This is a genomic window from Xanthomonas prunicola (genome assembly GCF_002846205.1).
GTDB classification, from domain to species: Bacteria; Pseudomonadota; Gammaproteobacteria; order Xanthomonadales; family Xanthomonadaceae; genus Xanthomonas; species Xanthomonas prunicola.
The window spans coordinates 1-57,671 of the sequence record NZ_PHKV01000004.1 but is presented as its reverse complement, the minus strand read 5'-3'; the positions used below and the strand labels follow the sequence as shown (position 1 = coordinate 57,671).

Genomic DNA, 57,671 nt, shown 5'->3' with positions numbered 1-57,671 from the left:
GCCGCAGCGACATTACCGCCAGCTACACCTTGCGCGACGATGGCTTGATCGGAGTGCGCAATGGCTGCCGCACCGCCGATGGCAGCCTGACCCAGGCCGACGGCGTGGCGCGCCCGGTCGAAGGCCAGCCGGGACAGTTACAGGTGCGCTTTGCGCCGGAATGGCTGGGTTGGTTACCGCTGGTGTGGGCCGACTATTGGGTCATCGCGCTCGACCCTGAGTATCAATGGGCAATGGTCGGCGAGCCGGATCGCAAATACCTGTGGATCCTGTCGCGCTCGCCACAGATGCAGCGCGCGCAGCTCGAACGGCTTAAGGCGCAGGCGACTGAAATGGGCTACGACCTATCACCGCTGATCGTGGCCGCGCCGTTGTTGTGAGGCTTGCCCACGACCTAGCCCGCTAAGCCGCCACCGACGCCGCGCGTGCTCAGAGGCAGCGACCGTACTGCGTAGTATTCTTGGCACCGCCTCATTCCGCCAAGGACCCGAGTACATGCGTCGTGCCTATCGCCTTCTTCTTGTGTCGCTGGCCTGCGGGCTGCTGCTGAGCGCCTGCGGCGGCGCGGTGCGTCGGGTGTCCGAGCCGGCCGCCAGCATTCAGCAACTGACCGTGCGTGCCGATGGCTCCTGGTCGGTGGACCTGCGGCTGCAGAACTACAGCAGCATTCCGATGCAGTTCGAACGCGTGGCGCTGGAAATCTCCGTGGAAGACCAACTGGCCGGCAAGCTCGACCAGGCAGTCGGCATGTCGATCGGCCCGGAAACCGCCGACGTGGTCACCGTCACCCTGCAACCGACCTCGCTGGGCCGCATCACCGTGGCCGATGTTCTGGCCGGCGGCCGCTCGTTTCCGTACACGCTCAAGGGCACGGTATGGGCTACTCCGCAGGACAAGAAACAACGCGAGTTCGCTGTGCAATCGCGCAACACGCTCAGCCCGGCCCCCGGCCTCAACGGCGTGCTGCGCTAACGCGCGCGCCTTCTGCACCCTCTTTGCAAGGATCCCGCATGAGCAGCTACAGCGCCCCACTGACCGACTTCCGCTTCGCCCTGCACGACGTGCTCGGCGCGCACGCCTTGTTCGCCAGGCTCGGCTACGCCGATGCCAGCACCGACATCATCGACGCCGTGCTCGAAGAAGCTGGCCGCTTTACCTCGCAGGTGCTGGCGCCACTTAACAGCGTAGGCGACGAGATCGGTTGCGCGTTCGACAAGAGCACCCGTGCGGTGACCACCCCGCCCGGCTTCCGCGCTGCCTACGACCAGTTCGTGGAAGGCGGCTGGAACGGCCTGACTGCCGAACCGCAATTCGGCGGCCAGGGCATGCCGCATACGCTGGGCGTGCCGCTGAGCGAAATGATCAATGCCGCCAACCTGGCCTGGGGCAACTTCCCGCTGCTGTCGCATGGTGCGATGGAAGCGCTGCGCCAGCACGGCGAAACCTGGCAGCAGGACGTGTTCCTCAAGCCGCTGATCGACGGCCGCTGGACCGGCACCATGTGCCTGACCGAGCCGCATTGCGGCACCGACTTGGGCCTGCTCAAGACCCGCGCCGAACCCAACACCGATGGCAGCTATGCCATCACCGGCACCAAGATCTTCATCACCGCCGGCGAGCACGACCTCACCGACAACATCGTGCACCTGGTGCTGGCCAAGCTGCCCGACGCGCCTGCCGGTGCCAAGGGCATTTCGCTGTTCGTCACCCCCAAGTTCAAGGTGGACCGCGACGGCACCGTGGGCGAGCGCAACGCACTGCACTGCGGCTCCATCGAGCACAAGATGGGCATCAAGGGCTCGGTGACCTGCGTGATGAACTTCGAAGGCGCACAAGGCTATCTGGTCGGCCAACCGCACAAGGGCCTGCAGGCCATGTTTACGATGATGAACACCGCGCGCCTGAGCGTGGGCCTGCAAGGCATCGGACTGTCCGAGCGCGCCTATCAGAACGCCCTGCGCTACACCCGCGAGCGCCTGCAATCGCGCGCGCTCAGCGGCGCCAAGTTCCCCGACAAGCCGGCCGACCCGATCATCGTGCACCCGGACGTGCGCCGCATGCTGCTGACCATCAAATCGCTGACCGAAGGCAGCCGCCTGCTGGCGCTGCACGCCGCCAGTCTGGTCGACGTGTCGCACCGCGGCGGCAGCGAACAGGAACGCGCCGATGCCGAGACCCTGGTGAGCTTTCTCACCCCGATCTCCAAGGCTTGCCAGACCGAATGGTCGATCGAGAACACCTACCACGCGCTGCAGTGCTTCGGCGGCCACGGCTACATCCGCGAATACGGCATGGAGCAGCTGGCCCGCGACGCGCGCATCACCACCATCTACGAAGGCACCACCGGCATCCAGGCGCTGGACCTGATCGGCCGCAAGACTGCCGCCAGCCAGGCCGCCGGGCTGAAGCTGTTCCTGGCCGATGTGGAAACCTTCGCCAATGCGCAGGACGGCAATGCGGCGCTGGCTGAGTTCATCAAGCCGCTGCGCGACAAGTGCAGCGAATGGGCGATGCTGACCCGCGATGTGCTCGATCGCGCCGCGCGCAATCCGGACGAACTCGGCGCTGCGAGCTACGACTACCTGTTTTATTCGGGCTACGTGGTGCTGGCGTATTGGTGGGCACGCAGCGTGGCTGCGGCCGATGCATCGGCGCATGGCGAGGACTTCAAGCGTGCCAAGCGCGAGACTGCGCGCTTCTACTTCGCCCGCATCCTGCCGCGCACGCTGACCCATGCCGCCACCATCCGCAGCGGCGCCGCACCGCTGATGACGCTGGAAGCGGAGTTGTTCGGCGAAGGCTGAGCCGCACCTGGACCGCTCTCTGTGAGCGACGAGCCTTGGCCTTGCAGGAGCGCGCTTGCGCGCGATCAGGCGTCATCGGCAACGCCTGATCGCGCGCAAGCGCGCTCCTGCAGAGCAGGCGAGGCGAGTCATGCGGGGCGATGGGCCGAATCGATGCCGGCCATGTGAGGGCGCCTGCTTTCAGCCGCGCCTTGGCCCCTCACACACGCTTCAGCGCCAGGTGTTCGCTGCGATACACAAACTGTCAACGATCGGGTATAAGCTGTTTTCCCGATGGAGACAGACACGCACGTTCGTGATGTGATCGTCCCCGGAGGCAGCGCTGCCCCGGACGCGGGCAGCGCTGTCGCTGCGATCCACCAACTCCCTACGCTTCGCCTACTGTCGCTCGATGCGCACGGCCGCGTGCTGGACTGGATCAACTGGCAAGACGCTGCCTGCCTGTACGCCCGCGATGCGGTGTCGTGGACGCTGGGCGAGCCCTGCATGCAAATCCACGGCGGCATCTCGCGGCTGACCGGCGAGCGCAGCACGCTGGAATTGCACCCCATCATCGCCGCACGCGGCCATGCCCGTTCGCGCGCGCTGGACCCGACCCCCACCCTCAGCAACACCGCCCTGTTCGCACGCGATTCGCAGTTGTGCATGTACTGCGGCCAGCATTTCAGTCGCCCGCAGCTAACCCGCGATCACGTCATGCCGGTTTCCAAGGGCGGACGCGACAGTTGGGAAAACGTGGTGACCGCCTGCTTCCAATGCAACTCGCGCAAGGCCAACCGTACTCCGCAACAAGCGCATATGCCGCTGCTGGCAGTGCCGTACCGGCCGAGCTGGATCGAGCATCTGATCCTGTCCAACCGCAACATCCTGTCCGATCAGATGGCATTCTTGCGCGCGCAACTGCCCAAACGCTCCAAGCTCTCGCTGTAGGCTGGCGAGCCACGCGTCGCGGGTCCTGGCTGGCAGCGGCGCGCACAATCTTCCAATAGCACCACGACATCCGCGGGTGGCGGAGCCTTGACGGTACGTGCCGTTGCCCCACTCGCAAAGCGTCGGTCCTGTCACCATGCGCCACATGTCCGAGACGACGCCACATCCGTCCAAGGGCGATCAACCACATGCCTTCCCTGATGCGTCGGCATTTCCGCCAGCCGACGCGCGCGGGCCAGTCGTGCGCCAGGCAAACACGCCGCAATCGGCACATCGCCCGGTGCGGCAGATTGCCGCAGGCGCTCGTGAGCGCCCCGCGCCCCAGGCGTGGCAGCGCGCGTGCCCATCACTTCCCGCCGACAGCTGAACCGGTTTGCTTGCCCGGCCTTCGCATGGGGAGGACAATACGGCTTCAGATTAATGACACGATGATGATCGACACCACCCGCTATCCGCGCCTGTCCCGCATCCAGACGCCCGACGACCTGCGCCGCTTCGACGAAGCCGAGCTGGCCGCGATCGCCGAAGAACTGCGTTCCTATCTGATCGAATCGGTGGGAAAGAGCGGCGGGCACTTCGCGGCCGGCCTGGGCGTGATCGAGCTCACCGTCGCCCTGCACTACCTGTACCAGACCCCGGTCGATCAGCTGGTGTGGGATGTCGGGCATCAGACCTACCCCCACAAGATCCTCACCGGCCGGCGCGACCAGATCCACACGGTCAAGCAGAAGGACGGCGTGGCGCCGTTTCCCAAGCGCGAAGAGAGCATCTACGACACCTTCGGCGTGGGTCATTCGTCGACCTCGATCTCGGCCGCGCTCGGCATGGCCATCGCCGCGCAGCGCAATGGCGACGACCGCAAGGTGGTCGCAGTCATCGGCGACGGCGCGATGACCGCCGGCATGGTCTACGAGGCGCTCAACCACGCCGGCGGCATGGACCCGGAACCGAACCTGCTGGTGATCCTCAACGACAACCGCATGTCGATCTCCGAAGCGGTGGGCGGGCTGACCAAGATGCTGGGCCGCGCCAGCGGTAGCCGCACGCTCAATGCCATCCGCGAAGGCGGCAAGAAGATCCTAGGCGACAAGAAGAACAACCCCACCGCGCGCTTCGTGCGACGCTGGGAAGAACACTGGAAAGGCATGTTCGTGCCCTCCACGCTGTTCGAGGAAATGGGCTTCCATTACACCGGCCCGATCGATGGCCACGACCTGCCCAGCCTGGTCGGTGCACTGAAGACCCTGCAAACGCTCAAGGGCCCGCAGCTGCTGCATGTCATCACCACCAAGGGCAAGGGCTACGAGCTCGCCGAAGGCGACCAGATCGGTTATCACGCGGTCGGCCCGTTCGACCCGAGCAAGGGCCTAGTCGCCAAGGCCGGCGCCAAGAAGCCGACCTATACCGATGTGTTTAGCGACTGGGTCTGCGACATGGCCGCTGCCGATCCGAAGCTGCTGGTGATCACCCCAGCGATGCGCGAAGGCTCGGGTCTGGTGCGTTTCAGCAAGGAATATCCGCAGCGCTATTTCGATGTGGCGATTGCGGAGCAGCATGCGGTGACGCTGGCCGCAGGCATGGCGACCCAGGGCGCCAAGCCAGTGGTGGCGATCTATTCCACCTTCCTGCAGCGCGGCTACGACCAGCTGGTGCACGACGTGGCAGTACAGCAGTTGGATGTGCTGTTTGCGATCGATCGCGGCGGCGTGGTCGGCCCGGATGGCGCGACCCATGCCGGCAATCTGGACCTGAGCTTCCTGCGCTGCGTGCCGCATATGGTGGTGATGGCGCCGGCCGATGAGGCCGAATGCCGTCAGATGCTGAGCACCGGCGTGCAGTACCAAGGCCCGGCGGCGGTGCGCTACCCACGCGGCACCGGCCCCGGCGCAGCATTGGACAGCTCGCTCTCCACCCTGCCGATCGGCAAGGCGCAGCTACGTCACGGCGGCACCCGTATCGCCCTGCTCGGCTTCGGCGCGACCGTGGATGCGGCTGAAGCAGTCGGCCGCGAACTGGGTCTGACGGTGGTCAACATGCGCTTCGTCAAGCCGCTCGACAAGGCGATGCTGCTGGAGCTGGCAAAGACCCACGCCGGCTTCGTCACCATCGAAGACAACGTGGTTGCCGGTGGCGCTGGTTCTGGCGTGTCGGAACTGCTCAATGCCGAAGCCGTTACCTTGCCGATGCTGCATCTGGGCCTGCCGGACAGCTTCCAGCACCATGCCAGCCGCGAAGACCTGCTTGCAGAGGCCGGTATCGACCAAGCCGGCATTCGCGCCGCCGTGCTCAAGCGCTGGCCGCAGCTCATGACCAGCCAGCCGCCCTTGAATGCGGCGGCTGGCTGAGAACGCCTGACAGATATCCGCGTTACGCGGTGCCGCTCGAAGTCGGCGGCACTGCGCCAGTCCGCGCAACCGCATCCACCAACTGCACGATGCGCGCCTGCGACTGGATCGTCTGTAGCTCGGCCTGCAAGTGGCGCACGCCCAATGGCACCTCATCAGCGCTGAGCGCCTCGCGCAACAGCACCGGCAAGCCGTCCAGATCGCGCAACCACCAGGCAGCGCCTGCCACCTGCAGGCGAGCAGCGTGGTCGAACTGGTCGTAATCCAGCGGGTAGACAATCGCTGGCAATCCTGCGGCCAGGCAGGCATACAGAATGCCTGCACCACCGTGGTGAATCACCAGTGCGTAGCGCTGCAAGTGTTGCGCGTAATCCACGTACGGTAGCCGCTGATAATTGCCCTGTCCTGGCTGCAGCGGCGCTGCGGTGTCGCCATCGCTGAAATGAAAGATCACCTCGGGGAACTGCGGCGCCAGCGCACGCAACACGCCATCCATGCGCTGCTTGACCCATTGCAGATGCGTGCCCAGCGTCACCAGCACATGCCGGCGACCGGCGACGAAGTTGGGCGCGCTCACCGAGCAGGGCGGCGTGCAGAGTTGTGGGCCGACGAAGCGCACTGGCGCAGGCCAACACTGTGCTAGCTCGAACGATGGCACGCCCAAGGCCAGGATGCAGTGCGGCGAATACACCGCCTCACTGCGATCGCTGCGATAAATGGCCGGCAGCCCGCAGGCGCGCATCTGGCGCCGATAGCAGAAGTGCAAGGTCCGTTTGAAGCCGCGCGTGAGCCGGCGCGCCACTGCATGCCAGATCCGCTGCAACGGCGTGGTCGCAGGCAGCAATCCACCGAAGTACACCGGTGGCCCGTCAGTGTTTTCGATCACGCACGGCGACGGCATGCTGGTCCACCACGCGATACCCATCGTCTGTGCGACCAGTCCTGCACTGGGCAAGGTGAAGTCGACGATCACCAGATCGGGCCGCCGCGCGCGCCAGCGCTGTTGTAGCGCTTGCCCGAGCTGCGCCATCAGACCGAGCGCGCTGTGTAGCTGCCGACGCAGACGCAAGGGGTTATGGCCCACGGCATGCGGCGGGTTGGCGATGGACAGCAGCACGTGATCGGCCTGCGCATCCAGCACACTGTCAGCGGTGAGCCCACACGCACGAATGCGCGCCTGCGCGGCCGGCGTGCTGATGACGCGCACGTCATGCTGCGCCGCAAGCTGCTGCGCAATCGCCAGGATGGGATGCAGATGGCCGCTGTACGGTGGTGCGATCAGATCAATCCGCATGCGTTGTGTCCCATCGCGCCCGTTCGAGTTGGGTAAGAAAGCGCTGGCAATCGGCAAGCACCTCGGCGTGGCGCAGGTACGCCATGTGCCCGCATGCAGGCTTCAGATCCACCCGCCCACCGAACAGCGCGCGCGAGATCCAGTCGCCACGCCCTTGCACGACGCGCAGCTGGCCGAACGCTGAGGGCGCATGACACACCGGGCCGTATGCAAAAACGGCCAAGCGTGCGCGCAGCGCATCCGGCAACTGCAAGGCGCTCAACAACTGCAGCCCGCAACTACCGGCAAGAAGCAGTGTCATCGGCGCCTGTTCGAGCAACGCATGCACACGCGCGCGATCGGTATCTGCGACACGGGCGTTGCGGGCCGCAAGATACTGCCGCGCATTGGCCACGCTGGCCCGCCACAGCGGCGTGCGCCGATGCGGCGCGCTGTTGCGGCGGTACGGATAATTGCAATCCACCAGCTGCCGGCCTTTGTCCTGCAGCTGCCGCAGAAACGCCACCTGCTCCGCACTCAAAGCGCAACGTGACGGATCGCTTTGTCCGGTGAGGAAGGCGATCTGCAGCGGGCCTGGCTCACCCCGCACGGAAGCACCCGTTGGACAACACGCGATAACGCCGCGTGCGCCAGCGAATCGTGCGCACCAGCGCTGCGTGCAGCAGATGCAGCGGCTGCAGACATTCGGCAACGATCGAAAGCAACACGCAGTGGCGCATTGCGCCGGACACGCGCCATTGCACACCGCACAGCAGCAGCGCGCGTACCAGCAAGACGATCGACAACGAGAGTGCGGCCGGCCAGCTGTACTGCATGCAAGCGCAAATCAGCATGGCCAGCAGGAGCACCGGCGGCAGCCCCTGCAACACGCCGATGGCGCTGCGCACGCCCAGGCGCTGACGGCGCAGCAGGATCGATGCGAACAGCATCCAGCGATGCATCTGGCGCACATACGCAGGCAAATCCGGTATCGCGGTGCGCATCGCCACCGGCGCGGTGGATTGCCAGAGTCGCCCGCCCCGCTCGCGCACCAGGGTGGCGAACGCCAGATCGTCGGTCAGCTGCTCCAGCAGTGCAGTAAAACCGCCCCAGCTGCGAAGTCGCTCGGTACGCACGGCGTAGCACATGCCGTTGAGGGTCAACGGCGCTGCGAACGGTAGCCAGCCCAGATACGTCAGCGCGGCATTGTTATTGACGAACTGTGCCAACAAGCGACCCGCCACCGTGGCGCTGTCGCAGTAATACGGCAATGCGGTGACCACATCGGCATGGGTCAGATCACACAACAGCTGCGATAGCGCGCGGCTGCTGAGATGCGCATCGTCGTCGAGAATCAGGCTGACAGGCGCATTGATGTGCGGCAATGCGTAATCGAGTTTCCACGCCTTGGGATTGATGCCGGCAGGCGCCGGAGGCACCTGCACGCGTGCGATCTGCAGCTGCGGATGCTGCGCGATCACCGCATCGGCAGCGGCGTTTCCCGGACCATCGTCTGCGTCCAGCAACCAGATGAAGTGCGCCTGCGGCAATGCCTGCACGTTGGCAGTGAGCACCTCTTGCAGATGCGCGTCGCCACCAAGAATGGGCTGCAGAATCGCCACGTCTGCCGGTGTTGCAACGGCAATGGGCGCTGGTCTAATGCGTTCGCCACGCATGACCCACAGCACGGCCACCGTTTTGACCAACAGCACGGCCAGATACAGCACGGCCAGGGTCGGAACGATCAGGTCCATTGCGCTGCCTGCCAGCGCACGAAGGCCTCCACGCCCTCGTCCAGACTGACACTGGGCGGGCCGAGATCGGCAAGCGTGCGGCGTGGGTCGAAGGTCTTGGAATAGGCGAACACGCCTACGCCGAAGCGAGTGATCGGCGGTTCGCCACGCAGATGCAGCACGCGATACACCGCCTCCACCACGCTGGCCATGCGCAGCGCGGTGCTGATCCGCACTTCGCGCTGCGGCAACGGCAGCTGCAGGCGCGTCAACACATCCAGCAATAGCTGCTGCAGATCCACCGGCTGCGCATTGGTGAGGTTGTAGGCCGGCTGCAGCTGCGGCGCGGTGGCCGCGCGGTACAGGTAATCGCACAGCGCATCGATATAGATCAGGTCACCGATCACCGGCTGGGTCTGGCCGACGAACCGTGGCAACACGCCCTTGCGTGCCGCGGCGATCACGCGCGGGAAGAGCACCGTGTCGCCGGGCCCGAACACGGCACGCGGGCGCAAGACGCTCTTTTCCCCGGGGTAGTCATCGAGCAGGGTTTCGCCAAGATATTTGGTTTCTGCGTATGTATTGACGAACGCCGGACCGATCGGGCTGTCTTCGTCCAGATCGTACTGATGCGCTTCGCGATAGAACACCGAGCTGGACGACACATACAGCAGGCGTGGGCAGCCGTTGCGTTTGCAAAAATCGATGACATTGGCGGTGGCTTGCACGTTGTGCAGCTGGAACTGCCCACGCGTGCCCCACGGCGATGCCAGCGCAGCCGCATGAATCACCACATCCGGTCGCCAATCGAGTGAAAACGGTTGGCTCAGATCGATGCGGTGGTAGTTGGGCATATCGCTGGCGCGGCGGCCGATGCCGTGAATCTCGACACCCGGAAGTTCCTGAAAGCGCCGCAGGAACGAACCACCGACAAAGCCGGACGCGCCGGTCACGAGAATGCGCAGACTCATCGCCACTCCGGTTGATAACGGTCAAGGCTGGGTTGACAGTGCGACGGCAGGATCGCCAGCTCCGGATGCGCCTGCGACAACGTGTGCAAGTGATGCACGGTGCGCTGGAATGCGTGCCAATCGTGCATCAGCAGACGTGTGGGCCAAGCCGGCCATTGCAGCGTTGCCCAGGTGGCCGACGACCATACCGCGTCCGCACACAACAACACCTCGCGGTCGTGCTGATCGCGTACCAACAGCCCCATTTGGCCGGGTACGTGCCCGGGTAACGGCACCGCGAGCACGCTGCCGTCTGCGAACAGATCGTAGGCCGGGCCGAGCGTCTGCCAAGCTCCGCTCAACACACGCTGCGGTGCCTGGTCGGCAAACTGCAGCCGTTGGTCGAAGTCGTCGGGTAGCAACTGCGGTAGCAAGGCGCGACGCAATCCGCCTACGCGCGAACAGCTGCGCAACTGCTGATAGTCCGCGCGCAGGCAGATAAAGCGGGCGTTCGGCAGATCGCGCAGACCGCCGACATGGTCGGCATGGAAATGCGAGATCAGGCACCAGGCAATTTCATCCAGCGCCACGCCGCGCTTGGTCAGCTGTGCGCCCAGGGTCTGGTGGGTGGGCAAGCGCACTGGCGTGGTCCAGCGATACAGACGCTCCGGCCAGGGATCGGTGGCGCGGAAAAAATGCGCGGCATAACCGGTGTCGTAGAGCAGCGCGCCACGCTGCGGATGCCGGATCAACACGCTCAATGCCGGGAATTCCACCGCATGCCAATGGCCATCGGCACGCACCATGCGTTCGCAATGGCGACAGTGGCCGACCCGCAGCAGCTCGAGCGACAGGCGCACCGGCATCAGTAGCGCAACACCATGCCGCCGATGGCGAGCCCGGCGCCGGTGCCGAGCAACGCCACCAGATCGCCGCGCTGCAGGCCGAGTTCGACACGTGCGTGATGCAACGCATGCGGCAACGAAGCGGCGACCTGATTACCCGTGCGTTGCAGGATGCGCACCACCTGATCGGGGCGCAGTTCCAAGGTCTGCACCACATGATCCAGACCGCCACCGGAGGCCTGGTGCGGGACCAGGCAACGCAAGGCTGCAGTGGTGGTGCCGGCCTCGTGCAGCAGCTGTTCCCAGAACGCCGGCAGATGCCGCGCGGCGAAACGGTAGGCCCGCCGTCCGTCCATGCAGAACACGCGCGAGGCATCGGGCGCACTGTCTTCGCCATGCGGATACCGCGTACCGCCCCCGCGAATGCGGCACAGCTCCGCGCCACTGCCATAACTTGCCAGGCGGCTGGAAAGCAGCGCCGAGCCTTGCTCTGCATCGCTGTGTCCGACCACCACCGCAGCTGCGCCATCGCCGAACAAGCCGGCCGTGGCCGGCGTCGCCGCATCCAGTCCGGCCGATGCGACCTCGCTGGAGACGATCAGCACGCGTCGGTAACGGCCAAGCGTCAATGCGTTAGCCGCCATATCCAGTGCCACCAGAAAACTCAGGCAGGTGGCATTGACATCGAAGGCGGGAATGCCGGAATCGCCGAGGCCGAGCGCGCGTTGGATCAATACCGCTTGGCACGGGATCGGCTGCTCCATGACGCTGCAGGCGGAGATCAGGCAATCGATCTGACTGGCGTCCAGACCGGCGCTGTCCAAGGCCTGTTGTGCCGCGGCTGCGCCCATCGACGATGCGGTCTCGCCCTCGCCCACGTAATGGCGCGTTTCCACGCCCAGACGCACGAACGTGGTACCCGCCGGCAACTGCCAGCGCGCGTCCAATTGGTGCGAGGTCACTTCCGTCGCCGGAAGATGGCACCCGGTGCCCAGAATGCGCAGCGGCAATGCGTTCAACGCGGAACTCTCGAGACAGAAGGCGCGCAGCATACCGTGGCGGCATCGGCAGACCTAACCCGGCGCCTTGTATGCCAATGCCCCACCCAGAGTGCATGCCATCGACGCGTGCCCGACGCGCAGCGGCCGCATGATGCAACGACCGACCTGTGCCTGCGTCTGTGCTCGCGCTCGGCAGGACGCGCCAGACGCAATTACCGAAACCGGCTCAAGGCGCTTCCACCTCATAGCCCAGCGCCTGCAGTCGTGCCAGATAGCCATCCGGCGCGGTCAGCCGGCTGATCGACAGCACCGCGAAGGTGCTGCGATGACGTTGCAGGGCGGCGGTGGCGATGGTGAGCCAATGGTCGCGCATGCGCCGTTCCAGATCGTCGATGCCACGCTTCTTCGCGGCACCGGAGCTAGCCACCGCACTCATACAGGCGGCCTGCGGGTCTTCGCGCGGAAGCTGACGCAAGGCCTCGAGATCGCCCACCGACCAGGCATTGGCACGCTCCACTATCGTGGGCAGATCGCGTTCCACCGTCACCAGAATGCGGCGGAAACATTCGATGTCGTTCATGCCACCAGCACGGAATTCCTTGAGCGCCTGGCGCGGGTCCGCGATCTTGTAGTCAAGCGCCGTGGACGTCGGCTTGATGCCTGCGCGCTTGGCAGCACGCTCCACGACCGACCAGATCACTGGCGAGCGGGCCAGGCCCGAGCGCTTCAGCGCCGCCTGATACAGCTCACCGGCGGCCAGCATCGGGCGCTTGCGCTCGACGCCGCGGTCGCTGCCGAGATAGCGGGCTTTGGCCACGCTCCAGCGCGCATACAGATCGGGCGGCAGCACCTCGCGCAGTTCGCGGCCATCCTCGTTCTTCATTGCCTTCATCGCCGATGGCAACAACGTCAGCCTGCCGAAGAACCCCAGGCCGACATCGAGCTCTATGGTCGGCGCCATCAATACCTGTTGGGATTGGCCGATGATGGTCTCCACTTCGGTCGATTGCCATTGCAGACGTTTGGGCAGCGGCGACTGCGTGCCCAGTATCCACAACACGTGGTCGCCCTTGCTGACCTTCCACAAGCCCGGTCCGGGCTGCACGCCGCGCACGACCATCGCCTCCAGATCCACCACCGGCGGTGGCACAGTCTTCGGTGGCACAGTCTTCGGTGGCACAGTCTCGCCGGCGGTCGCCAACAGCGACACCAGCATCAAGCCCATGCCCCATCCCGCTGCCTTGCGTTGCATTACGTGTGGCCCCCTGTTTGAGGTGGACAGTACGCGAAGCCGCCAGCGGACGCGTTAGGGAAGCGTTCGACCGGACTCGTCGTCGACGGCTAGCGTGGAAGCAGCGTTGCCAGGTACGCGGCCAGCGGCGAGCCCTCGTCAAGCAGCGCGAAGCCTTCCCACACAAAGCCCGGCGACACCGTGCAGCCCACCAGGGTGAAGTCACCGAGCGAGCGTGCCGCTTGCCAGCAGCCCGCGGGCACCACATGCATCGGCTCGCCACGCTCGGCGGCATCCACGATCACACGCTGCAATTGCTCGCTGGAAGCGTCGTAGATCAGCAATTCCAGCGCATCGCCGTGCTGCCAATGCCACGTCTCTTCGGCATCCACACGGTGCCATGCGCTGCATTCGCCTGCACTCAGCAGAAAGCGGATGGCGGTCAACGCGGGGCGCGTCTGGCTGCGGTCGGTGATGTGGCGTGCGGAGGCATACACGCGGCGATAGTGCCCGCCTTCCGGATGCGGGGCGAGGTCCAGCGAGCGGATCAGGGCGGCAGCGGTCGGATGCATACCTGCATGCTAGGCCAGACACGCCACTGCTGCATCAGGGCAGCTGTTTGCCCGCGCGCAAGCAGGTGCGGAAGAACACCAGCAGATCCCAGCTATAGCGCTTGAGCAAACGGCGTGGCTCGTTGAGCAGCCGATAAATCCATTCCATATGCAGGCGCCGCACCCACCCGGGCGCACGCTTGGCGGTACCCGACAAGAAATCGAGCAACGCACCCACACCGAAGACCAGCGGCACGCTCAGCGCGTGGCTGTGATCCAGGATCCAGCGCTCTTGCAGCGGGTTGCCGAACGCCACCAGCAACACATCGGCACCGGAACGATTGATGCGCTCTGCCAGTCCCTCGCCTGCCGCCGCGAATTCGCCGTAGCCATCGCACATGCCGACCACCTGCTGCCCTAATGTCCCGGTCAGCGTGGCTGCAGCGGTCTTGCCGACCCCGGGACGACCACCCAGCAAAAAGAATTTGAGCGGCTGCGCGCTTTCACGGCACAGATACGGAATCAGGTCGGTGCCATTGAGGTTGCCGGCGAAACGGCGGCCGTGGATCAGCCGCGCGGCCAGATCCATGCCGATCCCATCGTTGACGATGCGTACGCCAGACTCGCGCATGCGCACGCGCAGCGCCTGGCACTGCACGATGAAATTGGTATTGGCGAAGAACACACGACGCGGCTGACGGGCTGCCAACGCATGGAACAGATCCAACGCGAAAGCTTCCTGCGTGGTGGACAACACCGGAAAGCCACCTAGCGGAATCACCACACCGGGTGGCGTGGTCCCGCTGGCGATTCCCGTTATTTCTACATCCACGCGCTGGCCCTGCATCATCGAATCACCAAAGGTCGTAAGGGAATGCAGCCAACAAACCGGCCTGCAGTTTTTCCAAATCGAAATCGCCGTTGCCGCCCAACTGCAGACACTCCTCCACGCTATTACCGGAATGCCACTGCATGCGTCCGGTGCCGTTGTAGTAGTCGTCGTACTTGAAGCGATCTTCGCCGTTTCCCCAGTCCAGATACACCGCGGGGATTCCATAGGCTTCGGCAAGGATCAGGCCATGCAAGGAGCTACTGATCACCAATTCGGCGCCAAGCAGTGCGCTCATGAAGGTCGCAGGCTTGACGTTGGGAAACACCAAGTGGTCCTTGTACGCACTGTACTTTTCGATCGGCTCGTTGAAGTGCGGAACGATGGCAAAGGGCCGCTTGTTGATCGGGCCGAGCGCGTCGGCCGGGAAGAACATCGGCGTCAGCAGCCCGGGGTCGCCATACACTTCCGGCACCGCGATGCCGCGATCGAGCAGAAACGTACGCGTCTTCGGCCCACGCACTGCGCGCACGTCGAGCGTGCTGAACGTGTTGCGTTCGGCGGGAATCTTGCCATTGATGCCACTGCCCCAGACGGTGTCACCGTCTTTGGCGAAATGCAGCACCGAGCCGATCGCGATCAGCTTCTTGCTCAGATCCTGCTTTTCGATCAGCGTCTTGTCCTGCAAGGACAGCACGCAGGAGACGATCACCTTGGATAGGTGATCTCCCATATTCACGCCAGCGTTCTTGGGCTGCCACCAGAACAGTGCACGACGTTCTGCATGTTCTATCCATTTCTGGAGCAAGGCGTTGGCCATAACGTATGAATCTCCTAAAAAGAAAAGATGTGCGCCGCATCAATGCGAGAGCGCAGCCTCCGACGAGGCATGCACCGCTGCGCTTTGCTGTGGATACAAACGGGTTTCCGGATACGCACTGGGATTGAGCACGCGATCGGTGGTGTCGGACCAATTCAGGCACTGGCGATAACGTACGCGCGGTGCTTCCAAGGCGCGGCCAATGGCCGCAATGACAGAATCAGGGTTGCCTGGAGTGTAGCCGAAACGCGATTGATACGGCCCGACCACGGCATTCGGACACACTGCAGGCAAGCCGAAGAAGTCGTATTGCAACAACTTCATCGAACTATCAGCCAAGTACACCGGCACCTGCTCGGACGCGTACGGCGCAATCCCAAAACGCGCGTGTTTGATGTAGCCAATCGTCTCGGCATGCTTCATCTCGCCATAGACCAGCACGTTATCGCCATAGCCCGGATGCCGGCCCATGCCCGAGCCGATCACGTGAAACGTCACCTGCGGAAAGGCCTTGCTGGCAACCACGAAGAACTCCGGGTCGAACAACATCGAACCGACCGCAACCGCATGGATACCCTCGCCGTACGGCGACGGGTCGCCAAGCTGATCCAGGTTGTGATCCACCCCATGGCCCACGTGATACACGTTGTCGCGGCTGGCGATTTCTTCCGCCATTGCCGGCGATACCAATGCAATCACATCGAGCGTGGGCGCGACGCGGTCGAACTCGCGTTCGATGTAGGACGCAACATTGATCGTGCTCAGCCCGTCAGACGCGCGATAGACCAGCTTCGCTGCCGGATTGACGCGCTTGGCCAGCTCGATGAAAGCGACCGCAATGCCGCTTTCAAACACGATCACATCCGACTCGCGCATCCAGTCGAGCAACTGGCGCGGCGGGTGCGCGGCGTACCAGCGGAACATCGCATCCTCGACCGACCGCAGCCACGGACGGCGCGTATTGAACGGATGCACCGTCGTCCGCCACAGGTAGCAATCGACGCCCTTATGCGAGACAACTGTGTTTGCAGTCTCGTCGAGCGGCAACCGCATATCACCCTTCATGCGCGATAACCGGCTGTAACGCAGCGAGAAGAACCGCGTGGTTCCGCGCAGCGCCAGTTGATCGGTGATGAAATGGATATTGGCGCGTCGCGGTGTGCGGTAATCGTGGGCGGACAAGACCAGATAGCAAGGCCGGCGGATGCCGGAAGCGGCGGCGGGTGTGTCGCTCATGGGCCGTGTCCTATGAATGAGTGAGAGAAAGCATGACTGATTGCAGGCGAAGACGATGTCGACTCATTAACGCGCCTTGGCCTGCGTCAGCAGCTTGCGGATGTTGACGATGGCAATCACATCGCGACGGAATGCAGGCCAGATCGCCAGCGCAAGCAGGCAAACCGCAAGCATCGCCAGTGCGCCAACGGCCAGCTGCTCCCAGAGCGGACCGCCAACCGTGATGGATGCGTAATACGCACATCCGCCCGCAATGCCGTAAGCGGCCATGGCGCGCATCGCATTGGTGAAGAGAGCTCCGACCGGCGCATCGGAAATCTTGCCGATCCATATCAGCGACAGCGGCCAGGTCAGCAACAAACCAAACGAATAGCCGATCGCCACGCCCATCGCGCCCCACCGCGAGCCGACGAAGATGCAGGCGATCAGCAGGATGCGGCTGACCAGCGAATACACCAGCTGCGCGCGCATCAATCCCCGCGCAAGGAACACCCAGTACGTCGCATAGGCCGCCGTCTGGAAGATACCGCCCAGTGTCAGCACTTGGAACAGCGGCACGGCCTCGCGCCACTGCTCGCCCAGCACCAGCACGATCAACGGCATCGCCAGTGCGCAAGCGAACGCGAACAGCGCAAAGATCAGATGCACCATCACGGTCTGTCCGCGCAGCAGGAACGCGCTGAAGCGTTCGCGGTCGTCCTGCAGCTGCGACAACACCGGCAATGCCACACTGGTGGCTGGCGCATTGATCTGGTTCAACGGCATCATCAACAACTGGAATGCGCGGTTGTACAAGCCCAGCGCGTCCGGCCCGGTCCGCCACCCGATGATCACCTGCCCCACGTTGCGACTGGCATAGCCCAGCAACTGCGCAGCCATCAGGTTCCAGCCGAAATTCATAAAATCGCGCATCGGTGCCGAACGCTGATAGCCACCCGGCAACCAGCGTGCGCAACTTGCGGCGATGACAAAATTGACGATGGCCTGCACCACCTGCTGTACCACCAGCGCCCAGTAGCCCCAGCCCAGTAGCGCAGCAGCAACCGCTGCGCCGAGGCCGAGTACCTGCGACCCCACGTCACTGAGCGCCACCTGCCCGAAGCGCAGCCCACGGCTCAGGTGCGCGCGGTACTGCGTGGTCATGCCATTGATCAGGAAGGTGACCGCCAGTGCCTGGGAAATCGTCACCAAGGCCGGCTCTTTGTAGAAGTTCGCAATCAGATGCGCCGACGCGAACACCACCAACGACAGCAGCAAACCGATACCGCTGTTGATCCAGAACAGGTTATCGCGTTGCTCGCGGCTGACATGCTTGGCTTGCACCGCCGCTGCCGACAGGCCGAAATCGCGCAGGATCTCGGCAGCGCCCACAATCGCGGTGACCATCGCCATCAGACCGTAGTCGTAAGGCGTCAGCAATCGCGCCAACAGAATGATGCCGCCGAACTGCACCACCATCTTGGCCGACTGGCCAAGCATGGTCACCGCTGCGCCGCCGGCAGCGCGCGACCCCAGGCTGCGTTGCGGCGGCGGCGGTGGCGTGGGAGATGTCATCGGAGGTGTCTCTGCGGTCACAGCGCGGCGTCTCCATCCTTGCCCAGCGCTTCCAGATAGGTGCGGTAATGCAACTGCCCGATCCGTGGCCAGTCGCGCTGCGATAGATCCGGCACCGGCCCGCGTGGTGCAGCACGCACCTTATCCAGCATGCCGGTCAGCAGCGCCGCATCGAACTCGCCGTCATACAGGAACACCCAACCGGGGCCGACTTCCTCGGCGATTGCTGCATTCGATTCGCTCCACGGCGCCAGCACCGGGCGTGCCAGCGACAACGCCAGCAACAAGGTGCCGGAGTTATGCATCTGCCGGTACGGCAACACCACTAGTTCGGCCTCACTGACTTCTCGCGCCAGCACCGGCTCTTCGACATAGGCCAGCAACGCGCTGATGCGCGGATCCTGCGTGCAGGCGCCTTCAACCAAGGCGCGCATCTGCGGCGTGGCCGGGTTGCCGACGATGCGCAGAGTCACGCGCGCATCGTCGACCTGGCGCATGGCGTCCAGCAGCGTTTCGACGCCTTTGTACGGGCGAATCAGGCCGAAGTGGAGCAACCGCCCCGGCACCGTGTTGCCCTGCTCCATCGTCGCGAACCAGTCGCGATAGTGCCCGTGCAGAATCGTATCGGTGAATGGTGGACGCGGCGGCGTGGTCGCATTGATGCGGATCCAGCGACGTGTCAGCCGGTCGATCCAGCGCAGCAGGCTACGTTCGCGCCAACCGCGGTCTTCATGCGGCGCAAGATTGTGCAGGGTGCGCACCACCGGCGTACCGGTCAGCTGCAGCTTGAGCAACAACAAGGCAGCACAGACCTGCTTGGCCAAGGTGCCGGCAGCAGTTGGATGGCGCAGCAGGTATTCGGGCCAATGCAGATGCAACACGTCGTAGTGCGACAGCAATGCATCACGCATCGAAAAAAAGCGCGGGTGTACTGCGGCGGGCAACGCGTCGTAGAGCTGGGTCAGATACGGGTTGGTGCTGGCATTGGGTTTTTCGGTGGAAAACAGCACCGTGACCTGTGGCTGGGTTGCCGCATGCGTCATCGACGGAGAAGCCAGCGCGCTCATCGCACAGCCTCCTGCACGCGCGGGATGCCCAACGCATCGTGGTATTGGTCGATGTAGCGCCCGACCACGTGCTTCCAGTCGTAGCGGCTGACGTAAGCCATGGACGCGGCACGACGGGTGACGAAATCGCCGTCGGCCTGCAGCGCGAGCGCCTGCACCTGATCGGCTGCTGCCGCGATCTTGTCGCGATTGACGATCACGCCCTGGCCCGATTCGTTGGCAAGCCGCACGAACGGCGGAATATCGCTGAGGATCGGAATCAGACCCGCACTCATCGCTTCCACCGCCGCGATACCGAAGCCCTCATGCCGCGACAGGCAGACGAAGAACTGCGCTTGCTGCATCAGCGCCCGCAACTGCTCCTGCGAGGGCGACATGCTCAGCTGCACCTTGTCCTGCAGCCCACGCTCGGCAATGGCCTTGCGCAAATCGGCTTCGTTCAGATCGTACTCGCGGCCGGCGATGATCAGCCGCCATTGTGGGTCGTGCTTGAGCGCGGCTTGCAACAACTCCAGCGTTTCGATCAACCCCTTGTTGACCGACCAACGCCCGAAATACAGCATCGTCCGGCCGGGCGTGCTCGCACCCTGCCCCGCATATTTCTGCACATCCACACCGTTTTCGATCACCCGTAGGCGCGATGGCGCCACCACCTTGGCGAACAGATCGCCATCGTTCTCGCTGGTGGCGATCACACGCGCGTAGGCCAGTGCAGAGGCGCGCGTGAGCGTTTGGAACCACAGCTGCTTCATGCGCGATGCGTAGGCGGTGTGGAAAAACCCACCATGCGTGGATACCACCATCGGCTTGCCGTGCAGCGGCTTTGTCAACGCCAGATAGTCGTAAAAAAAATCGATGCCGTGCAGATGGACAACATCGGCCGAACGAATCGCAGCAAGTATCGACGGCGCCAGCGGATAGCGCGACGATCCGCGATAGCCAATCCGCCGGATCGGCAGTCCTTGATGCGTGTCCTGCGCCGACAGCCGCGCACTGGGATCGGTGAACACACGATCCAGCGTCACGACCTCAACCGTATCGGTACTATTGGCTTGATGTTGGCGGGCAACATTGAGAACGACCTCTTCCATGCCTCCGATCGAAGGATGGAATTGGCGGACGACATGCACCACTTTCATTACGCCAATCTCCTTTGCCAGCGACGCGCACCCAGTTGCTGCGACGGCTGATGATTCCGAAAACTCGTCATTTGCGTTTCAATCCCAACATCCAAGGCGCCACACGCACCAGCACCGCGCGCATCGGCACGCTCATCGCGATCGCGAAAGCGCTTAGCCCCAACGCCCAGGCCGGCGTACCGATTGCGCTGCGTGCGATCACGCCCGTGCGCGCCACCACGCTGGTGGTCACCAAGAAAACCAACGTATGCGTGCATAAAATCAGCAGCGTATTGGTACCGATCCACTGCACCCAGCGCATGCCCCGAATGAAATGGGCGACGCAAAACGTCATCGCCGTTCCTAGCAGACTGACCAGCAGGAACACGGCAGCCGACTGCCCGAACTGCAGGTTGTTCACGTCCACCTGCCCGTTCCACCCGGCCAGCCACCACCACGCTGCGGCCAACGGCAGCAACGCCAGCGCCCACACCTGCGCGCCCAGCGATCGCAGCGCATCGGCAAAACGCGACAGCCAGCCGCCTATCGCAATGAAGAACAACGCGATAGGCAGCACGTCCAGCGCGAGCGGCAAGCGCAACTGCAGCGACGGGAACCAGCCTGCCCATGCCAGCGCCAGTGGCAAACTGACCGCCGCGATCGCCGCCGCACTCCATCGCACCCGCAACGCAAGGTAAGCGAGCGTTGTGACAAACAGCGCGGGAAGGAACCACAGCGCCGGAAGCACATACAGGCGTGAACCATTGGCCCACAGCAACCCCGTGAGCGGATGCCACAACGCTCGCGCCTGTGGATGGCCCGCGTGCCCATCCATCGCAGCGGTCAGCAACCACAGCGCATAGGCCACCATAAAAAATGCGAGATACGGAACCAGCAAGGTGCGCGCCAGCTTGGCAACCGTTGCACCCGTCAATGCGCGCTGCCCAAACCGTTCGCCAACCCAGCCCGACAACACGAAAAACAGCGGCACATGGAAGCTGTAAGCGAACAGCTTGTAGGCTGGCGGCATTCCGCTGGCATGGCCCAGTACGACCAGCGCGATGGCCAGTGCCTTTGCAGCGTCGATCTGCCAATCGCGCGCCGGCCTGGCGTCTGCCGGGCTGTGCGCACGCGTAACGTGCGCTGGAGATAGTTCGCTTGTCATGCCAAAACGTCGCTCATGCCGCCACCCGGCGCGCACCCAGCGTCCATGGGGCAAAGCGCATCAAGATCCAACGCAGCGGCACGCAGGCGGCCAATGCAAACAGCGTGACGAAGACCGCCCAGCCAAGCCCTGGACGCGCACTGCCGAATCCACCAGCCAATGCCGCAACCCCGGACAATACAAAGAACACCAACATATGCGTGCAAAGAATCAGCAAGGTATTGCGGCCGATCCATTGCAGCCACGCCCAGCTCTGCACCAGCCGCGCTGCGCAGACCACCATCAACGCACCAAGCAACGCGCTCACCAGGAACAGCGCGTGGTTGTGTCCGAATTCGAGCATGTTGACGTCGATTCGCCCGTTGGCTTTGGCCAGCCAGGCCACCGGCACTGCCAACACGACCGTCGCCAGGGCGCTGCCAGCCAAGGATATCGGCAGGCGCGGCGACACGTGGATCAGCAAAGCGCCCAATGCGTAGAAACACAGCGACACCGGTAGCACGTCCAAACCGAAAAAAATCCGCACGTGCTGGGCCGGGAACCAGTTCATCCAGAACCACGCCACGATTAACGCCAGCCCGGCGATCAATATCGGCGACATCAGGCGGCGCAATACCATGTAACTCACGACGGTCACCAACATGACCGGTAGAAACCACAGCGGTGGCTGTACATACAGGTCCGGGCCAATACCGGTGAACATCGCAACGATCGGCTCCCACCAGGGGTGACTTCCCCAGCGCGCAGCCTTTTCGCCGATATTGCGGGTTAGCAGCCAGTACGCGTAACCCAACAGATAAAAGGTGACATACGGCAGCAGCAGGCTGCGTGCCTGCTTGCTGATCGTCTGCGTCAAGCCGGTATCGCGCGAGGCATAACCTGCTGCCAACCAACCCGACACCAGGAAGAACAGCGGCACGTGGAAACTATAGGCAAATAACGTCATGCCATGCGGGACGCCCTTGGCATGGCAGAAGATCACCAGCAGGATCGCGATTGCCTTCGTCGCATCGATGCGCGGATCGCGGGCGCGGCCAGTGCTTGCAACCTGCGCGCCGGCGGCCGGCAAAGCCGATAGCGATGCCGGCGTTGCCGACACGCTCATCGTGCCGCTCCCGCAGGCAATGGCAACTGCGCGCCATCTACCGTTGGATCGTCCTTGATCAAAACAGCCGGTGTGCCGGACGCAGACCAGGTCGGCAGCATGTGCCACATGCAACCACAGACAAACCACCACAACGCCGACGTCTTGATCGAGAAGTAGCCGTTGGACACCAGCAGGCTCAATGCGAACGCAAAGATCGCCAGGTTCTTGAACAGCTGCCCTTCCTTGCTGGGCATCAACAACAGGAAGGAATACGACAGCAGGAACGCCAGCACGCCGACGATCGACTGCGACGCAATGAAATACGAGATCCCGCTATCGAAGTAACGGTACGCCTGATCAAAATCCAGACCCATCCAGGACTCGAACGACAAGTTATTCATCGAATACACGGTGAAGAACACCCGCCCCATCGTGGTGTCCTGGTACGCGGTGATGCCCGTGACCCAGACCAGCAACCACGCGCTCATGATCACCAACAGAAACACCAGGAAGGCCAGTCGCTGATCCAGCCGTTTCAATAGCGGCGACAGCAACACCATCAGCACACAGGTGCCCGCTGCCAATCGTCCGTCGGAAGCCACGATCATGAAGCCGATCAACCCCACCGACAGGATCAGCGCTGCCGGCCGCATCCAACGCCAGAACACCAACAAGATCGCGGTAAAGAAGCAGATGTAGTTGCCCATCGTCACCGGCTCGATGAACATCGAGGAGGCACGCGGCAGATTGGAACCCGGCAGGAAGTTGCGCTCACCCGGCCGCGTCGCGCTGACGAACAGATTGCTGTCTTCGTTCCAGAAGCCTTCGGCGCTCATGCCGCGCGCATTGACGAAGAAGCTCTTGGGATTGATCAGATCGCCGTATTTCACTGGCATCGCCAGCTCAAAGGCGGCAACCAGCGAGACGATGATGGTCATGCGGATGAAGAGCTTGGGCACCGAACCCGTGTAGGCCGAGCCAAGCACGACGAAAGCGAACACCACCAGCGCGTCGCGGAAAAACTTGGGGTCGATCTGCCAGTTCACCAGGAAACGCACGAACATCAGCGCGACGATGAAGCCAAGTCCACTGACGATCAGGGCAATGCGTTTGCGGCTCATCGAGCCCAGCCCCAACAGGAAGCAGGCCGCGTAAACCATGAACTCGACCGCGTAGGTAATCACCGGTCGCACGGTGAACACGTTCGCGTTGATGAACGCCAGTATCAGGTTGTAACCCACGCCCACCAGCAACGTCAGCTCGATGAGCAGGTTGTGCCAGCGGACGCGGGTCTCCTCGCTCATTCGAATCAGCATGCAGCCGCCTGCTTGAAAGAGGCGGCTGCGATGCAGCCGCCCGCGGCGCCAAACGCGCCAGGTCGCACGCTGCCCACCATCATCAGTACGCGGTCTTCTGTCCGAGCACGCGCACCGCGGTCAGCACGATGATGCGGATGTCCAGCCACAGCGACCAACGACGGATGTAATCGAGGTCGTACTGGATACGCTTTTTCATTGTGCGCAATTCCGGGGTTTCGCCACGGAAGCCGTTCACCTGCGCCCAACCGGTGATGCCCGGCTTGACGTAGTGACGCTGCATGTAATGGTTGATCAGCTTTTCGTAGTGCGTGTTGTGCTGCGCGGCGTGCGGACGCGGGCCGACAATCGACATGCTGCCGCCCAGCACGTTGAAGATCTGCGGCAACTCGTCCAAGCTGCTGCGGCGCAGGAATGCACCGAAACGCGTGATACGGGCATCGTTCTTGGTCGCCTGCTGGATCGTGGTGCCATGGTCGTCATGCACACGCATCGAGCGGAACTTGAACATGTAGAACTCGCGGCCACCCAGGCCATGACGGCGCTGGCGGAAGAACACTGGGCCCGGCGAGCTCAATTTGACGCCCACTGCAATCGCGGCCATCAGCGGCCACAGGCCCATCAGCGCGATGACGGCCAGAATCTTGTCCTGCAACGCCTTGGCCACCACGAAGTAATTGTCGCGGTCCACACCGCCCTGGCGCAGGTTGATCACCGGCACATTGCCGATCTGCTCGCCAGACTGATTCAGCAGACCGAAATCGAACAGGTCCGGCACCAGCTTGACGTTGATCGGGTAACGATCCAGGCGCTGCAGCAGCTGCTTAATGTGGTCGCGCTCACCCAGCGGCAGCGAGATCCACACCTGCTCGACCTGGTTCTCCTTGAGGTAGTCGATCAACGCATCCGGCTCGCCCAGGCACGGCAGCGACTGGCGCTGTTCGGTCACGGCAATATCGTACGGAGTGCGGAAATAACCCACCAGATTCATGCCGACCCACGGGTTACGGCTCAGATAGTGGTTGATCTTCACCACCGGGTGACGCAGACCCACCACCACCACACGTTGGACGTCCACACCCTGAGTACGCAGATGGTTCAGGAACCCGCGCAGCACCGTGCGGGCAGCGACCAGCGATGCCAAGCCGCCGACGAACCACAGGCCGATCCAACCGCGCGACACCTGCTCGCCCACCTGCACGATCAGCGCATGCACCGCAAACAGCGCGAAGACACCGCCGAACGCGCCGCCCAGCACCATCAGTTCGCTCAACAGGCCACGGCCGCGCCAGCTGCGGTACAACGGGAACAGCGCAAAGCAGATCACCGAATACAGCAGCGTGGTGGCGATCGCCAGCCGATACGGCGCTGCCGGCACCCAGGAACCGAACACGATGCGGTAAGCGACCAGACCGGACACCACAACCATGGTCAGGTCGAAGACGCGCAGAACCAAGTCGGCCGCAGCCGAATATTTGGACAACAATCGCGGCGAGGAAGTTGTGTAAGTCGCGCTACTCAAGTCTGCCAAAAGCATGGGGATGTCCTCCAAACTCGATACGACGCATGCGGGGGAACATACGAATCGCACGCGAGCTTTCAATCATCTCCGTCAAAGCGATCACCGCGGCAAAACCTACCGACCCCAGATCACTCGACAGCCCTTTGTTTCAACAGAGACAAACTTTCAAACGAGGGAACCCGAAACATACGGGATCCCTCCTTTTCCACGCTGAATCAGTTGTCACTTTAATTAACCATCGTTTTGCAACATCACCATGTCAGTTCAACCGCGTTTCCTGCCCATTGACGCGTAAGAAGTACCGAACGAGAGCCACAGCCAAGCCTAGGAATACGCCAAAGATGAGTCCCAGAGCGAGATTCAGTTTTAGTTTCGGCGAAGTCTTCGACGTGGGCACATCTGCGGTATCGACGATGGTCACGTTGTTGGCGCCGACATTGCCGGCAACACCGATTTCCTTGTAGCGTTGAAGAAGCGCATCGTAGAGTTGACGGTTGGTGTCGACGTCGCGCTTGAGCATGTTGTAACGAATGCTGCGGCCCTGCAGATCAAGCTCGTTATTACGCAAACCGGCAATGCGTTCGTTGAGCAGCTGCTCCTGATGCACCGACGCGTCGTAGGCCGCCTTCAGCGACTGGCGAACATTGATGACCTCGCCATTGATCTGCCGACGCGACTCTTCGATCTGCGCCTTCAGGCGCTGCATCTCAGGATAGTCCGGCTTGAAGGTCGACAGCTTCTGCTGGTATTCGCTGGTCAGCTGCACTTGCTGGGTACGCAGACTCTGGATCAGCGGGCTGCTGAGCACCTGCGGCAGCGACATACCATCGCCACTTTCCGCTTGACGCCAGGCAGCCTCGGCCTTGATCCGGGCATCCTGGGCGGAAGCCAGCAATGCGTTGAGATCGGTCAGGTTCTGGGCGGGCAATGAAGGTTTGTCGTCGCCCACCGAAACGATCTGCTCATCGGTCGAGTACGTAACCAGCGACTTTTCCGAGTCCTCCACCTTGGCGCGCAACTGCTCCAATCGCTCAGCGAGGAACTTGGTCGCAAAGGAGGACGCCTTCATGCGGCGCTCCTGCGTACTGATGATGAACATCTTTGCGTACGTGTTGGAGATCTTAGCCGACAGCACCGGGTCAGGCGAATCGTAATTGACGTAGACCAGGCGCGAATTGAGGATCGGCTCGACGACCAGACCTGCCAGCAACGTATCGGTGAGGCTGCGCTCGACGATCGCCTGACGCGAATCGACCGACTTGCCTGCCTCGGGATTCTTCGCTGCGGCCTTTTCCAGCGCCTCGTCCACCTGCTCCTTGAACGCCGGCTCCTTGTCCAGCTGGGCTTCGCGGATCACCGCGCGCGCCAGCGAACGGCTCTGCAGCAACTGATACTGCGTTTGGTAGAAATCGCGATCCTGCGGTGATTCCACCGGCATCAGGTTATCGACGTTCACTACATTGAGCGAATCGCGCTCGATCTGCAGCGTGCTGGTCGCGCGGTACTTCTCCGGCATCAGTAACGTGATGACCAGCGCAAGCAACAGTGAGGCCAGTGCGATCGCGATGATCAGCCAACGCTGCGACACCAGGGCGCGCCAGTAATCGAGCAAGCCCACATCGGCGAGTTCGAGATGCCCGTGACGGTGAGACGAAGAGGAACGATTGTCGGAATTCATACTCATCGGTAAGCGCGCCACACCATCACAAGAGGAGTCAGTTCCAGCATGGTGCGCAACCATACGCGCGCATCCGAGCGGTACACCACGACGATATCGCCGCCGTAAATCTCAGGATCCGGATTGGTGCCCTTCTCGATCTCGGTCAGGTCGAACCGCGCGATCATCTTTTGCCCATTGACCATGCGGAACACGATGACGTTGCCGCGGCTGGCCACGGTGCTGACGCCCTTGGCCTGCGCCACGGCCTGCTGGAGCGTCAGATTGGCCCCGATGACCGGGTAGATGCCGGGCTCGGTAACAGCACCGGTCACAGTGACGCGGCGACCGTTGGATTCCTGCACGAACACCGACACCTGAGGATTTTGCAGGTAGCCGTTGCGATACCGGTCGGCCACCATCTTTTCCAGCTCGCCGACGCCCATGCCGGCTGCGTTGACATCGCCGATGAGCGGCAACGAAATGTGGCCGTTCTGATCGATACGCACCTGCCGTTCCAGATCGTCGATCTGGAACACCTTGACCAGCAGCAGATCGCCTGGAGAGAGTCGATACTCGGGCTGCACTGCAGACATCGCGAGCGGATCGGGAAGCGGCAACGACGTCGCCATGTCTTTCCCGGTGCTGCAAGCGCCCAGTGTTATCGAGCAGATCAAGGCCAGGCTCAGCGCTTGGCAAAATCGTCCGATCAGTTTCTTCATGCGTGTGGCTGGCTGCCTCGGTTGGGTGGGACAGGAGCTCGCGCAGCATTCAACCGGCCAAACACGCCAGCACGAACGTACGACAGAGGGTTCATCCCAAGACATCGGGATCACGACAGATAAGGCGTGTTGCACTGCACTATGGCACAGAAAGATTGCACTGCAAGACACTACACGCCATTTTTTTGACGGCGTTGGCCTATTGATTCAAGTTCGTCGATATCGCGTTAACGAACCGTGATCCACGGTTGGGCGTAGCCTTGAGGTTTTGGAACGTTTCCGGACACTTAGCATCATTCCGTGACCCAAGTCCATAGCGAACTGGGCCGCAAAAACCGAGCGCTCGCCTGGCGTTCATGCTGCGGTGCGATATGCCGATCTACCTATGCTGCGCCGCAGGCGTAGACATAAAAATGCAATGTTGCACGGCAACAAAAAGCCCATGACAGAATGTCATGGGCTTGATAGGTGGTCGGGGTAGCCGGATTCGAACCGACGACCACTAGTCCCCCAGACTAGTGCGCTACCAGGCTGCGCTATACCCCGAAGATGCTGCGCTCCGCCGCGAGGGCGGCCTGCGATTATAGCGGCTTTGTGAAACGTTTTCCTAGCGGCGCAGCAGTTGCAGGACTTCTTCCAGCTCCATGCGCACCTGCTTGATGATCTGATTGCTCAGCGCGGACTCGCTCTTGGCACCCTCGCCTTCCAGGCGTAGGCGCGCACCGCCGATGGTGTAGCCCTGCTCGTACAACAGTCCACGGATCTGACGCACCATCAGCACGTCATGGCGCTGGTAGTAGCGCCGGTTGCCGCGCCGCTTGACCGGCTCCAGGCTGGGAAATTCGGTTTCCCAGTAGCGCAGCACATGCGGCTTGACGTCGCATAGCTCGCTCACCTCACCGATGGTGAAGTAGCGCTTTGCCGGGATCGGCGGTAGCTCGCGATTACTGCCCGGATCCAGCATAAGCCTCCACCCGTTCCTTGAGTTTCTGTCCGGGGCGGAACGTCACTACGGTCCGTGCCGAGATCGGAATTTCTTCGCCGGTCTTGGGATTGCGACCGGGCCGTTGGTTCTTGCGCCGCAGATCGAAGTTGCCGAAACCGGACAGCTTCACCTGACGGCCCTGCTCCAGCGCATCGCGCAGCACATCGAAGAACGCGTCGACAAATTCCTTTGCCTCACGCTTGTTCAGACCGACCTCGTCGAACAGACGTTCGGCCATCTCCGCTTTCGTCAATGCCATGCCAATCCCCTGGTTACCGCCTCAACTCCGGATCCGGGCGCGATGCTCGCGCTCGATCACGGCCACCACATCGGTCACGACCGCATCGACGTCCCGGTCGGTGAGAGTGCGCGAGTTATCCTGCAAAATCAAGCCCATAGCCAGACTCTTGAAACCTGGCTCGACCCCTTGCCCGACATAGCGGTCGAACAACTGCACCTCGCGCAACAACGGCCCGACCGTAGTCCGCACACTCGCCGACACTGCCGCCCAGCTCACCTCTTCCGGCACCAGGAAGGCCAGATCGCGGCGCACCGAGGGGAAGCGGGACAGCTCACCGGCACGCGGCAGCGCCCGCTGCACCAACGACGCCAGCTGCAGTTCGAACGCGACCACGTCCACATCGATGTCCAGCGCCTTGGCCAGGCGCGGATGCACCTGCCCGATCCAGCCGATGCGGGCACCGTCACGATAGATATCGGCCGACCGGCCCGGATGTCCGAACGGCTGCGTCGACGGCTGGAACTCCAGCTGCGCGCCACTGGCCGCAGCCAGCGCCATCAGGTCGCCCTTCAAATCGTGGAAATCCACCTTGCGCGCGACCTCGCCCCACTGCAGCGCCAGCGCATCGCCGCACACCGCCGCGGCAACGTGCTGCGATTCCAGCGGCGCTGCGCCGGCATCGGTGGCCGCAGCGAACACCTTGCCCAGTTCGAACAAGCGCACCCGCCCGGCTTGACGGGCAGCGTTACGACCCAGTGTCGCCACCAGGCCCGGCAACAAGCGTGGACGCATGATCGCCAGTTCCGCACTCAGCGGGTTGGCCAACGGCACCAGGCCATCGGTGAGCTGCCAGCGCTCCAGCAAACCGGCATCGACGAAGGCGTAGTTGATGGTTTCCTGCAGTTCGCGCGCCACCAGCTGGCGTCGCACGCTGAGTTCGTCCAGCTGGGTTTCGCTCGGCATTGCGATGCGACTGGCGCCGCCGGGCAGCGTGGTCGGCACCCGGTCGTAACCGTGGATACGCGCCAGCTCTTCAATGAGATCTTCTTCGATGGCGATATCGAACCGACGGCTTGGCGCGACGACGTGCCAGCCTTCGGGCACCGCCTCGAGCTGCATGCCGAGCGCGCTCAAAATCCGCACCACATCGGTGTCGTCGATGTGGATGCCGAGCACGCGCGCGATGCGTGCGCGACGCAACGCAATGCGTACCGGCTGCGGCAGATGCTCCGGCAATTGAGCGTGCACCACCGGGCCCGGCGTGCCGCCTGCCAGTTCCAGCACCAGACGCGTGGCGACCTCGATCGCCTGTGGCGGCAATGCCGGATCCACGCCCCGCTCGAAGCGATGCCCGGCATCGGTATGCAGGCCAAGTTTGCGGCCACGGCCCATGATGGCGGCCGGATCGAAATACGCCGACTCCAGGAACACATTGCGCGTCGTGTCGGTGACGCGTGTGTCCAGCCCGCCCATCAAGCCAGCCAGCGCCACGGGGCGGTCGGCATCGGTAATGGTCAGGAAGCTGTCGTCCAGCGTGACCTGCCGCCCGTCCAGCAGCGCCAACTGCTCGCCACTGCGCGAACGACGCACACCGATCGATCCCTGCAAGGTATCCAGATCGAAGGCATGCATCGGCTGGCCCAGTTCCAGCATCACGTACTGGGTGATATCCACCAGCAACGACACCGGGCGCACGCCGCTACGGCGCAGCCGCTCGGCCAGCCACACCGGCGTTTTCGCGGACGGGTCAATGCCTTCGATCACACGGCCGCAATACCGAGGCGCTTCCTTGCCGGCATTCAATTCCACCGCGAGCGTGCGTGTGGACACCGATGCAACGGCCCCGGCATCGAATGCCACCACTTCGCTGGCGCAGGCGGCGGCCACGTCGAAGGCGATGCCACGCACGCTGAAACAGTCAGCACGATTTGGGGTGAGTTTGATCTCGATGCTGGCATCGGGCAGTCCCAGATACTCGGCAAGCGCTTGCCCCACCGGCGCATCGTCCGGCAACTCGAACAGCCCGGACGCATCGCCATCCAGGCCCAGTTCCTTGGCCGAACACAACATGCCATTGGATGCCACACCGCGCAGCTTGGCAGCGGTAATGGTCAGATCGCCGATCTTCGCACCGACCAGCGCCAACGGCGCCACCAGACCCGGGCGCGCATTCGGCGCGCCACACACGATCTGCAGCAACTCGCCCTGCCCTGCATCGACGCTGCAGACCTGCAGGCGATCGGCTTCCGGGTGTCGCACAGCTTCGACGATGCGCGCCACGACCACCTGACCGAGCGACTCGCCCAGCGGTGTGACGTCTTCGACTTCCAGGCCGATCGCCGTCAGCGTCGCAGCCAGTTCGTCGCGCGAGGCCTGGATCGGAACGTGGCTACGCAGCCAATTTTCAGAGAATTTCATGAGGGGCCGGGAATCGGGAATCGGGAATCGGGAATCGGGAATAGAGAATCGCAAAAGCAGGGGCACCGGGGCTTCGAGACGGGATCCGCAAGGCGCGTGGCTTTTGCGATTCCCGATTCCCCGCCGTCAGGCGAACTGCCTGAGGAAGCGGACGTCGTTTTCGAAGAAGGCGCGCAGGTCGTTGACGCCGTAGCGCAGCATCGCAAAGCGCTCCACGCCCAGACCGAAGGCGAAGCCGATGTAGCGCTCGGGGTCGATGCCGACACTGCGCAGCACGTTCGGATGCACCATGCCGCAGCCCAGCACTTCCAGCCAGCGCGTGCTGCCGTCGGGCTGCTGCCAAGCGATATCCACTTCCGCGCCCGGCTCCACGAACGGGAAATAGCTGGGGCGGAAGCGCATTTCGAAATCGCGCTCGAAGAACGCACGCACGAACTCGGACAAGGTGCCCTTGAGATCGGCGAAAGTCGAATGTTCGTCCACCAGCAGACCCTCGACCTGATGGAACATCGGCGAGTGGGTCTGATCCGAATCGGAGCGATACACCTTGCCGGCCGCAATCATGCGCAGCGGCGGCTTATGCGCATCCATGTAACGCACCTGCACACCTGAAGTGTGGGTGCGCAACAGACGTCCGTCGCCGAAATAGAACGTGTCGTGCATCGCGCGCGCCGGATGGTGCGGCGGGAAGTTCAGCGCTTCGAAGTTGTGCCAGTCGTCCTCGATTTCCGGACCATCGGACAACTCGTACCCCAGCCGCGCAAAAATCTCGACGATACGCTCGAGCGTGCGCGTCACCGGGTGCAGACCACCGCGCTCGCTGCGGCGGCCCGGCAAGGTGACGTCGATGCGTTCGCCGGCCAGACGGGCATCCAGTGCGGCGGTTTCCAGGGTGTGTTTGCGTTCGGCCAACGCCGCAGTCAACGCGTCGCGCGACAGATTGATCGCTTCGCCAGCGGCCTTGCGTTGATCGGCGGGCAAGGTGCCGAGTTGCTTGAGCTGAGCGGTAATGCTGCCACTCTTGCCCAGCAACGCGACACGCAAGGCTTCCAGTTGGTCCGGCGTCTGCGCCGCGGCAACATCGGCCAGCGCGCGTTCGGTCAGGGATTGAATCTCACTCATTGCACTTGCGCCTCAACTGCTAGCCGAACGGTGTTTCCGGATACACCGGAACGCATTGTCACTGCATTGATCTGTCATCGCCCACTTGGCGGCTTCGCAAAAACGCAAAAGGGGAAGGACTCGCGCCCTTCCCCTGCATATCTGCTTGCCCTCGCCGGAGGCCTGTACACGAATGTGCAAGCTCCCTCGAGAAACTCCCCTTCAAAAGTCCGCACATGGATGTGCGGGCTCTTGCGAGGGACTCGCACCTATGCCGCCAGCGCGCCCTTTGCCTTCTCGGCCAGCGCGGCAAAGCCGGCGGCGTCGTGCACGGCGATATCGGCCAGCACCTTACGGTCCAGGGTGATGCCAGCCTTGAGCAGGCCATTCATGAAACGGCTGTAGCTCAAGCCGTTGATGCGGGCAGCCGCATTGATGCGGGTGATCCACAGCGAACGGAAATTACGCTTCTTCTGCTTACGGCCAATGTAGGCGTACTGCTGCGCCTTGATGACCGCCTGCTTGGCAACGCGGAAGACCTTGCGGCGAGCGTTGTAGTAGCCCTTCGCCAGGGTCAGAATTTTCTTGTGGCGGCGGCGCGCCTGCACACCACGCTTTACTCGTGCCATGGGTCAGTCCTCAGAGGTAGGGAAGCATACGATCGAGACGGCCTGCGTCCTCGGCACGGACGTGATTCGTCTGCCGCAGGTTGCGCTTCCGCTTGGTCGCTTTCTTCGTGAGGATGTGGCTACGGTTCGCGTGACCGCACTTGTACTTGCCGGAGGCGGTCTTGCGGAAACGCTTGGCCGCCGCCCGGTTGGTCTTGATCTTGGGCATTGCAATGTCCTTGATGGTGTTTTGTCACTGACACGGGCGGCAGTCTTGCGACCACACTTTCCATCCTTGCCCTTGCCTGCTTGTAAGTCCTTGATCGAACACGATCCGGACAGGTCCTGATGCCGCTTGCACGGCGCCCGGCAAAACCGGGCCGCGCAGTATGCCCGTTGCCGGGAATTCTTGCAACCAATTGATCTTGCAACCACAACGGACCCCGCCGGGGCCCGTCGCAGCAACGAAGAAGATCCTCAGATCTTCTTCTTGGGCGCAATCATCATGACCATCTGACGCCCTTCCAGGCGCGGACGGGATTCGATGACGATGTCTTCGCCCAGATCGGCTTCGATCCGCGCCGCCATCTCGCGACCGAGCTCCTGGTGGCTCATTTCACGGCCACGGAAGCGGATGTTGACCTTGACCTTGTCGCCCTCTTCCAGGAAACGGCGCATGTTGCGCAGCTTGATCTGGTAGTCGCCCTCGTCGGTGACCGGACGGAACTTGAGTTCCTTGATCTCGACCTGCTTGGTCTTCTTCTTGGCCTCGTTGGCCTTTTTCTGCTGCTCGAACTTGAACTTGCCGAAATCCATGATCTTGCAGACCGGTGGATCGGCCTGCGGTTGGATTTCGACCAGATCCAGGCCTTCTTCTTCGGCCTTGGCGAGCGCTTCGTCGCGCGACAACACGCCGACCATCTCACCGTCACTGCCGATCACGCGGACGCGCGGCACACGGATTTCTTGGTTCTTGCGGTTCTGTTTGTTGTCAGGGGTACTGATATTGCAATCTCCCAGGGGAATCGAACCGGCGCATCCGGATCATCCAGACCGGCCGGGGTTGGCTCACGCTACCTGCTCTGCCTGCAGGCGTTCGATGAAGGCTGAGACCGCCATGGTCCCGAGGTCCTCCCCCGAACGCGTCCGCACGGCGACTGCGCCATTTTCCTTCTCGCGGTCACCGACCACGAGCAGATATGGCACGCGTTGCAGCGTATGCTCGCGAATCTTATAACCGATCTTCTCGTTACGCAAATCGGCGCTGACACGGAAGCCTTGATTTGCAAGGGTTTTCCGCACCGAGTCGACATATTCAGCCTGAGCGTCGGTGATGTTGGCGACAACGACCTGCACCGGGGCCAGCCAGGACGGGAAGGCGCCGGCGTGGTGTTCGATCAAAATGCCGATGAAACGCTCCATCGAACCCACAATCGCCCGGTGCAGCATGACCGGGTGCTTCTTCTGGCTGTTCTCGTCCACGTACTCGGCGCCGAGGCGGCCTGGCATCATGAAATCGACCTGCATGGTGCCCAGCTGCCAGGTGCGGCCGATGGCGTCCTTGAGGTGGTATTCGATCTTGGGGCCGTAGAAGGCGCCCTCGCCCGGCAGCTCCTGCCATTCCACCCCGCACACGCCCAGCGCGCTGCGCAGCGCGGCTTCGGCCTTGTCCCAGGTGACATCGTCGCCCAGGCGCTTTTCCGGACGCAGCGCGATCTTGATCTCGATGTCCTCGAAGCCGAACGCGGTGTAGACCGCCAGTGCCTGCTGATGGAAGGCGGTGACTTCGGATTCGATCTGCGATTCCAGGCAGAACACGTGCCCGTCGTCCTGGGTGAAGCCGCGCACGCGCAGGATGCCGTGCAGCGCGCCCGAGGGCTCGTTGCGGTGGCAGGCGCCGAACTCGCCGTAGCGGATCGGCAGGTCGCGGTAGCTATGCAGGCCCTGGTTGAACACCTGCACGTGACCCGGGCAATTCATCGGTTTGACCGCGTAGGTGCGCTTCTCCGACTCGGTGAAGAACATCGCGTCCTGGTAGTTGTCCCAGTGGCCGGACTTCTGCCATAGCGACACGTCCAGGATCTGCGGGCAGCGCACTTCGCCATAGCCGCTGTCGCGATAGACCTTGCGCATGTACTGCTCGACCACCTGCCACAGCGACCAGCCCTTGGGATGCCAGAACACCAGGCCCGGCGCCTCTTCCTGCAGATGGAACAGGTCCTGCGCCTTGCCGATGCGGCGATGGTCGCGCTTGTCGGCTTCTTCCATGCGCAGGATGTAGGCGTCCAGCTGCTTCTTGTCGGCCCAGGCGGTGCCGTAGATGCGCTGCAGTTGCTCGTTCTTGGCATCGCCGCGCCAGTAGGCGCCAGAGATGCGGGTCAGCTTGAAGGCCTTGAGGAAGCGCGTGTTGGGTACGTGCGGGCCGCGGCACATGTCCACGTATTCCTGGTGGTAGTACAGGCCCATCGCGGTGATGTCGTCGGACATGTCCTCGATCAGGCGCAGCTTGTACTCCTCGCCGCGCTGGGCGAACACCTCGATCACCTCGGCGCGCGGGGTGACCTTCTTGATCACGTCGTAGTCCTGCGCGATCAGGTCCTGCATGCGCTGCTCGATCGCGGCCATGTCGTCCGGCGTGAACGGGCGCTCGCTGTAGATGTCGTAATAGAAGCCTTCGGCGATGACCGGGCCGATCACCATCTTGACCTCAGGATACAGCTGCTTGACCGCATGCCCGACCAGATGGGCGCAGGAGTGGCGGATGATCTCCACGCCTTCGGCGTCCTTGGCGGTGATGATGCGCAGGCTGGCGTCATGGTCGATGACGTCGCTGGCGTCGACCAGCTGGCCGTCGACCTGGCCGGCGATGGTGGCCTTGGCCAGGCCGGCGCCGATCGACTGGGCGACCTGCATCACCGAGACGGGGGATTCGAATTCGCGGCGGCTGCCGTCGGGAAGCGTGATATTGATCATGGGCAAGAATGAGGTCTGGTCTGGCTGCAGCGGTCCGCTGCCATGGGAGATCTGTCCATTGCTGGACAGGCTCGGAGAGGAATGCAGGAAGTGAGTCGAAACAGCGCCATCAAGGCGCTCTGCGCACTGGCGCAGGCAAGGATCAGCGGTGGGCGGTGGTAGTGCTCATGTCGCACGCTGGGCCGGCGCTGGGCGCGGGCCACCTTCTCGCAAGGGGTCTCGGGCGTGAATGGTAAACCAATCAGCCGGCCACTGTGCAGGGCGGCACGGCGTCGGCGGGCGCGTGGCATGATGCCGGCCACTTGTCCTGCCGTTGCCGACCATGACCATCAAGGGTAAAGCCACCTCGCTGGATATCGCCTACCTGGCCGGCGTGTCGCAGCCCACCGTGTCGCGCGCCCTGCGCGGCAGCCCGATGGTCAACGAGGAAACCCGCAAGCGGATCCTGCGCATCGCGCACGAGCTGAACTACAAGGTGGACAAGAACGCCTCGTCGCTGCGGCTACGCAATGCCGGCACGCTGGCACTGCTCTTCTTCGAAGACCCCACTGCCGACGATTCGTTGATCAACCCGTTCTTCCATTCGATGCTGGGGTCGATCACACGTGCCTGCGCGCTGCAGGGCTACGACCTGCTGGTGTCGTTCCAGCAGTTGTCCAAGGATTGGCAAGCCGATTACGAAGACAGCAACAAGGCCGACGGCATCATCCTGCTGGGCTATGGCGATTACCAGCAGTCGCGCCAGCGGCTGCAGTTGCTGGTCGAGCAAGGCACCCACTTCGTGCGTTGGGGCGCGGCCCTGCCCGGCCAGCCCGGCATCTCGATCGGCAGCGATAATTACCAGGGCGGCTTGGACATCACCCAGCATCTGCTGGCGCAGGGCTGCCGGCGCATCGCGTTTCTGGGCCATGCGTCCAACCACTACCCCGAATTCGAAGAACGCTATCGCGGCCATGTCACTGCACTAGCGCAGCACGGCTTGGTAGCCGACCCGGCGCTGCAGTTCGATGCGATCACCACCGAATCGTCCGGCCATGCCGCATGCCTAGCATTGCTCGACAGCGGCAAAGCGTTCGACGCGGTCTGTGCGGCCAGCGATCTGATTGCGATCGGCGCGATGCGTGCCCTGCGTGAGCGCGGTCTGCGCGTGCCGCAGGACGTTGCGGTCAGCGGCTTCGACGATATTGCGTTGGCGGCATCGGTTGCGCCGGCGTTGTCGACCGTGCAGCAGGACACCAAGCAGGCCGGCACGTTGCTGGTGGAAAGCCTGGTTGCCTTGATTCGCGGCGAAGCGGCGCAGAGCCGCACGATTCCTGTGCGTTTGGCGCTACGCGATTCATCGCGCAGCGATGGGCTGCAGCCGCCGCTGGGTTGGGCGCCGTCGTCTGCGGTTGACGCCGGCGATGCGGCTCGGGGGCGCGCAGCTAACAAGACTGCTGAGCGCTGAGGATTCGGGATTCGGGATTCGTTAAAGCACGCAGCTCGGACACCGCAACGAATCGCATCCGAGCGCATGCTAGATATTCTCGTAAGAACGCTTTGAGCCCCTATTTATTGCGCGCATCGCGCGCGATTTGCTCGGCCATTTGAAGGTCCAGCTGCTTGCGCAGGGCCGGGTCGGTGATGGGTGCATCCGACAGCAACACGCGCACGCCATGCGCCGGCACTTGCGTGGCCAGACCTCGCTGTACCGGCAGCTGCGCGCCGCTCATCGCATCACGCCAGGTGCCCGGCTGCAGGAAGCGCTTCACTTCGATGGTTGCCTCGGTATCGGCCTTGTTGAGCAGCACCAACGCTGTTTGTGTCGTGCCAGCCTGCTGATAGACGCGCAGGAATGCGGCTTGATTGCCGCGCAACTGCACATCGACCTGCACACCGCGCTGCAATGCCGGCGTGTCGCGACGGACCTGGGCGATCTGCCGTAGCGGGGCGAAGATCGGACTCTGCGGCGCATCGCGAATGCGCTCGACGCCGAAGTAATTCCGGTTGCCGGCATGTTCGGCACGACCACGCATGAAGCCGATTTCCGAGCCGTAATAGATCACCGGAATACCGCGGGCGGTAAACAGCCAGTTGTGGGCATCGATAAACCCGTTATCGCTGGCATCCAGGCGCGCCATGTCGTGGTTGTCGTAGAAGCTCATCAACTCATAGGGATTTGCGTACGGCCCCTGACGCAGGAACAACGGCGTTGCGAGTTTTTCGAAGCCGGCCTGCTCATGACCGAACACCGCAGCAAGTTGCTGTTTCAGCGGAAAATCCAACACGCTGACACCTGCGTTGCGCGCCCAGGTATGGCCGGCAATCTTGTTGGCGTCGTAATCGAAGGCTTCGCCGAACATGAAAAACCCAGGGCGTTTTTCACGCATACGTGCAACGAAGGCATGCCAGAAACGATCCGGCATCCAGCCGATGGTGTCGATGCGGAATGCGTCAGCGCCCTGCTCCATCCACTGCAGGTAGGCACCAGACAGATAATCCAGCACCGCCGGATTGTTTTCATTGAGATCGGACAACTCCGCCAGACCGCCGCCGGTGTTGTAAAAGGCATGCAACCGGTTGTGCTGCGGATCCAGCTGTGCAGGCGGAAGATTCTGATGGTCGGCGACCAGGCGACCCTGCGCATCGTAAATCTTGCCGAAACCCGGCTGCGCCTGCGGCATGGTGTAAGCCGGCGAACCATGGTTGCCGACGATATCCAGCACCACCTTCAACTTGCTGGCGTGCATCGCGCGGGTGAAGCCAGCGAAATCCAGGCCTGGGCTGGGAAGATGCTCGTCGAGCTTGTAGAAGTTGACGCCCCAATAGCCGTGATAGCCGGTCTTGCCATGGTCGCTGAGCGTGCTACCGCAGGTAATCGGTTTGCCGCCGGTAAATGCTTCGTCGGGGTTGTCGACAATCGGGGTAATCCATACCGCGCCGAAGCCCATGTCGCGGATGTAATCGGCATGCTCGACGATGCCTTTGAAGTCGCCACCGAGATAGCCGATGTTGTCATCGCTGCCATCGGCGCACGGCGTGGGAACGTCAAACGTGCGATGCGCCCCGCCCTGGTCGCGCTGGTCGTTGCCGGTGTCGCCATTGACGAAGCGGTCGGTCACCACGAAATACACCGCCTCGGCCGCAAACGGCTCCAAAGTGCCGTAATAGTCCTTGGCTGCGGGCGTCGCCATTGCCGCGCCTGCGTACATCGTCAACGCCACATACATCGCACTGCGCATCACTGCCCTCCCGAGGCGACGGGGACCCGCACCACGCATACGCCTGCGATCAACAGGCTGAGCCCGCCGATGGCCAACGCATAGATCGGCTGGCCGCCCAACCAGACGCGCAGCACGAAGCCCAATGCGCTGGCGGCGACCAACTGCGGAATCACGATAAAGAAATTGAAGATACCCATGTACACGCCCATCTTGGCGGCGGGCACGCTGTCGGATAGCAAGGCGTACGGCAGCGACAGGATGGAGGCCCAGGCGAAGCCGACGCCCAGCATGGACAGCAGCAGCCAGTGCGGGTCGCGGATGACCAGCATCGACAGCAGACCGACTGCGCCCAGCCACAGATTGCACAGGTGGCTCCAGCGCAGGCCGATTGCACGCACCAGCAGCGGAATCACCATGGCGGCCAAGGCAGCGAATCCGTTGTAAGCGCCGAACAACACGCCAACCCAATTTGCCCCATCGTTATAGGCCGCCGACGCGGTGTCGCTCGCACCAAAATGCACTTGCGTCACCGCGGCAGTGGTGTAGATCCACATCGCAAACAACGCAAACCACGAGAAGAACTGCACCCAGGACAGCCGGCGCATCGTTAGCGGCATGCTGCGCACGTCCTGCACGATCGCCACCAGCATGCTGCGCGCAGGCAACATGCGCGCCAATGCCAGCAAGAGCCCGTAGGCGATACACAAACCGGCCAGCACATACAGCATGCGATCGCCATGCTGCCAGGCGATCGCCGCGGCGAGCAGCACGCCCAGGCCGCACCACAGCGCGCTCGCCGCAGACGACGGCGCCGCGCCGGTGCTTGCCGCAACCGCGACCGGCGGATGCGCATCATCGAAGCGTGCAAGCTGCTCGGGGCTGTACTCGCGCGTCCGCAGCACGGTCCAGCTAATCGACAGGAACAACACCGCTGCGCCGAGATAAAAGGCATAGCGCACGCTATCGGGCAACTGGCCGGGTGCTGCCGTGTTGGCAACGCCCCAATGGGTCAGCAGCCAGGGCAGAACGCTCGCCACGATCGCACCGATGCCGATGAAGAAGCTTTGCATCGCATAGCCGGCCGGCCGCTGCGACGGAGGTAATTGGTCGCCAACCAACGCGCGGAAGGGCTCCATCGAGATATTGATCGATGCATCCAGCACCCACAGCGTGCCGGCAGCAACCCAGAGCATTGGCGCGTTCGGCATCACCAGCAAGGCGAGCGTGGTGAAGACAGCACCCACCATGAAATACGGACGCCTGCGGCCCCACGGGGTCCAGGTGCGGTCGGACAGGTAACCGATGATGGGTTGCACGATCAAACCAGTCAGCGGTGCAGCAATCCACAAGCCGGGCACGTCGTCAACCTGCGCGCCCAGGGTCTGGAAGATGCGGCTAGCATTGGCATTCTGCAGTGCGAAGCCGAACTGGATGCCCAGAAAGCCGAAGCACATGTTCCAGATCTGCCAGAAGCTCAAACGTGGCTTGGTGGTCATGGCGCGGCTTCCATATGTGTGGCGGGCCCGACCAACAGCGCGTTGACCTGCGCAGCATTGACCACGCCATCGCGCCCGCCACGGCCGCCGTTGTACTGCGCGAAGTGCGCCAGCGCGCTCATGTTGAAGCCATCCTCCAGCCGGAACGTGCATGCCTGCCCCGCCAACGCCTCGAACGTGACCTGCGTGGACAACTGCTCGCCCACGCTATGCGGCATCACGATGACCTGCGATTGCGCAGGTTTCCCCGGGCACTCCAGCACCAGCCGTTTCACTGCGGCGGTGACGCCGGTGTTGATCGGGCCGTTATCGTTGCGATAACGCAGCGATACCCGATGCAGACCTGCGCGTGCTGGGCGCCAGCTCCAGCATTGGGCGCCCTGCAATCGCTGCAGTGGGCCGAGCGTCAACGACGGGCTATGCAGCGACTCCAGACCACCGAGCCGCCGGGTCAGGCTGAGCACATGCAGCAGGCCATCATCGGGCAGATCCCAATGCGAACTGGCGTCGAGTGCGTGGCCGTCCAGATACAGCGTAGTACCGGCCGGAATCCTGATGCGATAGGTTTTGCCGCGTTGTTGCGCGACCGGCCCCTGCGGCGTCTGTGGTGCGAAGACCTGCGCCGGTTGCGGTGGCGGCGTCAGCTCGGCGTTCTGCCCAACCAGCTGCACCAGCGTGGTTTGCCCCTGCTGTTGGACGTGTCTGGCTACCAGAAGGTCGCCAGCGTCGCTTGTCGGGCGCTGCAGCACATAGCGACGTGCGCCCTGCTCCAGCACGATTTGCTCGCGCTCACCAAACAACAAAGGCAGCAAAGACCGCGGCAGCTTCGGCTGCATGCGGCCATCTGCCGACAGCCCGAATACACCTTCCAGCACTGCAGCTAGATAGCCGGCCACCGACCACAGCTGACGTGGCGAATTCACCACCGGGCCGCTACGTGCACCCTCCTCCACATGCACCGCAAGGCGCTGCATTTCGTAGTTTTCCATGTTGGAGCCCGCCAACGCGCTACCGCGCATCAGCGATTGCAGCTCCAGCGCGATGCGCGGCGCATCATCCAGCCTGCGTGCGGCGCGTAGCGCATAGGCGCTGACGAACGGCCAGACCGCGCGGTTGTGGTAGATCGGCTGCTCGGCCTCCTGCGGCCACACCACCGGGCTGCCACCGGCGACCATCGGATAATTGCGCAGCGCAACGCGTGCCCGCTGCGGCGGAAAGACATCGGCCAGCACGCCCAGCGACAGCCCGAGCAGATCCCCTTTGGCATAGCGCACCGGATGCGCTGCGTTGCCGAGATAGCTTGCATACTGGCTGTTGCGCGCATCCCAGAACCGCGTATCGATGGTCTGGCCGAGCGCTTCGGCCCACTGCGCGTACTGCGCGGCGCGCGCATCGCCATGCTGTCGCGCCAACTTTTCGGCCAGACGTAGCGCCTGATAATGCAGCACGTTGGTAGAGAGTGCGAAGGACTCGGCAATGAAGCGCACGTCCTCGCGCGTCCATTCCGGGTAGGTCTGTTCGCGCCAGTCAAGGAACGAGGTTTCGCCGCGGTAGAGGCCGATCTGTGTATCGAAAACGGCGTCGCGATCCTGCGCGATCGTCGCCTGCAGCGCCTGCCACACCTCTTCGGCAAACGGCTTGTCGTCCAGCAGGCCGCGTGCAGCCAGGAACCACACCACACGGTCGCTGCTGATCGGCCAGCTGCCACCGGAGCCGGTGTCCTGCGCAACGAACAGCCCCGGCGTGCGCCCATCGCGTGCGGCTGAGAGTTTGAAGCGCAATGCATTGCGCGTGCGCTCCGGCTCCAGCTGCGCCAATGCCAGATCGGCGGCGAAGCTGACATCGCGCGTCCACACATAAGGCCAGCGCTCACCGGTCTCAAAACACGCGCACGGCACCGGCTTGCCGTCGTTGAAGGCAGGGTCGCGGATGGCGTCGACGCGGTCGTCGGCCATGTCCCGCTGCGCCAGCGCGAACAAGGCATCGAACAGCGGGCTGGCGGTATGCGTGCGCATCGGTTGTGCCGCGATGCGGCGTTCACCCTGCGGCCAACGCAACACAAAGCTGCCATCGTCCAGCGCCTGCGCGTGGGCGCGGCGCCCCTGAAATTCCAGCTCATCGGCCAATACCGGCGGGCTTGCCGCAACGCCCAGCGTTGCAGCCATGCAGATCATCTTCAGCATCGAAGCGGCGAGACAGCTTGCGCCGTCGGCCTTCCTCCCTCGTTGCACGCGTTGTGGTGCGCGGCACGGACGTGCCACGGTCGCGGCCCCTCCCAGGTGCCGTCCACCATGGTAGACGCGCACTCCGCTGTTCCACAGCACTGCATACGTATTCATGGCCTTCAGGCAATGCGCGGCACGGCGCATCCACTGCGGGCCACTGCATAGTCACTGCTTGCGCAACGGTCACCTTGGGAGGGGATATGCCGCTGTCGTCACGTCGGGCGCGCTCGACACTGGGCGCCGCATGGATCGCCCAGCTGCTGGCTCTCGCGCTATTTGGCGCCGCTGCGCCGCAGCTGCATGCCGAAGTCACCACCATCAGCGTTGAGTCGCCGGACAAGGTGCTACAGGTCAGTCTGGACGTGGATGGCGGCACGCCTTACTACCGCGTGCAGCGTCTGGGCGAAGCAGTGCTGCAGCGTTCGCGGCTGGGCTTCGCGCTGCGCGACGGCCGGCTGGACCGCGGCATGGTGGTACTCGCACAAGCACGCCAACGTCACGATGACACCTGGCAACAGCCCTGGGGCGAAACGCGACTGGTGCGCAACCACTACAACGAATTGCGCGTCAGCCTGGGCGAGCGCGACGGTGCGCAGCGCACCTTCGACGTCATCTTCCGCGTCTACGACGACGGGCTTGGCCTGCGCTATCACTTCCCCCAGCAAGCAGGATTGCGTGAGGCAATCATCGACGAAGAAGTGACCGAGTTCGCCATCGCGCAACCTGCCGATGCCTGGTGGATTCCCGCAGGCGAACCGATCCACTACGAATATCTGTATCGACACACGCCGTTGAATCAGGTCGCGCTGGCGCATACGCCGCTCACCTTGCGCACCGACAGTGGGCTGCACATCGCGCTGCACGAAGCCGCCCTGGTCGACTACGCCGGCATGTGGCTACGCCGCACCGACGATCAGCGCCTGCGCGCGCAGCTGTCGCCGGCCGCCGAAGGCTGGAAGGTGCGCCGCAGCCTGCCCTTCGATACGCCATGGCGCACGCTGCAGATCGCCGATCAGGCCACCGGCCTGGTGGAATCCAACCTCATCCTCAACCTCAACGAACCCAACGTGCTGGGCGACGTGAGCTGGATCAAGCCGTCCAAGTACGTGGGTGTGTGGTGGTCGATGCACCTCAACCAACAGACCTGGGCAACCGGACCGAAACACGCCGCAACCAGCGCGAATACCAAACGCTACATCGACTTCGCCGCCGATCACGGTTTTCGCGGCGTGCTGGTCGAAGGATGGAATCCCGGCTGGAACGGCGAATGGTTTGGCAACGGCGGCAGTTTCGATTTCATAAGGCCAACGCTCGATTTCGACCTGCCTGCACTGAGCAAATACGCTGCCGCCAAAGGCGTGCATCTGATCGGCCATCATGAAACGGGGTGCGCAGTGGACCATTACGAAGACCAGATTGCCGAGGCGATGGACCTGTACGCCCGGTTCGGCGTGGACTCGGTCAAGACCGGCTATGTCTGCGACGATGGCCAGGTGGAGCGTCGCAACCCCGCGGGCGGCGCGCCGCTGCGCGAATGGCACGATGGTCAATGGATGGCGCGCCATCATCTGCGCGTGGTGCAGGAAGCCGCCGCGCGCCACCTCGCGGTCAATGCGCACGAACCGATCAAGGACACTGGCCTGCGCCGCACCTATCCCAACTGGATCTCGCGCGAAGGCGCGCGCGGCATGGAGTACAACGCCTGGGGCCAGCCGCCCAATCCACCCGAGCACGAAGTCAACCTTGTATTCACGCGACTGCTCGCCGGACCGATGGACTACACACCCGGCATCGTGAGCCTGAAAGGACGCAACGGGCAGCCAATTCCCAGCACCTTGGCACGCCAGCTAGCGCTGTACGTCACGCTCTACAGCCCAATCCAGATGGCCGCCGATCTGCCCGAGCATTATCTACAGCACCGCGACGCCTTCCGCTTCATCGAAGACGTGGCAGTGGACTGGGACCAGACCCGCGCATTGAATGGCGAAGTGGGCGATTACGTGACCATCGCGCGTAAGGATCGGCACAGCCGCGAGTGGTTCCTGGGCAGCATCACCGACGAACACGGCCGCCTGCTGCAGGTGCCGCTGGGCTTTCTCGAACCCGGCGTGCGCTACACGGCGCAGATCTATCGCGATGGCGACGGCGCCGATTACCTGAGCAACCCGTTCGCCTTTGTGCGCGAAGAACGCCAGGTCGGCAGCACCGACACCATGGAGTTACGCCTGGCACCCGGTGGCGGGCAGGCCATCCGCTTCGTACCGATGGATGCCAAGCGTTGAGCGATGCGGAGCATTCATCGCCATGGATTGCATCTGGCCGCAAGTCCCATCGCCGTCGATCCGTATCGCACCGATGGGCGCTCGGCAGCGCCAGCTTCGTGCGCTGGAGATGCCGTGTGGAATCGATTTCATTGCCGTTGCGCGGGTTGAATACGTATGCAGCAGCCGTTTGCATGCGGGTGCGGTGTCTACCATACGTTGCAGTCGTGACGTCCGTCCGGGCGTGCGACGCATGACATCCAGGCGTCTGCCGGATCAAAAAACAAAGAACAACATGTACCTGGGAGGGGAAAATGTTGAAGCACAAGCGCTCTGCGCTGAGTATCGCCCTGGCCGTTGCCATGGCACCGACGCTGGCTGCTGCGCAGTCGGCAACGCCTGCACAAGCCACCGGCACCGAACACACCGCATCCGAACAAGCAAACGGCGCGGTCACCGAGTTGGACAAGGTCCAGGTCACCGGCCTGCGGCGCGCGATCGAAGGCGCCATTTCGGTCAAGCGTGACTCCACCTCCATCGTGGAAGCCATTTCGGCCGAAGACATCGGCCGCCTGCCCGACGTCAGCATCGCCGAATCGCTTGCGCGCCTGCCTGGCCTGGCCGCGCAGCGGGTGGCCGGGCGCGCGCAGGTCATCAGCGTGCGCGGCCTGTCGCCGGACTTTTCCACCACCCTGCTCAATGGCCGCGAAGTGGTCAGCACCGGCGATAACCGCAGCGTGGAGTTCGACCAGTATCCGTCCGAGCTGGTCAGCGGCGTCACCGTCTACAAGACCCCGGACGCCGGCCTGGTAGGCCAGGGCCTGTCGGGCACCGTCGACATGCAGACCGCGCGCCCGCTGAGCTACAACGAGCGGGTGATCGCCATCGGTGGCCGCTATCAGCGCAATTCGCTGGGCAAGGCCGCCAATGTCGACCCGTATGGCAACCGCTTCAACGTCAGCTACATCGACCAGTTCGCCGACCGCACCATCGGCCTGACCATCGGCTACGCCCACACCGACATGCCGATCCAGGAGAACCAGGTGGGTTTGTACGAACCCTGGCAGCCGGTCAACGCACAGCGCCAGCGCCCCGGCGTCGCCGACGGCGTGTATTTCTCCGACGGCATCAAGGCACTGCGCCGCACCGGCAACCAGAAGCGCGACGGCGTCATGGCCACGCTGCAGTATCGCCCGTCCAATGCCTGGACCAGCACGCTCGATGCGTTCCATACCGAAGCCGAGCAGATCGACACCGCCAACCAGTTCGAGCTCAACCTGAGCAACTACAACGGTGGCTACACGCCGGGCCTGAACATCACCGACGTGCGCGTCAACGACCGCAACACTTTCCTGGGCGGCATAGCCAGCGGCGTCTATCCGCTGGTACGCGGCATGTACAACAAGCGCGAAGACACCATTGATGCGTTCGGCTGGAACAACGAAATCACCGCCGGTGCGGTCAAGATCATCGCCGACCTGAACTATTCGAAGGCCACCCGCGACGAACTGAACCTGGAGAACAACCTCCAGCGGGCGCCCATGCCGCAACTGGACACGGTAGGAGTGTCGGTCGCCGGCAACGGCTTCTCGCAGCTGGCGCCGGGGATGAATTATTCCAATCCCGATGAGCTGTTCCTGACCAACACCATCTACGGCTCCGGCTACGGCAAGGTGCCCAGCGTGGAAGACGTGCTCAAGGGCGCGCGCCTGCAGGCCAGCTTCCCGATGCCCGAAGCGCTGAGCTGGTTCTCGGATCTGGATGTGGGCGTCAACTACGCCAATCGCGAAAAGCAGAAGACCCAGCCGGAAGGCAACATCACCCTCGGTGCGCAGGGCGAGGCCACGGTTGCTGCGGACCTGCAATACGCGCCGGTCAACCTCGGCTTCGCCGGTCTCGGCTCCCTGCCTGCCTGGAACGTGCCGGCCGCAGTGTCGCGCTACATGCTGTTCAACCCCAGCGACGATGCCTCGTTCCTGGTCTCCAAGGCCTGGACGGTCGAAGAAAAAATCACCACCGCGTGGCTGCGCGCCAACCTCGATACCGAATGGGGCAGTGTCGGCGTGCGCGGCAATATCGGCGTGCAGCTGCAGAGCGCCGACCAATCCTCGCGTGCCAATTACTGGGACGCCTCGCAGCCGGCCGGTAGTGAAGTGCGCCCGATCGACGATGGCAAGACCTACCGCGACTGGCTGCCCAGCCTGAACCTGGCCTTCCAGTTCCCGTACGAGCAGACGCTGCGCTTCGCCATGGCCAAGCAGGTCGCACGCCCACGCGTGGATCAACTGCGTGCCTCGCTGGAATTCGGTGTCGACACGTCCACCGGCCGTCCCGGCGCCAGCGGCGGCAACCCCATGCTCGACCCGTGGCGCGCCAATGCCCTGGACATCTCCTACGAGAAATACTTTGCTGACCGTGCGTATGTGGCCGCAGCGTTCTTCTACAAGGACCTCAAGAGCTACATCTACACCCAGAGCCGCGACAACTACGACTTCTCCGCACTGGTAGCAGGCTACGTGCCGCCGCCGGGCTCTGCACCAGTGCTGACCACCGGCACCTTCAGCGCCCCGTTCAACGGCAAGGGCGGCACGCTGCGCGGCGTCGAACTCACCGCCTCGCTGCCACTGGATCTGATCTTCGCCCCGTTGGAAGGCTTCGGCATCCAGGCCAGTGCCACCTTCAACGACAGCGACGTCAAGATCCGTGACCCGGAAAGCGCGTCCAGCGTGGGCGACGGTGAAATCAGCCTGCCCGGTTTGTCCAAGCGCGTCTACAACCTGACTGCCTACTACGAGCACAAGGGCTTCGAAGCACGCGTCAGCCAGCGTCGGCGCTCGGACTTCATCGGCGAAATCGGCAACTTCAACGGCAACCGCACGCTGCGCTACGTGGTCGGCGAAAACATCACCGACGCACAGATCAGCTACAACTTCGGCGAAGCCAGCAGCCTGTCCGGCCTGACCCTGCTGCTGCAGGCCAGCAACCTCAGCAACTCGCCGTATCGCACTTACGCAGAAACCAAGGACCGTCCGCTGGAATACATCGAATGGGGCCGCACTTTTGTGCTGGGTGTGAACTACAAGTTCTGAGTAGCTGGCATCACCACGTGCGTGAGACGAAGCGCCTGAAGCGCCAGCAAGATCTGGGCTGAGTGTCGTCGCCCAGATTCGCCGGCCACATTGGAAGGCGAACGACACACCGCAAGGCCCAGCGATCACACGCTGCAGCAAGACAAGCCCCTCTCCCACCGGGAGAGGGCTTGAGGTGAGGCTACGGGACTGTCACTTCGTCACAGATCGCACAGAAGCGCTATGAGATTGACATTGCTCTCGATAAAGTAGGCAACGTTCAGACAGGCAAACGCGTCACGCCGAACGACATTTCCATTTCGGCTCCTGCATAAAAAAGACCCGCCGGCATCAAACTGGCGAGTCTTTTTTTTGAGTCTTGGCAACGAGATCAACGTCATGAAATCGTGCGGGCTAACTTGCGGCACATACACATCTGCCCTCACCCCCTAGACCAAAAATCACGCGGTGTAACACCGGCTTTCGTGCCGCGCGTCGCACGCATGCGCTTGGCACCACGCTCACAAAGACAGCAAGGCGTTTTCAACGAAGGACCTTACCGAGTCGCCGACAGCCGTAACACCGCAAGCCAGCTGACGGATCGGGAGGCCCATCAAAAGCCTGTCCGGTCCTGATGACGCCTGCCACTCAACAATGAGATGGAATGCCACGCCAGCGCTTATCAAACGATCTAGCGCCCAAGATGATCGGCGTGCAACAAAACGGAGCGGCATCGCAAAGAATGCCGCCCCGCTTGCAAAACCCTCTCAAGCGTACGCCGAGAGGTTTCAGCTGCTCGTACTCAGCCACGACCTACCGCAGCAACAACCGCGTGCCCGGTCAGCCGTAGGTGTCCGCTCTTCATCGCCCCACGTTCGACACCGGGCACATCGATCTGCTCCCACTCGCCGGCAGGCAAGGCCAGGTCGGCAGGATCGGCGGACAGATTGAATGCCAACAGCATGACCTGACCCAGATGCGTGCGCCGGAACATCAGCACCGGTTCGGCCGTGTCGTAGAAAGCGATGGATCCCTCGCACAGCGCCGGCATTTTCTTGCGCCAGGTAAGAAACGCACGGACTGCGCTCAGCACGGAATGCGCATCAGCCTGCTGCACGCTCACCGCAGCAGCACGATGCGGCTCCGCCAGTGGCAACCACGGCTTGCCACTGGTGAATCCCGCAGATGGCGCATCGGTCCACGGGATCGGCGTACGGCACCCATCGCGCCCCTTGAAGGTTGGCCAGAACGTGATGCCGTACGGGTCCTGCAGATCCTCAAATGCAACCTCCGCCTCGCCCAGCCCAAGTTCCTCGCCCTGATACAGACAGATCGAACCACGCAACGAACACAGCAGCGCCACCACCATCCGCGCAAACGCCGGCGATGCATGCGCGCCGCCCCAGCGCGTGACCGCACGCACCACATCGTGGTTGGAAATCGCCCAACACGGCCACCCCTCGAGCATGGTGGCCTCGAGCCGGCTCACCGTCTCCCGGATATAGGCCGCGCTGTAGTCCTGCACCAGCAACTCGAAGCTGTAACCCATGTGCAAGCGGCCCTGGGCGGTGTACTCGGCGGTAGTCGCCAGCGAATCTTCCGACGAGATCTCGCCCAGGCTCACCGCGTTCGGGTAGCGATCCAGCAGCGCGCGCAAGCGCTCCAGGAACGCAAGGTTCTCCGGCTGGGTGTTGTTGAAGTAGTGGTACTGATACGCGTATGGATTGTCCGCACTGAAACCGCGCCCTACTCGCTTGTCCGCTGGCTTGGCCGGGTTATCGCGAAGCTGCGCATCATGGAAACAGAAGTTGATCGCGTCCAGTCGGAAACCGTCCACGCCACGGTCCAGCCAGAAGCGCACATTGTCCAATGTCGCCTGCTGCACCTCGGCGCTGTGGAAATTCAGGTCCGGCTGATCCACCAGGAAGTTATGCAGGTAGTACTGCTCACGCCGCGGCTCCCACTGCCAGGCCACTCCACCGAACAACGACAGCCAGTTGTTCGGCGGCGTCCCGTCCTCGCGCGGATCGGCCCACACATACCAATCAGCCTTCGCATTGGTCCTGTCCTGCCGGCTCTCCTGGAACCACGCATGTGCGATAGACGTGTGGCTCAGCACCTGGTCGATCATCACCTTCAAGCCAAGGCCATGCGCCTTGTCAAGCAGCCGATCGAAATCGGCCAGCGTCCCGAACAGAGGATCCACCGCACGGTAGTCCGCGATGTCATAGCCGAAATCGGCCATCGGCGACTTGAAGAACGGCGAGATCCAGATCGCATCCACGCCCAACCCTGCGATGTAGTCGAGCTTGGCGATAATGCCCGGCAGATCGCCCACCCCATCGCCATTGGAATCGAGAAAACTACGCGGATAGATCTGATAGATGACGGCCCCGCGCCACCATGGTGTCTGCGACATGTACGCCCCTCCCGGGCCACTGCGGGTACACGAAGGAGCACCCAGCCAAGAGCGTTAGCGTAGCGGCGTAACAGACCCAGAGCATGCCCGTGCATACGTATTCATGAGCAGCCACATGTGCAACGACCCAACGGTTTGCGCTCAGGCCACGTGGTTAACGTAGCGGCGTCGGGAGATCATCGTCCACGGCATCGGGGAACGACCCATCCTCCGCATGCTGGGCGATAAGCGCGCGCAGACCGAGCAATGACTCACTGACTAAGGCCAACAGATACCGCACGGTAGCTTGGGTGGAACAATATCCGCCGAGTCAGCCGCCAACATCAACCACAAACCTCTCTTTAGTTGGCATTGAATTGTGGGGATTCGACAGATGCGGCGGTTAAAGCGCCTTACATTGCAACTCTTCTATTCTCTTTTTGGGCTTTTCTTTGGCAAACAGAAAAGTGGTATAGCCAGGGCCCCGCGAACCCTCGCCGTCGTCAACATACGCTTCTAGGAATAGTTGATGACCATCGAGAACCACTTCGAAAAATTTCGTCTGAGTGTCAGGGACATCCTCTCCTAAGTCTGCGGCGCAATCTCCCGCAATCAACCGAATTGACGTTGCAGAGGGCAACTGGCGCTTTACCACATCAGCATACTCAGGACTAACATAAAACTTCTTTACCGCAATTGAGTGCACATTCTGCGCATCCCCGGTGAGTGTGAGGCCTGACTCACCCTCATTAACCTTCTTCACTCCCGCATCCACCCCTTGATTCCCGTCAGGCACCTCAACCATACCAAAACCATCGAGAACAAGTGTTCCGCTACGGGATTTTGATTTTTCGAGATCATTACTGTCAGGATTGGGCTGCGGGGAGGGTTCCCGCCACTGCACGCCTGGAGTGCTATCGAAGCTTGACCAAGATGCGCCATCGTTGGCAACAAGTAGATAGACAACTTGATAAAGCGATGTCACTCGGGCCACTCCTTCCGATTTTCTTTGCTGAGGCGATGATTTAGAGCTGTCTTTTTGCATATCTCTGCGCTCTTCCTTGATGCCTTCATTCTCTTTTGCGTAGGTAGCGTCCTGCCGGCAAGCGACCAGTATCAAGAACCCCAAGGTCAAAAAAAACATCCATATATTCTTAGGCGACATGAAAAATACCGTTTACACCAACATTCGCGCATTAAGTAAATAGAAAAATCAAGATCACTTCAGCGTAATAGCGAGATATCGCCTCTTACCATTCTTAATAGTTATATTATCATTAGTTTTTTATAAAAACTGGCTCAGAGCACTCAGAATAGATAACGTTGCACGATCCAGTATCACTTGCTTCACAGCTTTTGCATGCAGACTTTATGGCAGCTTTTTTTGAAGCAGACGAGTGATAAAAACTTTTAGAATTTGAAGAGACCAAGGCGGCACATTGATTCTGATAGCTTAATCGAACCTCACAATCTTTAGCGCCACCTAAAGCACATTGCTCTGTCGCTGATTGCTGCGCTTCACTTTCAGAAAATTTACCCACGGCGCTCCCAGCCTCACCAGTAGAGTTGGAACGAGCAATCGCGCCCCACGTCTTAATCCACTCACCTGCCGGCTTAGAGGGAGGTGCTTGTTCGCCTTGCATATCCGGCGTATCGGGTATGCATTGCATGCTTCCCATCTGAGTACCAATAGGACATCTAGTTTGGGCATTCAGAGAAGGGCAGAGGAAAAAAAACGAAGAGATGCAAAGAACCAGTTGAGGAAGCTGCATCACGACCGCCTTGTTGTTCATTTTTGAGCAAGACCACGGCTACCCGCATTCAACTCTTGATTGGACGTAGATTCATTACGCATCACAGTTGGCGCTCCGGTGTGATCTTGAGTACGTTGATTTTCGATATTTTTAGCCGGCGGCGGCATCTGCGCATTCGGCCCCTGACGGTTGGCGTTAGTCGCCGCATCCGACGAACCAACGAGCCAGGCGCGAATTGGCCGAGCGTGCCCTGGAAGAACGCCGCTGCCATCGGTGGTGCGGCAGGATCAATGTCGTCAATACCAAGCCCACTCCTCCCTGCTGCAGCGCCATGCTGCTGATGCCTTCACTGGTGCCTCCGGGAAGGGCGTACTTCACCAGGAACCCCACAGCTACCGCGCCAACCACCTTCGTCGCCAGACTCACCATAAAGCTCAGCACCGCCAACGAGAACACCATGCCTACGCCGTATGGCAGCCACTTGCTGAACAGCGACGTCGTCGCCTGGAACAGCAGGCACATGATGAACAAAGGACCAAACCCCACAAACAGCGCCATGCCGATCTTGTTCAACAGCAACAGCGAGCCGCCCACCACGCCCGGACCGGCCATCCCCACCCCGGTGAACCAGCGCGCATGCGTCTTCTCGTCATTGCGCTGCTCGTTACCCGCTGTCTGGATCTGATCGATGCTCATCATCGCGATCTGCATCAATCCCAGGTTCTTGTCGATCGCATCGTAGGGACTTTTAGAGTCACCCGTCACCACCTTGGTGATGGCCTAGCTAACACCATCAGTCAGCGTCCAGTAAAGCCTCGACGAGCCCTGCGCCATGCTCGTCGCCACAGCAATGATCAGCGCCGCACGCAGCGCCGTCACCACCAGACCCATCGCCGCCTCGCGCGACTGGCCGGTGACGATGCGATAGCCCTGGACCAAAATCCACAGTGTCAACAGCGTGAGGGCCACCATCCCGACCCAGGCCGTGGTGCGTTGTAACAACTCCCACTGGAAGATCGCAATCTCATCGCGCAGTTCGTTGCAAGTAGAGCCAAGGCGAGCATTCCTGACCACCTTGGCGATTTACCAGATCGCCGAAGCGCAACGACCAACAAGCCCGACTTATATGGACATCGAGCGCGAAGCAGTTTCCTGGGTCTGCACCTGGGTGGCCTGACGCTGGCTTTCCTCGGCCGCTTGCCGGCTGCTGTTTTCCAACGGCTGATTCTGCGCTTGGCTGCGATCCACAAAAACCCGCTGCATCGCCGGGTCGGTCATCTCGCCCTGCACTGCGAAGAAGCCGTCGCCGCTCTTGTTGGGCACCACATGGTCGATGCGTTGGAGACCGCTGACCTTGGACTCGAACACGATTTGGCCGGCTGCCTGCTCTAGCTCTTTGCGGTTGGCAAAACCGCCACGTTCCCCCAGCGCTTCGAGCTTGCTCACTGCACCGTTGTACATCGCGTTATCGGGATGGCGAGGGTCAGACAACAAGGGGCTGGACGCTGCCTGTGCCGGCGCAGCAGGCGCGGCCGTGTGCTCAGGTTGCTTGGGTGTCGCCTGGGTCAACGCCTTGGCCAAAGCGGCCTGGGTCTGTTGACCTGCGACGCCGTCTATCTGCAACCCGTGCTCGCGCTGGAATTGCTCGACCGCATATTTTGTGTTGCCGCCGAAGTCGCCATCCGCGTGCAGCGGCTTGCCATCGCGACCAACGGCGCCGAGTTGCGCAAGCTGGCCTTGCAACTGCTTCACTTGCTCGCCGCGCTCGCCTTGCTCCAATTTGCCGTCCTGTGCGGCATCGCGTTTGTGCTGTTGGGTTTGTACAAGCTGCTGGGAAGGCTGAGAATTGATTTGCTTCCATGCCTGCTCAGGCGTTACGCCACTTTCGATTGCCGAACGATACGACTGACGCATCGTATTCAAGGCTTGCTCTGTCTCTGCGCTCGTGATCGACGCATGATTAGAACCACCTGGCTTGTCGTAATAGCTTTTCCCAGTATCTGGATCAGCAATACTGGCCCATTCTTGTGCGAGCGCATTCTGCGCACTATTCAACGAAGAGCCAGGCGCATCAGTAATGTAGTTGCGAACTGCAGACTTCTTGTGAGTGATCAGATAATCTGAAAACACTTGATCTTGGAGTTCGGGGGTAAATTCCTGAGACCGCTCAATACCCAACTTATTCACCGCATCCTTCATCGTAGAAGGTATGACTTGGTAGCGCCCGACTGCGAAAAGCCGTTCTTGATCACCCCGCGGCAGGGCCTGCGCATCCATGACATCGCCAACAGTCATAGACGAAAATTCTATGGGACCAGTGCTCCCACGAATATGCTCCTGCCCGTCTGCGGCAATGTATGTACCTCGATTGTAAGCATTGTAGTTATTTCGCCCAGACTCTCCACGCTGGATTAGATCTGCCAAAGGACTGCTCATATCTAGCACCTCCTGTGAGATTAAATACGCATTAATCAGTTAGCTTTGACGGACACATCCCACCAAGAAACGAAGAGTCTGGATTTTTTACCCTCCACTAACGCGTCCTGGACTTCCCCATACGTGGAGACCTTAAGTAATTGTTTATGGTCAGCACTCGAAAACTCCGTTATGCAATGCCCATCGCCACTACAAATATTCAGCTCTGGCACCTCGTCACAGATTGCACACCGCCCTGGATCTTTCGAGCATATACTTTCAAAATCGTCGCCAACAACATTTTTCTTGCATTCAGCGCTTACTACCGGCCTCCAATTTCCGGCAATAACTTTTTTTCGGAGATCGCCGTAAGGCATACCTTCTTTAAATCCATCTGCGAGCTTATGGATATCAACCGATTCAGGATTCGTCGTTGGAGTTGCGCTTGCCCTAGGGGCAGCCCCTAGCTCCAAAGCTTTTATTTTTGAGCCATCTTCCTGAGGCGCCGATTCATCGGTTGTTTTCTGTGAATTTTGCGATTGATCGGTTAACCCTTGCGACTTAGCGCCTTGATCGCATGCTGCCAGCGAAAGGAGAGACGCGAACATCAGAGAGACAAATGCATTTCGCAAAAATTCCATTACCCCGCACCTCACCTTAATACGATTCAAAGCAATCAAGAAAATTAATATTTTCTGAAAATCGGTTCAGAGCATTCAGAATAAACCGTGCTACAGGCACCAGAATTACTCTCTTCGCAAACTTTAGTCGCTAACTCAATAGATTTTTGCTTACTAGCGGAAGCCTGAAAAAAACTCTTGCCCTGCGAAGCAACCAGAGCAGCACATTGATTTCGATACACTAATTTCACTTGGCAGTCAGTAGCACCACCTGCAGCACATTGGCGAGTGGCTTTATCTCTTGCCTCATTTTCAGACAACTTGCCTACCGTGCTTCCAGCTTCACCAGTTGAGCTGGAGTGAGCAATTGCCCCCCAAGTCTTAATCCATTCCCCCGTTGGCCTGGGCGGAGGCGCTGGAATATCTCCCCTCGAAGTACCTGAATCAGGTCCACACTGGGGACTTCCAGGCGCCACGCCATTTGGACAGGCCGTTTGTGCCAGTGAAGCACCAGCGAAGAAAAAACTCAAAAAAATAATTGATCGCGGAAGAGTCATAGAACACTCAGGAATTTGTTGATCATTTTTGCGCAAGACCCCGACTACCGCTATTAGGCTCTTGAGAGGGCGAAGAATCATTACGCATTACAGTAGTGTTACCACTAGTTGTTTGAGTAGAACCACTTGTAGACTCTTTAGCTGGCGCCCCGGGCTCATAAGGCCGCCCAGCTGCCGGCGACTGACCTGCCCGATCCAGCTGGCCCAGCGCCGAGTACGCCGTGAACTGGCCCAGCGTGCCCTGGAAGAAGGCTGCTGCCATTGGTGGTGCCGTGATGATCAACGTCGTTAACACCAGTCCTAATCCTCCCTGCTGCAGCGCCATGCTGCTGATGCCTTCGCCCGTAAACCCGTTCATTGCCCACTTTGCGACGAAGGCCGCGCCCACTGCGCCGACCACCTTGGTCGCCAAGCTCACCGTGAAGGTCAACACCGACAACGAAAACACAGTGCCCAATCCATATAGCAGCCATTTGCTGAACAATGACTTCGTCGCCTGAAACAGCAGGCACAGGATGAACAGAGGACCGAACCCTACCACCAGCGCCATTGCCAGTTTGTTGAGTAGCAACATCGAGCCGGCAACAACGCCTGGACCGGCCATTCCGAGGCCGGTGAACCACCGAGCCCGGTCTTTTTCGTCTTTGCTCTCTTCATCACCGCCCGTCTTGATCTGATCCAACGCCGACATCGCCACTTGCATCAGCATCAGATTCTTGTCGATCGCCTCGTAGGGACTCTTTGAGCTGCCCGTCACTGTCCGGGTGATCGCCGAGCTGATCCCGTCGGTCAGCGTCCAGTACAACTGCGGAGAGCCTTTGGCCATGCTCGTGGCCAATCCGATAATCAATGCTGCCCGCAGTGCCGTCACCACCAGGCCCATCGCCGCCTCGCGCGATTGACCAGTCACGATGCGGTAGCCATGGATAAAAATCCAAAGCGTCAGCATCACCATACCGAGCCAAGTAGCGGTCCGCTGCAACAACTCCCAATGAAAAATCGCGATCTCGTAGCGCAGGTCGCAGGAAATAGAGCCAAGGCGGACTTCCTGACCGCCTTGGCGATTACCAGATTACTGAAGCGCAGCGACCAACACGCCCGACTTACATGGACATCGAGCGCGAAGCAGTTTCCTGGGTTTGCACCTGGGTAGCCTGACGCTGGCTTTCCTCAGCCGCTTGCCTGCTGCTGTTTTCCAACGGCTGATTCTGCGCTTGGTTACGATCCACAAAAACCCGCTGCATTGCCGGGTCGGTCATCTCGCCCTGCACTGCGAAGAAGCCGTCGCCGCTCTTGTTGGGCACCACATGGTCGATGCGTTGGAGACCGCTGACCTTGGACTCGAACACGATTTGGCCGGCTGCCTGCTCTAGCTCTTTGCGGTTGGCAAAACCGCCACGTTCCCCCAGCGCTTCGAGCTTGCTCACTGCACCGTTGTACATCGCGTTGTCGGGATGGCGAGGATCAGACAACAACGGACTGGCTGCTGCCTGTGCCGGCGCAGCAGGCGCGGCCGTGTGATCAGGTTGCTTGGGTGCCGCCTGGGCCAACGCCTTAGCCAAAGCGGCCTGGGTCTGCTGACCTGCGACGCC

At 62.0% G+C, this 57,671-nt stretch carries 48 protein-coding genes, 1 tRNA gene and 1 pseudogene (1 of these 50 running past the window's edge); 9 read left to right on the top strand and 41 right to left on the bottom strand.

Going from position 1 to position 57,671, the window contains the following annotated elements; genetic code table 11:
* From XpruCFBP8353_RS13725 to dxs, 5 genes are all read left to right on the top strand, one after another.
* Positions 1–380, top strand: partial view of a lipocalin family protein gene (locus XpruCFBP8353_RS13725; protein ID WP_101363729.1) — the 3' portion only. 157 nt of this gene lie to the left of the window's left edge; 380 of the gene's 537 nt are visible here — the last part of the coding sequence; the start codon falls outside the window, past its left edge; it ends in the stop codon at positions 378–380.
* Positions 381–495: 115 nt separating this feature from the next.
* Complete coding sequence (locus XpruCFBP8353_RS13720; protein ID WP_101363728.1) at positions 496–972, top strand: NDR1/HIN1-like protein; 477 nt, start codon at positions 496–498, stop codon at positions 970–972.
* A 38-nt stretch (positions 973–1,010) separates the two neighbouring features.
* A complete protein-coding gene (locus tag XpruCFBP8353_RS13715; protein ID WP_101363727.1) occupies positions 1,011–2,804 on the top strand; it encodes an acyl-CoA dehydrogenase C-terminal domain-containing protein in 1,794 nt (597 codons plus the stop codon).
* A 273-nt stretch (positions 2,805–3,077) separates the two neighbouring features.
* The gene (locus XpruCFBP8353_RS13710) at positions 3,078–3,734 is read left to right on the top strand and encodes an HNH endonuclease (protein ID WP_101363726.1); all 657 of its coding nucleotides are present in this window, start codon (positions 3,078–3,080) and stop codon (positions 3,732–3,734) included.
* A 431-nt stretch (positions 3,735–4,165) separates the two neighbouring features.
* On the top strand, positions 4,166–6,079 hold the full coding sequence (dxs, locus tag XpruCFBP8353_RS13705; RefSeq protein ID WP_101363996.1) for a 1-deoxy-D-xylulose-5-phosphate synthase: 1,914 nt from the start codon (positions 4,166–4,168) through the stop codon (positions 6,077–6,079).
* Between the two features lie 22 nt (positions 6,080–6,101).
* On the opposite strand, the gene XpruCFBP8353_RS13700 is transcribed toward dxs, so the two are convergent.
* The 20 genes from XpruCFBP8353_RS13700 to XpruCFBP8353_RS13605 form a co-directional block, all read right to left on the bottom strand.
* Positions 6,102–7,373 carry a glycosyltransferase gene (locus XpruCFBP8353_RS13700; RefSeq protein ID WP_101363725.1) on the bottom strand — a complete coding sequence of 424 codons (1,272 nt, stop codon included), beginning with the start codon at positions 7,371–7,373 and terminating at the stop codon, positions 6,102–6,104.
* Positions 7,363–7,962: a hypothetical protein gene (locus tag XpruCFBP8353_RS13695; RefSeq protein WP_101363724.1), complete on the bottom strand. Its 600-nt coding sequence runs from the start codon at positions 7,960–7,962 to the stop codon at positions 7,363–7,365. The genes XpruCFBP8353_RS13700 and XpruCFBP8353_RS13695 overlap by 11 nt, the downstream gene beginning before the upstream one ends.
* Positions 7,952–9,106, bottom strand: coding sequence for a glycosyltransferase family 2 protein (locus XpruCFBP8353_RS13690; RefSeq protein WP_101363723.1), 1,155 nt, complete (start codon positions 9,104–9,106; stop codon positions 7,952–7,954). The genes XpruCFBP8353_RS13695 and XpruCFBP8353_RS13690 overlap by 11 nt, the downstream gene beginning before the upstream one ends.
* Positions 9,097–10,056, bottom strand: coding sequence for an NAD-dependent epimerase/dehydratase family protein (locus XpruCFBP8353_RS13685; protein WP_101363722.1), 960 nt, complete (start codon positions 10,054–10,056; stop codon positions 9,097–9,099). Before XpruCFBP8353_RS13685 ends, XpruCFBP8353_RS13690 begins: the two co-directional genes overlap by 10 nt.
* A complete protein-coding gene (locus tag XpruCFBP8353_RS13680) occupies positions 10,053–10,901 on the bottom strand; it encodes an MBL fold metallo-hydrolase (RefSeq protein ID WP_101363721.1) in 849 nt (282 codons plus the stop codon). The genes XpruCFBP8353_RS13685 and XpruCFBP8353_RS13680 overlap by 4 nt, the downstream gene beginning before the upstream one ends.
* On the bottom strand, positions 10,901–11,932 hold the full coding sequence (locus XpruCFBP8353_RS13675; protein WP_162301048.1) for a ketoacyl-ACP synthase III: 1,032 nt from the start codon (positions 11,930–11,932) through the stop codon (positions 10,901–10,903). Before XpruCFBP8353_RS13675 ends, XpruCFBP8353_RS13680 begins: the two co-directional genes overlap by 1 nt.
* Before the next feature lie 175 nt (positions 11,933–12,107).
* Positions 12,108–13,133, bottom strand: a complete 1,026-nt coding sequence (locus tag XpruCFBP8353_RS13670) for a TraB/GumN family protein (protein ID WP_101363720.1) — start codon at positions 13,131–13,133, stop codon at positions 12,108–12,110.
* Positions 13,134–13,222: 89 nt separating this feature from the next.
* Positions 13,223–13,684 carry a cupin domain-containing protein gene (locus XpruCFBP8353_RS13665; RefSeq protein WP_101363719.1) on the bottom strand — a complete coding sequence of 154 codons (462 nt, stop codon included), beginning with the start codon at positions 13,682–13,684 and terminating at the stop codon, positions 13,223–13,225.
* 34 nt (positions 13,685–13,718) lie between these two features.
* Entirely contained in the window at positions 13,719–14,513 is a 795-nt protein-coding gene (locus XpruCFBP8353_RS13660; protein ID WP_162301047.1) for a WecB/TagA/CpsF family glycosyltransferase, read from the bottom strand.
* A 4-nt stretch (positions 14,514–14,517) separates the two neighbouring features.
* Positions 14,518–15,312 carry a polysaccharide pyruvyl transferase family protein gene (locus XpruCFBP8353_RS13655; protein ID WP_101363718.1) on the bottom strand — a complete coding sequence of 265 codons (795 nt, stop codon included), beginning with the start codon at positions 15,310–15,312 and terminating at the stop codon, positions 14,518–14,520.
* A 39-nt stretch (positions 15,313–15,351) separates the two neighbouring features.
* Complete coding sequence (locus XpruCFBP8353_RS13650; RefSeq protein WP_101363717.1) at positions 15,352–16,548, bottom strand: GumK N-terminal domain-containing glycosyltransferase; 1,197 nt, start codon at positions 16,546–16,548, stop codon at positions 15,352–15,354.
* Positions 16,549–16,614: 66 nt separating this feature from the next.
* Positions 16,615–18,102: a lipopolysaccharide biosynthesis protein gene (locus tag XpruCFBP8353_RS13645; RefSeq protein WP_101363716.1), complete on the bottom strand. Its 1,488-nt coding sequence runs from the start codon at positions 18,100–18,102 to the stop codon at positions 16,615–16,617.
* A 17-nt stretch (positions 18,103–18,119) separates the two neighbouring features.
* A complete protein-coding gene (locus XpruCFBP8353_RS13640) occupies positions 18,120–19,169 on the bottom strand; it encodes a glycosyltransferase (RefSeq protein WP_101363715.1) in 1,050 nt (349 codons plus the stop codon).
* Complete coding sequence (gene gumH, locus XpruCFBP8353_RS13635; protein ID WP_101363714.1) at positions 19,166–20,308, bottom strand: GDP-mannose:cellobiosyl-diphosphopolyprenol alpha-mannosyltransferase; 1,143 nt, start codon at positions 20,306–20,308, stop codon at positions 19,166–19,168. The genes XpruCFBP8353_RS13640 and gumH overlap by 4 nt, the downstream gene beginning before the upstream one ends.
* 67 nt (positions 20,309–20,375) lie before the next feature.
* On the bottom strand, positions 20,376–21,452 hold the full coding sequence (locus XpruCFBP8353_RS13630) for an acyltransferase family protein (protein WP_101363713.1): 1,077 nt from the start codon (positions 21,450–21,452) through the stop codon (positions 20,376–20,378).
* Positions 21,453–21,465: 13 nt separating this feature from the next.
* The gene (locus XpruCFBP8353_RS13625; RefSeq protein WP_101363712.1) at positions 21,466–22,557 is read right to left on the bottom strand and encodes an acyltransferase family protein; all 1,092 of its coding nucleotides are present in this window, start codon (positions 22,555–22,557) and stop codon (positions 21,466–21,468) included.
* Positions 22,554–23,843, bottom strand: coding sequence for a polysaccharide biosynthesis protein GumE (locus tag XpruCFBP8353_RS13620; protein ID WP_162301075.1), 1,290 nt, complete (start codon positions 23,841–23,843; stop codon positions 22,554–22,556). The genes XpruCFBP8353_RS13625 and XpruCFBP8353_RS13620 overlap by 4 nt, the downstream gene beginning before the upstream one ends.
* Before the next feature lie 94 nt (positions 23,844–23,937).
* Positions 23,938–25,392, bottom strand: a complete 1,455-nt coding sequence (locus XpruCFBP8353_RS13615) for an undecaprenyl-phosphate glucose phosphotransferase (protein ID WP_101363710.1) — start codon at positions 25,390–25,392, stop codon at positions 23,938–23,940.
* 244 nt (positions 25,393–25,636) lie between these two features.
* Positions 25,637–27,076, bottom strand: a complete 1,440-nt coding sequence (locus XpruCFBP8353_RS13610) for a GumC family protein (RefSeq protein WP_101363709.1) — start codon at positions 27,074–27,076, stop codon at positions 25,637–25,639.
* Positions 27,058–27,756 (bottom strand): polysaccharide biosynthesis/export family protein, encoded by a 699-nt coding sequence (locus XpruCFBP8353_RS13605; RefSeq protein WP_162301074.1) that lies wholly within the window; start codon positions 27,754–27,756, stop codon positions 27,058–27,060. Before XpruCFBP8353_RS13605 ends, XpruCFBP8353_RS13610 begins: the two co-directional genes overlap by 19 nt.
* Here XpruCFBP8353_RS13605 and XpruCFBP8353_RS23835 point away from each other — a divergent pair.
* A complete protein-coding gene (locus tag XpruCFBP8353_RS23835) occupies positions 27,665–27,997 on the top strand; it encodes a hypothetical protein (protein WP_162301045.1) in 333 nt (110 codons plus the stop codon). The two genes, XpruCFBP8353_RS13605 and XpruCFBP8353_RS23835, sit on opposite strands and share 92 nt — an antisense overlap.
* 228 nt (positions 27,998–28,225) lie before the next feature.
* Here XpruCFBP8353_RS23835 and XpruCFBP8353_RS13600 read toward each other — a convergent pair.
* The 9 genes from XpruCFBP8353_RS13600 to thrS form a co-directional block, all read right to left on the bottom strand.
* Positions 28,226–28,302: transfer RNA gene (locus tag XpruCFBP8353_RS13600), tRNA-Pro, on the bottom strand.
* Between the two features lie 61 nt (positions 28,303–28,363).
* Positions 28,364–28,720: a MerR family transcriptional regulator gene (locus XpruCFBP8353_RS13595; RefSeq protein WP_005914014.1), complete on the bottom strand. Its 357-nt coding sequence runs from the start codon at positions 28,718–28,720 to the stop codon at positions 28,364–28,366.
* Positions 28,701–29,000, bottom strand: a complete 300-nt coding sequence (locus tag XpruCFBP8353_RS13590; protein ID WP_002811076.1) for an integration host factor subunit alpha — start codon at positions 28,998–29,000, stop codon at positions 28,701–28,703. Before XpruCFBP8353_RS13590 ends, XpruCFBP8353_RS13595 begins: the two co-directional genes overlap by 20 nt.
* Before the next feature lie 21 nt (positions 29,001–29,021).
* A complete protein-coding gene (pheT, locus tag XpruCFBP8353_RS13585; RefSeq protein ID WP_101363708.1) occupies positions 29,022–31,400 on the bottom strand; it encodes a phenylalanine--tRNA ligase subunit beta in 2,379 nt (792 codons plus the stop codon).
* Between the two features lie 126 nt (positions 31,401–31,526).
* A complete protein-coding gene (locus XpruCFBP8353_RS13575; protein ID WP_101363706.1) occupies positions 31,527–32,522 on the bottom strand; it encodes a phenylalanine--tRNA ligase subunit alpha in 996 nt (331 codons plus the stop codon).
* Positions 32,523–32,770: 248 nt separating this feature from the next.
* Positions 32,771–33,130, bottom strand: coding sequence for a 50S ribosomal protein L20 (gene rplT / locus XpruCFBP8353_RS13570; RefSeq protein ID WP_003484828.1), 360 nt, complete (start codon positions 33,128–33,130; stop codon positions 32,771–32,773).
* A gap of 10 nt (positions 33,131–33,140) precedes the next feature.
* A complete protein-coding gene (gene rpmI / locus XpruCFBP8353_RS13565) occupies positions 33,141–33,338 on the bottom strand; it encodes a 50S ribosomal protein L35 (RefSeq protein ID WP_002811096.1) in 198 nt (65 codons plus the stop codon).
* Positions 33,339–33,586: 248 nt separating this feature from the next.
* The gene (gene infC / locus XpruCFBP8353_RS13560) at positions 33,587–34,129 is read right to left on the bottom strand and encodes a translation initiation factor IF-3 (RefSeq protein WP_070690874.1); all 543 of its coding nucleotides are present in this window, start codon (positions 34,127–34,129) and stop codon (positions 33,587–33,589) included.
* A gap of 48 nt (positions 34,130–34,177) precedes the next feature.
* Positions 34,178–36,082, bottom strand: a complete 1,905-nt coding sequence (thrS, locus tag XpruCFBP8353_RS13555; RefSeq protein ID WP_157935126.1) for a threonine--tRNA ligase — start codon at positions 36,080–36,082, stop codon at positions 34,178–34,180.
* Between the two features lie 322 nt (positions 36,083–36,404).
* On the opposite strand from thrS, the gene XpruCFBP8353_RS13550 reads away from it, so the two are divergent.
* Positions 36,405–37,529: a LacI family DNA-binding transcriptional regulator gene (locus tag XpruCFBP8353_RS13550; protein WP_162301046.1), complete on the top strand. Its 1,125-nt coding sequence runs from the start codon at positions 36,405–36,407 to the stop codon at positions 37,527–37,529.
* A gap of 100 nt (positions 37,530–37,629) precedes the next feature.
* Here the strand turns inward: XpruCFBP8353_RS13550 and XpruCFBP8353_RS13545 are convergent, their stop codons facing one another.
* Genes XpruCFBP8353_RS13545 through XpruCFBP8353_RS13535 form a run of 3 tightly spaced genes read right to left on the bottom strand, consistent with a single transcriptional unit; the run spans position 37,630 to position 42,964 of the window.
* Entirely contained in the window at positions 37,630–39,255 is a 1,626-nt protein-coding gene (locus XpruCFBP8353_RS13545) for an alpha-amylase family glycosyl hydrolase (RefSeq protein ID WP_162301073.1), read from the bottom strand.
* Between the two features lie 47 nt (positions 39,256–39,302).
* Positions 39,303–40,781, bottom strand: coding sequence for an MFS transporter (locus XpruCFBP8353_RS13540; RefSeq protein ID WP_101363703.1), 1,479 nt, complete (start codon positions 40,779–40,781; stop codon positions 39,303–39,305).
* On the bottom strand, positions 40,778–42,964 hold the full coding sequence (locus XpruCFBP8353_RS13535; RefSeq protein WP_101363702.1) for a glucosidase family protein: 2,187 nt from the start codon (positions 42,962–42,964) through the stop codon (positions 40,778–40,780). Before XpruCFBP8353_RS13535 ends, XpruCFBP8353_RS13540 begins: the two co-directional genes overlap by 4 nt.
* Positions 42,965–43,206: 242 nt before the next feature.
* Between XpruCFBP8353_RS13535 and XpruCFBP8353_RS13530 the strand changes: the two genes are divergently transcribed.
* The gene (locus XpruCFBP8353_RS13530) at positions 43,207–45,288 is read left to right on the top strand and encodes a glycoside hydrolase family 97 protein (protein ID WP_101363701.1); all 2,082 of its coding nucleotides are present in this window, start codon (positions 43,207–43,209) and stop codon (positions 45,286–45,288) included.
* 293 nt (positions 45,289–45,581) lie between these two features.
* Entirely contained in the window at positions 45,582–48,356 is a 2,775-nt protein-coding gene (locus tag XpruCFBP8353_RS13525; protein WP_101363700.1) for a TonB-dependent receptor, read from the top strand.
* A 781-nt stretch (positions 48,357–49,137) separates the two neighbouring features.
* On the opposite strand, the gene XpruCFBP8353_RS13520 is transcribed toward XpruCFBP8353_RS13525, so the two are convergent.
* The 9 genes and pseudogenes from XpruCFBP8353_RS13520 to XpruCFBP8353_RS13485 form a co-directional block, all read right to left on the bottom strand.
* Complete coding sequence (locus XpruCFBP8353_RS13520; protein ID WP_101363699.1) at positions 49,138–50,754, bottom strand: alpha-glucosidase; 1,617 nt, start codon at positions 50,752–50,754, stop codon at positions 49,138–49,140.
* Positions 50,755–51,136: 382 nt separating this feature from the next.
* Positions 51,137–51,898, bottom strand: a complete 762-nt coding sequence (locus XpruCFBP8353_RS24300; protein ID WP_249027454.1) for a hypothetical protein — start codon at positions 51,896–51,898, stop codon at positions 51,137–51,139.
* Positions 51,899–52,010: 112 nt separating this feature from the next.
* Positions 52,011–52,526: a DUF4189 domain-containing protein gene (locus tag XpruCFBP8353_RS13510; protein ID WP_243391114.1), complete on the bottom strand. Its 516-nt coding sequence runs from the start codon at positions 52,524–52,526 to the stop codon at positions 52,011–52,013.
* A 61-nt stretch (positions 52,527–52,587) separates the two neighbouring features.
* Positions 52,588–53,570: pseudogene (locus XpruCFBP8353_RS13505) on the bottom strand (type IV secretion system protein).
* 39 nt (positions 53,571–53,609) lie between these two features.
* Positions 53,610–54,782 (bottom strand): peptidoglycan-binding domain-containing protein, encoded by a 1,173-nt coding sequence (locus XpruCFBP8353_RS13500; protein ID WP_249027453.1) that lies wholly within the window; start codon positions 54,780–54,782, stop codon positions 53,610–53,612.
* A 176-nt stretch (positions 54,783–54,958) separates the two neighbouring features.
* Positions 54,959–55,543 carry a hypothetical protein gene (locus XpruCFBP8353_RS23445; RefSeq protein WP_133125650.1) on the bottom strand — a complete coding sequence of 195 codons (585 nt, stop codon included), beginning with the start codon at positions 55,541–55,543 and terminating at the stop codon, positions 54,959–54,961.
* A 44-nt stretch (positions 55,544–55,587) separates the two neighbouring features.
* On the bottom strand, positions 55,588–56,079 hold the full coding sequence (locus XpruCFBP8353_RS13495; RefSeq protein ID WP_101363696.1) for a DUF4189 domain-containing protein: 492 nt from the start codon (positions 56,077–56,079) through the stop codon (positions 55,588–55,590).
* A gap of 22 nt (positions 56,080–56,101) precedes the next feature.
* Positions 56,102–57,109 (bottom strand): type IV secretion system protein, encoded by a 1,008-nt coding sequence (locus tag XpruCFBP8353_RS13490; RefSeq protein ID WP_101363695.1) that lies wholly within the window; start codon positions 57,107–57,109, stop codon positions 56,102–56,104.
* A 73-nt stretch (positions 57,110–57,182) separates the two neighbouring features.
* Positions 57,183–57,671: XVIPCD domain-containing protein (locus XpruCFBP8353_RS13485; RefSeq protein WP_343124827.1), on the bottom strand; the 489-nt coding region annotated here is incomplete at its 5' end.

Excerpts from the sequence above, each read along its gene's own strand:
- XpruCFBP8353_RS13520 (WP_101363699.1), bottom strand. The coding sequence starts at position 50,754 with ATGTCGCAGACACCATGGTGGCGCGGGGCCGTCATCTATCAGATCTAT.
- XpruCFBP8353_RS13655 (WP_101363718.1), bottom strand. The coding sequence starts at position 15,312 with ATGGCCAACGCCTTGCTCCAGAAATGGATAGAACATGCAGAACGTCGT.
- XpruCFBP8353_RS24300 (WP_249027454.1), bottom strand. The coding sequence starts at position 51,898 with ATGTCGCCTAAGAATATATGGATGTTTTTTTTGACCTTGGGGTTCTTG.
- XpruCFBP8353_RS13615 (WP_101363710.1), bottom strand. The coding sequence starts at position 25,392 with ATGCTTTTGGCAGACTTGAGTAGCGCGACTTACACAACTTCCTCGCCG.
- rpmI (WP_002811096.1), bottom strand. The coding sequence starts at position 33,338 with ATGCCCAAGATCAAGACCAACCGGGCGGCGGCCAAGCGTTTCCGCAAG.
- XpruCFBP8353_RS13605 (WP_162301074.1), bottom strand. The coding sequence starts at position 27,756 with ATGAAGAAACTGATCGGACGATTTTGCCAAGCGCTGAGCCTGGCCTTG.
- XpruCFBP8353_RS13660 (WP_162301047.1), bottom strand. The coding sequence starts at position 14,513 with ATGATGCAGGGCCAGCGCGTGGATGTAGAAATAACGGGAATCGCCAGC.
- XpruCFBP8353_RS13650 (WP_101363717.1), bottom strand. The coding sequence starts at position 16,548 with ATGAGCGACACACCCGCCGCCGCTTCCGGCATCCGCCGGCCTTGCTAT.
- XpruCFBP8353_RS13540 (WP_101363703.1), bottom strand. The coding sequence starts at position 40,781 with ATGACCACCAAGCCACGTTTGAGCTTCTGGCAGATCTGGAACATGTGC.
- XpruCFBP8353_RS13715 (WP_101363727.1), top strand. The coding sequence starts at position 1,011 with ATGAGCAGCTACAGCGCCCCACTGACCGACTTCCGCTTCGCCCTGCAC.
- XpruCFBP8353_RS23835 (WP_162301045.1), top strand. The coding sequence starts at position 27,665 with ATGTCTTTCCCGGTGCTGCAAGCGCCCAGTGTTATCGAGCAGATCAAG.
- XpruCFBP8353_RS13670 (WP_101363720.1), bottom strand. The coding sequence starts at position 13,133 with ATGCAACGCAAGGCAGCGGGATGGGGCATGGGCTTGATGCTGGTGTCG.
- XpruCFBP8353_RS13550 (WP_162301046.1), top strand. The coding sequence starts at position 36,405 with ATGACCATCAAGGGTAAAGCCACCTCGCTGGATATCGCCTACCTGGCC.
- XpruCFBP8353_RS13595 (WP_005914014.1), bottom strand. The coding sequence starts at position 28,720 with ATGCTGGATCCGGGCAGTAATCGCGAGCTACCGCCGATCCCGGCAAAG.
- XpruCFBP8353_RS13640 (WP_101363715.1), bottom strand. The coding sequence starts at position 19,169 with ATGAGCGCGCTGGCTTCTCCGTCGATGACGCATGCGGCAACCCAGCCA.
- XpruCFBP8353_RS13545 (WP_162301073.1), bottom strand. The coding sequence starts at position 39,255 with ATGGCGACGCCCGCAGCCAAGGACTATTACGGCACTTTGGAGCCGTTT.
- XpruCFBP8353_RS13495 (WP_101363696.1), bottom strand. The coding sequence starts at position 56,079 with ATGACTCTTCCGCGATCAATTATTTTTTTGAGTTTTTTCTTCGCTGGT.
- XpruCFBP8353_RS13530 (WP_101363701.1), top strand. The coding sequence starts at position 43,207 with ATGCCGCTGTCGTCACGTCGGGCGCGCTCGACACTGGGCGCCGCATGG.
- XpruCFBP8353_RS13690 (WP_101363723.1), bottom strand. The coding sequence starts at position 9,106 with ATGGACCTGATCGTTCCGACCCTGGCCGTGCTGTATCTGGCCGTGCTG.
- XpruCFBP8353_RS13680 (WP_101363721.1), bottom strand. The coding sequence starts at position 10,901 with ATGCCGGTGCGCCTGTCGCTCGAGCTGCTGCGGGTCGGCCACTGTCGC.
- rplT (WP_003484828.1), bottom strand. The coding sequence starts at position 33,130 with ATGGCACGAGTAAAGCGTGGTGTGCAGGCGCGCCGCCGCCACAAGAAA.
- XpruCFBP8353_RS13510 (WP_243391114.1), bottom strand. The coding sequence starts at position 52,526 with ATGAACAACAAGGCGGTCGTGATGCAGCTTCCTCAACTGGTTCTTTGC.
- pheT (WP_101363708.1), bottom strand. The coding sequence starts at position 31,400 with ATGAAATTCTCTGAAAATTGGCTGCGTAGCCACGTTCCGATCCAGGCC.
- XpruCFBP8353_RS13645 (WP_101363716.1), bottom strand. The coding sequence starts at position 18,102 with ATGACATCTCCCACGCCACCGCCGCCGCCGCAACGCAGCCTGGGGTCG.
- XpruCFBP8353_RS13535 (WP_101363702.1), bottom strand. The coding sequence starts at position 42,964 with ATGCTGAAGATGATCTGCATGGCTGCAACGCTGGGCGTTGCGGCAAGC.
- XpruCFBP8353_RS13675 (WP_162301048.1), bottom strand. The coding sequence starts at position 11,932 with ATGCTGCGCGCCTTCTGTCTCGAGAGTTCCGCGTTGAACGCATTGCCG.
- XpruCFBP8353_RS13665 (WP_101363719.1), bottom strand. The coding sequence starts at position 13,684 with ATGCATCCGACCGCTGCCGCCCTGATCCGCTCGCTGGACCTCGCCCCG.
- dxs (WP_101363996.1), top strand. The coding sequence starts at position 4,166 with ATGATCGACACCACCCGCTATCCGCGCCTGTCCCGCATCCAGACGCCC.
- XpruCFBP8353_RS13630 (WP_101363713.1), bottom strand. The coding sequence starts at position 21,452 with ATGACAAGCGAACTATCTCCAGCGCACGTTACGCGTGCGCACAGCCCG.
- thrS (WP_157935126.1), bottom strand. The coding sequence starts at position 36,082 with ATGATCAATATCACGCTTCCCGACGGCAGCCGCCGCGAATTCGAATCC.
- XpruCFBP8353_RS13720 (WP_101363728.1), top strand. The coding sequence starts at position 496 with ATGCGTCGTGCCTATCGCCTTCTTCTTGTGTCGCTGGCCTGCGGGCTG.
- XpruCFBP8353_RS13525 (WP_101363700.1), top strand. The coding sequence starts at position 45,582 with ATGTTGAAGCACAAGCGCTCTGCGCTGAGTATCGCCCTGGCCGTTGCC.
- XpruCFBP8353_RS13625 (WP_101363712.1), bottom strand. The coding sequence starts at position 22,557 with ATGAGCGTGTCGGCAACGCCGGCATCGCTATCGGCTTTGCCGGCCGCC.
- XpruCFBP8353_RS23445 (WP_133125650.1), bottom strand. The coding sequence starts at position 55,543 with ATGGAATTTTTGCGAAATGCATTTGTCTCTCTGATGTTCGCGTCTCTC.
- XpruCFBP8353_RS13700 (WP_101363725.1), bottom strand. The coding sequence starts at position 7,373 with ATGCGGATTGATCTGATCGCACCACCGTACAGCGGCCATCTGCATCCC.
- XpruCFBP8353_RS13685 (WP_101363722.1), bottom strand. The coding sequence starts at position 10,056 with ATGAGTCTGCGCATTCTCGTGACCGGCGCGTCCGGCTTTGTCGGTGGT.
- XpruCFBP8353_RS13710 (WP_101363726.1), top strand. The coding sequence starts at position 3,078 with ATGGAGACAGACACGCACGTTCGTGATGTGATCGTCCCCGGAGGCAGC.
- XpruCFBP8353_RS13500 (WP_249027453.1), bottom strand. The coding sequence starts at position 54,782 with ATGACTGTTGGCGATGTCATGGATGCGCAGGCCCTGCCGCGGGGTGAT.
- XpruCFBP8353_RS13620 (WP_162301075.1), bottom strand. The coding sequence starts at position 23,843 with ATGAGCGAGGAGACCCGCGTCCGCTGGCACAACCTGCTCATCGAGCTG.
- XpruCFBP8353_RS13590 (WP_002811076.1), bottom strand. The coding sequence starts at position 29,000 with ATGGCATTGACGAAAGCGGAGATGGCCGAACGTCTGTTCGACGAGGTC.
- gumH (WP_101363714.1), bottom strand. The coding sequence starts at position 20,308 with ATGAAAGTGGTGCATGTCGTCCGCCAATTCCATCCTTCGATCGGAGGC.
- XpruCFBP8353_RS13575 (WP_101363706.1), bottom strand. The coding sequence starts at position 32,522 with ATGAGTGAGATTCAATCCCTGACCGAACGCGCGCTGGCCGATGTTGCC.